Genomic DNA, 57,671 nt, shown 5'->3' with positions numbered 1-57,671 from the left:
ACGTTTATCAGCCATGATGGCTGTAATATGGTTTACCAATATTTCCCCGCTGAATCATCGGAGCATGGATCAGCGTCAACGATCCCCGTGGTTATTTTATTTCAAGGTGAGAAGTGCTGTGCTGGCGGTTCGACCGATCTCATTGAGGCATTGAACTTACCCTGTTGTCATTTTTTCTCATTAGATATGAGTGAGATCTTGGGTTTCTTCGCTGAAAAAAATACGGCCTCTATGCTTTCCCAGGTTATTTATTATTTTCAGCAATTTATTGACCATGTCAAAGCCACATATCATGTTCATGAGCAAGATATATCCATTGTGTCGCATGGCGATCGCGCGGTTATCGTCGCTGCATGGCTAACTGATTATGCAGCCAACATTCGCGCTGTTGTTCTTTCTTCACCGCTATTCATTTTCAAAAAATCCGATTTGCTGCGTACCTGCGTTAAAAGCAGTTATTTTGGCTTGTTTCATCGTCGTGGGGCTAAATCGACGCCAGAGTGTGGGGTTGTTGAATCAATATACCGCAACAGACAACAAGATAACTTGTTACCCATCGGGTGCACGACGAGACGCAGGATGAGCGATTTACTGTATACCGGGCAACGTATTGCCAGAAATAGCTTTGCGTACTCAACGCCAACACAGTTGATTCTGTCTAAAGAGGATCGTCGCTATAACATGGCAAGCCAGTTGGCGTTTTATGCCAATATTGACAGCACGGAAAAAACGTTGTGTATGTTGCCCGATCGGTTTTACATCGGGGCGGGGAAAGATGTGGAGCGTAATTTACTAAATAAAATTCGTAATTTTCTTGTTGATCGCTTTGCTGAACCCCATATCGCCCCGTCGTTGTTTGACGCCCATCTTACGGGCGTTACCTATGATGAGTATGAAAAGCTGCGCCTGCCTGAATCCAACGTGGTGAAACGACTCTATTGGTGGGCAAATAAACTTGCATTGAAGCATATTGGTCAGTACGCCACTGCGATTAAGCTGGGTTTGAAAACCGGTTTTGATTCCGGAGCGTCGTTAGACTGTATTTATCAAAACCAACCTTCTGGCCGTTATTTTCTTGGCAAGATTATCGACCGTTATTATTTGAACAATATCGGTTTTCACTGTACTCGAATAAGGAAAATGCATGTTGAAGAGTTGATGCTACTGGCCGTCGATGCATTAGTACGACAACAGAAAAACATAAAACTACTCGATACTGCTGCCGGCCACGGTCGTTACATTCTGGAAACCGTCAGCAAGATAAAGTATCCGATAGCGCATATTTTGATGCGTGATTTTGAGCCATCCAACGTGCTGCATGGGCAAGCGTTAATTCGGCAGAATAACCTTGAGGGTATTGCAACCTTTGAACAAGGTGATGCGTTTTCTTGCGTAGATTTAGAGACGCTGCCCGAGGATCGGACATTAACCATTGTCTCGGGGTTTTATGAACTCTTCAGTGACAACCGCTTGGTACAGACGTCACTGGAGGGGATCGCTAAAGCGAGCGAGCAAGACGGCTACCTCATCTACACCACTAAATTATGGAACCCTAAACTGGAGTATATGGCGCGCGTCTTGAACAGCCATAAAACGGGCGAATATTGGCGACTGCGTCGCCGAACTCAGCGCGAAATTGACCAATTAGTCAGTGGCGCAGGATTCGTTAAAGTGACTCAACGAATCGATCCGTGGGGCATGTTTAGCGTAACGCTGGCCCAGAAATCGTTGCTGAATTAACCGGCTGATTGCCGTGTTAACTGGGGCGGTTTGGTTTAGGCGTCCCTGTGCGGTTCGATAACGCGGTTAATATCTTTACTTAAGGAAGAGTTAAATGAACAACTACCCACATCTGTTAGCACCGTTAGATCTCGGTTTCACCGTGCTTAAAAATCGCGTATTGATGGGGGCGATGCACACGGGACTGGAGGATCTACCTGATGGTCCTCAGCGTGTTGCCGGTTTTTATGCTGAGCGAGCCGCTGCGGGTGTAGCATTGATTGTGACCGGTGGTGTCGCGCCGAATGAAAAAGGCATGTTTCACTCCGATGGTGCGATTTTTAATCGCGAACAACAGATTGCCGATCACCGTATTATCACTGATGCCGTTCATCAGGCCGGCGGCAAGATTGCATTGCAGATCTTACATGCCGGTCGTGATAGCTACCAGACCGATCCGGTCGCCCCCTCATCAATAAAAAACTCGAACCCTTTTACTTCCGTTGCATTGACCGCTCAGCAAATTGAACAAACGATCGCCGATTTTGCTCATTGCGCGCAACTTGCGCAGCGAGCGGGTTACGATGGCGTAGAAATAATGGGGGCTGCGGGTTATTTGATTAACCAGTTTTTAGTTGCCCATGCTAACCAACGCGACGATCAATGGGGGGGGACCTACGAAAATCGTATGCGTTTTGCGATTGAAGTGATAAAGGCAGTACGCCGGGTAGTCGGTAACGAATTTATTGTCATTTATCGGCTTTCGGTACTCGATTTGTTGAAAGACGGATCCAGTTGGGTGGAAATAGAACAGTTAGCGCAGGCGGTGGAAGCGGCGGGGGTCAATATCATTAACATCGGTGTTGGTTGGCATGAGGTTCATATTCCAACCGTTACCGGTATTGTGCCGCCAGCAGGATTTAGCTGGATTACTAAAAAGCTGATGGGGAAAATCGCGATTCCGTTGGTTGTCTCCAACCGTATTAACCTTCCCGCCGTAGCGGAGCAGGTATTGGCCGAGGGAAGCGCCGATATGGTATCTATGGCACGGCCGTTTCTGGCCGATGCGGAATTTGTCAAAAAGGCCGCTGAGGGCCGCGACGATGAGATCAACGTTTGTATCAGTTGTAATCAAGCGTGTCTGGACATGATTTTCATCGGCAATGTTGCGTCCTGCGTGGTGAATCCTCGCTCCTGTCGAGAAACGCTACCCGCACCTGCGCCAGCCGTCGTCGGTAAAAAACTGGCGGTTGTTGGTGCAGGGCCTGCAGGTATCATTTTTGCGATTACCGCAGCCCGTCGTGGCTATCAGATTACTCTCTTTGATGCCAATGATGAGATTGGTGGCCAGCTTAATATCGCCAAGCAGGTGCCTGGTAAAGAAGAGTTCCAACATGCGCTTTGTTATTTCCGCCGACAACTGGAACTACACCAGGTGACCGTGAAACTAGGAAAAAAAGTACAGGCAGAAGATTTGACGCAGTTTGATGAAATTATACTGGCGAGCGGTATTGTACCACGGGTGGCGGAAATTCCGGGTAGCGATCGTAGCAACGTACTGACTTATCTGGATGTCTTGCGTGATAAAAAACACGTAGGTGAGCGGGTTGCTATCATCGGTGCGGGTGGCATCGGTTTTGATGTCGCGAGTTACCTGAGCCACCCAACGATTCCGGATGACTCGGCGATCGCGGCGTTCAACCGTGAATGGGGCATTGACGGCACGCTGTCGCAGCGTGGAGGATTAGCCGAACAGGGACCGATTGCTGCAAGTTCGTCGCGCCAGATCTTTTTATTGCAGCGTAAGCGCACGAGGATGGGGAAAACGCTGGGGAGAACCACCGGTTGGGGCCATCAGATATTGCTAACACGGCGTGGCGTTGAAATGTTGAATGATATGAAGTATTTGTCGATCGATGATCGTGGTCTTCACATTTCACGTGCTAATCAGGAAAGCTGCCTGGCGGTGGATCATATCATTATGTGTATCGGTCAGGAGCCCTGTAGGGAGTTGCAAGCACCGTTAGAGGCGATGGGGAAAACGGTTCATCTTATCGGCGGTGCAGCCGTTGCTAATAAGCTGGATATGCGTAAGGCCATAGAGAATGGTTATCAATTGGCATTGTCTATCTAAGCGATACGATAGGTTCGCGATGCGTCGGGCGGGTAATGCCGATGAGAAAGAGCACATCGGCAGTTTGCGCGTGTTGTAGTCGGCGCATTGTTCTGGCATTACGTAGTCGATATTAAAATACAAGCGTAATGATCTCATTATTTTCTTTATGCAGCCGAGCCATTTTTATTTTGTTATTTTCTGAGTATGTATATTCTAACTTGTAATGGAAATGTTGGTTAATAAAGCGTTCAACGACGATTAATCTATTTTTCTCATCAAAAGTCCCTTTTAAATAACTGAACATGGTTGCAGTTTGTTCCATCGTGACTTCTGCAAGTAACCTTATCGGATGGCGGAACTCTGTAAAGCTCGCATAATACTTGGTTTTTATGTTTTTCTGCATAATCTTATTCCATAATGTTCAATAAAACCTATGCCCATGATATGTAAAGCTGTCTACCTGTGACTATGTTTATTTATCCGAATGAGTTACGGATGGCACTCATCGAAATTTACTCACTTGCCACCTTGTTGTCGCTCTAATTATGTGCGTGGGATATACTGAGATATCTTATTTCCTCCTGACGATCAGATTGAGATCCTTGAACATTTTTTGCTGAAATGAGTGGCAACATAAGCCAAATGGCCAGCGCCAGGCACCTTGATGATGTTGAACAGAGTGGCGTATTTGGTTTTTTATTTCCTCGGCTGTTCGCCGATCATTGCAATATAAATCATAAACGATGACGCCAGGGCTTCTGTCGCGGTGATGGGGGTCTTTCGTCGGCGTGCCGCACAGTATGCGTTGCCCATTTAAATCGCCCGGTACGCCGAACAGCATTCCGATGAATAAAAAACGATTTTTAGGCCAAGCAGGCCACCAACCATAGCTTTCATCCTCACCTAACTCCACCCACGAATGACCAAAAAGATCCCAGTTTTTACTCAATAGGTGAGTGCAAGGCAAGATCCTGAGTACCGTTATGTCATCAACTTTTTTATAGTGATTGCCGCCATCCATAGTGAAACCTTATTAATTAACCGTGTCTTAATACCATTGAATGATCAGGTTAACGGTAAAAAAAACATTTATCAAAAAAATAACAATATAAATAATACGCCATGCTGGGGTGAAATTTAAACCCCAGTTATCAATATCAAAAAAATATTTTATCTACGGTAATGTAGGTTAATCCGAGCGCCATAACGAAAACTTCAATCTGAGTAAGTAACGAATGGTGAAAATCATGCTGAGATGTATTAGTTAGATAGGGAGGCGCTAAAAGAAAAAACCAGCCCAAGGGAGATTGGGCTGGTTAAGGAGGTGGTTCCTAGTATTACTATGCAAATATTTTCATTGTTTGTTTTAAGCAGCTTGATATTAACCCAGTAGTTAACGCATTGATGTGATCTAATTCTAATATTTGTATTCCTTTTCCGGCTAAACCGCAGATGTGTGACGCGCGAGACGTTTAGTTTTATCCACAGTGCGCTAATCCCATCGACAAAACCGTTGCTGGGAAAGTGGCGGGAGCATATATATGCCCCGCCACGTGCCGCCTCTGGGGAAAGGCGGCGTTCACCATGAAGTAAAGGGTTTACTCCGTCAGGTTACTCTGTTGCGGCAAGTTGCGGATCAGTAACGCATAATTGAGATCGACATCTGGCGGGATCGGCAAGTAAACAATGTGACCGTTGCCAGGTGCAACCGTGATTGCTTCGCCTTTCTTATTCTGCATGCTGTCTAATGTAAACACGATATTGCCGCTTGGAGTCATCAGTTCGACGCTATCGCCACAGGCGAATTTGTTTTTCACGTCAACTTCTGCCCAACCGTCACGGTGTTTACCGGTAAACTCACCGACGAACTGCTGGCGTTCGGAAATGGAAGAACCGTACTCATAATTTTGATGCGAATCATGGGTATGGCGACGCAGGAATCCTTCGGTATAACCCCGGTGCGCCAGGCCTTCCAGCGTGGTGAGTAGGGATGGATCGAACGGCTTACCCGCGGCAGCATCATCAATGGCACGGCGATAGACCTGTGCGGTGCGGGCGCAATAATAAAATGACTTGGTCCGCCCCTCTATTTTTAACGAGTGTACTCCTAACTGAGTCAGGCGCTCGACGTGCTGAATGGCGCGCAAATCTTTGGAGTTCATGATGTAAGTGCCGTGTTCATCTTCGAACGCACTCATGTATTCACCCGGCTTTTGCGCTTCTGACAGCATAAACACTTTATCGGTTGGTGCGCCAATCCCCAATGTTGGTTCAACGGTTTGCACGGGAATCGGCTCATGCAGATGTACGATGTTGCCGCTATCGTCCTCTTTGCCTTCTTCGGCTTTGTAATGCCAACGACAAGCATTAGTACAAGTGCCCTGATTAGGATCGCGTTTGTTGATATAACCAGAAAGCAGGCAGCGGCCGGAATAGGCCATGCACAATGCGCCGTGCACGAAGATCTCCAGTTCCATTTCAGGAACCTGGCTGCGGATTTCCGCCACTTCTTCCAGAGAAAGTTCACGCGATAAAATCACGCGTGTTAATCCCATTTGCTGCCAAAATTTCACCGTTGCCCAGTTGACCGCATTGGCCTGCACTGACAGGTGGATTGACATGTGCGGGAAGGCTTCGCGCACCATCATGATCAACCCAGGATCGGACATGATCAGCGCATCCGGGCCCATATCAATGACCGGTTTTAAATCGCGCAGAAAAGTTTTCAGCTTGGCATTATGCGGCGCGATATTGACCACCACGTAGAATTTTTTACCGAGGGCGTGGGCTTCGTTAATCCCCAGCGCCAAATTCTCGTGATTGAATTCGTTGTTGCGTACCCGCAGGCTATAACGTGGCTGGCCTGCATAAACCGCATCTGCGCCATAGGCAAAGGCGTACCGCATGTTTTTCAGCGTTCCGGCCGGTGAAAGAAGTTCTGGTGTAAACATCGATTATCTCTGTCTGATTTCAGGTCAGCACCGTGCCACCTTATGGCGCGGTGAAAGCGCAGAATTGTAACGGCAGCTCACGCGAAAATCAGCAATTAACCGGGATTATTAAAGGGGGATTGATCTGCATCATGGGAAAATGCGCGATGTTGCCATCGCGCGCGGGAAGCCCTATCAGGCACTCAGATTGCGTATATCCGTGGTTGGGCCGTTTTTCATCACCGACTGAATACCATTTTTGACAGCGGCATCGGAACTGTACATCTGACTGTTGCCGATCACCTGATGATTTTTGGCCTTCAGCACGAAATAGGGTTTGCCGTTGGTGCTGACTTTGGTTTCATATTGTGTTTCGTGGGTGGAGTTGGTTTGGACCGAAGCAATGCCGTTTTCCGCAGAGGCTTTAGTGGCATACATCTCGCTGGAAAGAATAATCTCTCCATTACTGGCTTTTAAGGTGAAGTGGTACTGCCCGTTAGCTGACTTTTTCAATTCATAGTGACCGGTTGCCATAGCGCCTTCTCCTGTTGTTATCAATGATGAAATAAGTGTAGCCATTTCCTTGAGTTTTGAGTAGGTAAGCGAATCACCACCGGTTTCCAACGTAGGGGCGTGGCATGCCGCGCCCGTCAGTTGCATTAGTGGTTACGTGTAGGCCGGGCATGCCCAGCCACTACGGTGAACATTACCGCAGGGGGAATAGAACGCCGGAGTCTTTATACGTAGGGGCGTGGCATGCCGCGCCCGTCAGTCGCATTAGTGGTTACGTGTAGGCCGGGCATGCCCGGCCACTACGGTGAACATTACCGCAGGGGGAATAGAACGCCGGAGTCTTTATACGTAGGGGCGTGGCACGCCACGCCCATCAGCCGCATCGGTGGTTGAATGCAGGCCGCGCATGCCCGGCCACGATGGCTGAATATGATACGGGTTGGTTAGACTAATCGGCACGGTTCCGCTTCCCAACGGTAGCCGACACCATAAACGGAGCGAATAAAGGCTTTTTCACCATCGAGCGCCTCCAACTTACGCCGCAGGTTTTTGATATGGCTGTCGATGGTACGATCGGTGACCACGCGGTAGTCATCGTACAAATTGTTGAGCAGTTGCTCGCGTGAAAACACATTGCCAGGCTGGCTGGCCAGCGTTTTTAACAAACGAAATTCTGCGGGGGTTAAATCCAACATTTGCCCGTGATAGCTGGCCTGAAAGCGCGGCTCATCAATGTAGAGCTGTGCTTCCTCTGGCGCATTTTCCAACGGACGGGAACAGCGACGCAGAATGGTTTTCACCCGGGCGACGACTTCTCGTGGGCTATATGGCTTGCAGATATAATCATCTGCGCCGATCTCCAGCCCCAAAAGACGATCAATTTCTTCGATTTTTGCCGTCACCATCATGATCGGTATGTCGGTGAAGCGGCGCAGTTCGCGGCATACCGTTAAGCCGTCGCTGCCCGGTAGCATCAAGTCCAGCAGGATGAGCGCCGGCGGTTGTTGATGTACCGCCGGTATGACCTCGTTACCATTGGTCAGCCAGTGCGTCGCGTAACCGGCCGCCTGTAGGTAATCCACCAATAATTGGCCCAGCTTGGGTTCGTCTTCGACGATCATGATCTGCAAGGGATGATTTTGTGTTTCCATCAGGGCATCTTGTTCTTCATCGATGAGGTGGGGTAAGGAAATTCTACCGTAACGCGCACGCCGCCTAAAGGCGAGTGTTGAGCATGGATGCGGCCGCCGTGCGCTTCAACAATATTTTGGCTGATTGACAGCCCAAGACCCGAGCCGCCGCTCGCCCGGTTGCGCGAACCTTCGGTGCGATAAAAACGCTCGAAGATGCGTGATAACTGCGCGTCATTAACGCCGGGAGCGCTATCCTGCCAGTAAATAATCAGTTTGCTCCCTTTGGCTTCGACGCCCACTTCCAATGTGCCGCCCGCATCGGTATAGCGCAGGCTGTTTTCCAGCAGGTTATTGAACAATTGATTGAGACGATCCGGATCGCCGAATAGGGGGGCGCGTTCCGGCAGTTTGGTGACAATGTCCAGCCCTTTGGCATGAAAACGCTCGCGGAACGCGGCAACGGCAATCTGTAGTAAGTGGACAGCATCAACGGGGGATTTCCGGTACGCCAGTGCGCCAAGGTCAGACAATGAAAGCTGATGCAAATCGTCGACCAGTTTGGTCAGCGTGGAGACTTCGGCCTGGAGTGAACTGAGTGAGGCGGGCGTCGGTTGGCGCACGCCATCCTGTAAGGCTTCTAGCTCGCCGCGCAACACTGCTAATGGGGTTCGTAGCTCATGTGACACATCGGCCATAAATGCCCGGCGCATCTGCTCATTTTTCTCCAACGATGTGGCCAGTTGGTTGAAATCTAACGCTAGTCGGCCGAGCTCATCCTGGCTACTGACCGCCACGCGTGCGCTGAAATCACCTGCCGCCAGCCGGTGTGTTCCGGCCACTAGCCGTTTTACCGGTGCCAGCAATCCGCGTGACATCAGCCAGGTGACTGCCGCTGCCAGCAAGGTAGACAGGGCAACAATCCACCAACTGGTGAGTTTTTGTTGACGATCGAAGTTGATGTCAGCGTTGCGGGTTAACCGTTCCGGCGGGGTGGCGATCACCCACCCGACGATTTCATTGTTAAAACGAATAGGGTGTCGCGCCCCTTCTTTGGGGAGATTACCGAGGTGACCGACCAGCCGATTATATTGGCTATCGACCACCCAGAACTGGGTGCGCCACCCTTTTGGCGGTAGGTTATGGCTGCTATCGCTGTTTTGATCGAACGAACGCATGATCTGAAACACCACCCGATCGTTGTTGCGAAGAAACTGCCAGTTGCCGTGTTGACGGTATTGCTCTTCTAGCGCCTCGCTGAGCATGGCAATACGCTGTTCATTGCTGTGTTTGATGTAATCAATAAATCCACGTTCAAAGCTAAGGCGCACGCCCCAATGCATGGTGATTAATATCAACATGCAGGTGGCGAAGATGGCTAAAAACAGTTTGCCGGTAATGCCTATTTTCATTCAATCCTCGTTGCGCATGTGCCCAAAGCGGTAAAAAAAGTTATGAACTGATGTGGGGCTTTAGGTGATTAATTAGTGTTATTCAGGCAGCGGTTGCAACTTTCTACCGCGGCGAAAACGCATTTGTAGCCGGTCGAAATAGAGATAAATGACCGGGGTGGTATACAGCGTCAACAGTTGGCTCATCACCAGTCCGCCCGCAATGGTAATCCCTAGCGGTTGGCGCAGTTCGGCACCGTCCCCGCTGCTCAATACCAGCGGCAGTGCGCCAAATAATGCAGCCAGCGTGGTCATCATGATCGGCCTGAAGCGCAACAGACTGGCTTGGAAAATTGCCTCGCGGGCGCTGATGCCGCCGCGGCGCTGTGCATCCAAAGCAAAATCGACCATCATGATGGCGTTTTTCTTCACGATACCAATCAACAGCATAATACCGATTAACGCAATCAGGCTAAATGAGGCGCCGAACAGTTGCAGCGCCAGCAGTGCGCCTACCCCGGCAGAAGGCAGGGTAGAGAGAATCGTCAACGGATGGATGTAACTCTCATATAACACACCGAGCACGATATACACCGTAGCGATAGCCGCCAGGATCAAGAACAGTTGCGATCGTAGCGTTTCCTGGAACACCTGTGCCGTGCCGGCAAATTCACCGCGTACCGTGGGCGGCACGCCGAGCGCCGTCATCGTGCGTTCGACGGCGGCGGTGGCATCCGACAGGCTACCGCCATCCGGCAGGTTGAACGAAATAGTTGATGCGGCTGATAGCCCTTGATGGTTGACCGACAGCGGCGCGTTGGCCGGTTGCCAATGGGCAAAATACGACAGCGGAATCGCTTTGCCTTCATTGTTGATGACGAACATTTTTTCTAATGCGCTGACGTCTTGGGTGTACGGCGGCGCCACTTCCATCACCACTTTATACTGATTCAACGGTTGGTAAATCGTTGAAATCTGGCGCTGCCCAAAGGCATTATTGAGCAAGTTATTGGCATCCGAGACGGAAATACCCAGACGTGACATGGTTTCGCGATTGTATACCAAGTCCATTTCCGATCCTTTATCTTGTTGATCGGAGTTAACGTCTGCCAGCTCTGGCCGTTGCGCCAATGCATGGCGTATTTTCGGCTCCCATTCGCGCAGTTCGCCGAGATCGTCCGCTAACAACGTGTACTGATAGCTGGCGTTAGCCTGCCGCCCACCGACGCGAATGTCCTGTACCGCCATCAGAAACAGGCTGGCTCCCGGCTCTTTCGCCAGCTTGGCACGCAGCCTGGCGATCACCTTTTGTGCATCATCGCTACGCTCGGACAGCGGCTTTAGCGAGATAAACATCGAGCCCGCGTTGGTGCGTGAACCGCCGGTAAAGCCGGTGACGTTCTCAACGTCGGGATCTTCCCGCACGATCTTCATAAAGTCTTCCAGCTTACTGCGCATCGCCTGGAAAGAAATGCTTTGATCTGCCCGAATAAAGCCCATCAGACGGCCGGTATCCTGCTCTGGGAAGAAGGTTTTCGGGATGCTGATATACAGCCAGGCATTTAAGGCCAGGGTGGCGAAGAACAGTGCCAGCACCCAGCGTGAATGCCCTAACATCCAGTTGAGCGAACGCCCATAGCCTTGTTGTAATGCCACTAACAGGCGGCCAAAACCGCGTGTTCGGCGTTGAGTTCTGGCGGGCTGGTGGCGCAACAGATAGGCGCACATCATTGGCGTTAGCGTTAGCGAGACGATCAGTGACAGGCCGATCGACACTGATAGCGTGATGGCAAATTCGCGGAACAACCGACCAAGCAGCCCGCTCATCAGCAGCAGCGGAATAAACACTGCGACCAATGAAACGCTCATCGACAGCACGGTAAAACCGACCTCGCGCACGCCTTTGAGCGCCGCGTTCAAAGGTTTCATGCCTGCTTCAATGTGACGCGAAATGTTTTCCAGCACCACGATGGCATCATCAACCACGAAACCGGTGGCGATGGTTAATGCCATCAACGACAAATTATTCAGGCTAAAACCGCACAGATACATGGCGGCGAATGAGCCAATTAGAGATACCGGCACCGCAACCGCCGGGATCAGCGTGGCACGGCCAGAGCGTAGAAAAATAAAGACCACCAGAATCACCAGTCCGATGGCGATCACCAGTGATTGTTCTACTTCGGCCAGCGACGCGCGAATGGTGGGCGAGCGATCCTGCGCGATGTTTAGATGAATCGCGGCCGGGATGTTTGCCTGTAGGTTGGGCAGCTCCGCACGAATACGGTCGACGGTTTCGATGATGTTGGCATCCGGTGCGCGACTGATGGTCAAAATGATGGCCGGTTTGGCATTGGTCATGCCTGCATTGCGTACGTCCTGAACCGAGTCTTTAACCTCGGCCACGTCACCGAGCCTGACCGCAGAACCGTTGTTGTAATGAATAATCAACGGTTGGTATTCAGCGGCGGTTTTTAACTCATCATTGGTTTGTAACTGCCAGCGTTGCTGCGGGCTTTCCACCGCGCCCTGAGGGCGGCGAACGTTAGCGTTGGCGATGGCTTGCCGCACGTTGTCGAGTGAAATGCCCTGATTGAATAACGCGCCGGGGTTGAGTTCGACGCGTACCGCCGGCAGTGAGCTACCGCCTACCGAAACATCGCCGACGCCTTCGGTCTGGGCTATTTTTTGAGCCAATTGAGTTGATGCGAAATCATAAAGCTGGCCTTGGCTATAGGTATCGGAGGTAAGCGTCAGGATCATGATCGGCGCATCGGACGGGTTGACCTTACGATAACGAGGTCGGTTTGGCATGCCGGTAGGTAACAGGCTTTGTGCCGCGTTGATCGCGGCCTGAACGTCACGCGCGGCACCGTTGATGTCACGCTCCAGATCGAATTGCATGATCACGCGGGTGCTGCCAAGCGAGCTCATTGAGGTCATTTCATTGACCCCGGCGATGCGGCCAAGCGCCCGTTCCAACGGCGTCGCCACCGATGCGGCCATGGTTTCCGGTGAGGCACCGGGGAGTGACGCGCTGATGACGATCACCGGAAAATCCACTTGTGGCAGTGGCGACACTGGTAACAGGCGGAAACCGAGGACGCCGGCGAGCGTAATCGCCAGCGTCAGCAGGGTTGTGGCCACGGGCCGATAGATGAAGAGGGCGAAAAATTTCACGGCAACTCCTGCGCATCCGGCTGGCGGCGGGGGCGGCGCGCCAGTTTGTCAAACAGCAGGTAAATCACGGGAGTGGTAAACAGCGTGAGAATCTGGCTCATGACCAGACCGCCCACCATGCACACGCCCAATGGACGCCGCAGTTCCGCACCGACACCGGTACTGAGCATCAGCGGCAGGGCACCGAGCAACGCCGCCAGCGTGGTCATTAAAATAGGGCGAAAACGCAGCAGGCAAGCCTGATAAATTGCATCATACGGCGTCATGCCCTGCTCGCGTTCTGCCGCCAGCGCGAAATCGATCATCATGATGGCATTTTTCTTGACGATACCGATCAGCAAGATAATGCCGATGATGGCGATCACATCCAGTTCGCTGCCCGCCGCCATCAGCGCCAGCAGCGCGCCGACACCCGCGGTTGGCAAGGTGGAAAGGATGGTTACCGGATGAATAAAGCTTTCATACAGCACGCCAAGCACGATATACATCGCCACAATCGCCGCCAGAATCAGCCACAGCGTACTGCCGAGCGCGGCTTGGAACGCCAGCGTCGCCCCCTGGAACTGGGTCGTAATGTCTTTCGGCAGATTAAGGTTGTTTTCTGCCTGTGTGATGGCGTCTACCGCTTCGCCCAGCGAATAACCGTCCGCGACGTTAAATGACACGGTAGCTGAAGGAAATTGGTCGACGTGGTTGATCGACAGCGGGCCGAAGCGCTGTTCAATTTTGGCGAGGGCGTTGAGCGGCACGATGGCGCCAGTGCTGCTGGTTAACCGAATATCGTTGAGTGCCGACAGCCCCGGCGTCGGGCTGACGTCATGTTCCAGCACCACGCGATATTGGTTGGCTTGCGTATAAATGGTTGAAATCAATCGTTGGCCAAAGGCATTGTACAGCGCATTATCGATGTCACTCATGCTGATGCCAAGACGCGAGGCCGAATCGCGGTCGACGTTGACATAGGCGACCAGCCCTTGATCCAGCCAGTTGCTGCTCACCTCCGCAAGCTGTGGAGTTTGCTGCAATTCCGCCATCAGTTTCGGCACCCAGAGGCTCAGCTCATCCAGCGACATCGCCTGCAGGGTAAATTGATATTGAGTGCGGCTAACCTGAGTATCAATGGTCAAATCCTGCACCGGTTGTAGATACAGCTTCACGCCCGGGAACTGCGCCGCTTGTTGTTGGAGCCGGGCAATGATGGCGGGAATGCGATCGCTGCGTTCATTGAGCGGTTTAAGGTTGATTTGCAGACGGCCACTGTTGAGCGTGGCATTACTGCCATCGACACCGACAAATGACGTCAGGCTTTCTACCGCCGGATCTTTCAGTATTTCGGCGGCGACCTGTTGCTGGCGCTCGGCCATATTACTGAACGACACGCTTTGCGGTGCTTCCAGCGTACCTTGAATAATACCGTTGTCTTGTAGGGGGAAAAAACCTTTAGGGATAACCAAGTACAACAGCACCGTTAACGCCAGCGTGCCCAAGGCGACGCCGAGCGTCATCCACGGGTGGTTAAGCACTACTTTCAGCCAGACGCCGTATCTGGCGATAACGCGCTCGAAAAAGCGTTCACAAGCGCGTGAGAAGCGGTTTTGTTTGCGCAGCGATTCGTGGCTCAGCATGCGTGCGCACATCATCGGCGTCAGCGTGAGCGAGACCACGGCGGAAATCAAAATCGCAATTGCCAGCGTGACGGCAAACTCACGGAACAAGCGGCCGACAATATCGCCCATGAACAGCAGTGGAATCAGCACCGCTACCAACGAAAGGGTGAGGGAGATAATGGTGAAGCCGATTTCACCGGCGCCCTTTAGCGCGGCGTCGAGCGGTTTCTCGCCTTTTTCGATGTAGCGCGAGATATTTTCGATCACTACGATGGCATCATCGACGACAAAACCGGTGGCGATAGTTAGCGCCATCAACGTAAGGTTATTGATTGAAAAGTCGAGGAAATACATCGCGGCAAAGGTGCCGACCAGCGAGAGCGGGACGGCGACGCTCGGTATGATGGTTGCTGGCACATTACGCAGGAACACGTAAATCACCATCACCACCAGCGCAATCGCCAACAACAGTTCAGACTGAACGTCATTGACCGAAGCACGAATCGTGGTAGTACGGTCGGTCAAGACGTTGACATCGACCGATTTAGGCAGGCTTTTCACCAGTGTTGGCAGCATTTCGCGAATGCTGTCGGCGGTGGCGATCACGTTCACCCCCGGTTGGCGCTGAATATTGAGGACGATCGCCTGTTGTTTATTCGCCCAGGCGGCCAAACGGGTGTTTTCTGCCCCTTGCTCGATCGTGGCGATATCTCGCAGGCGAATGGCGGCACCATTTTGGTAGGCGACGATCAACTGGCGGTAATCTTCGGCCGACTTCATCTGATCGTTAGCGGATAAAGTCACCGAACGCGTAGGGCCATCCAGGCTACCTTTGGCGGAATTAACGTTGGCATTACTGATGGCGCTGCGTACCGTTTCGCTGTTCAGACCGTATGCGGCAACGGCGTTGGCGTTCAGCTTTACCCGTACCGCCGGACGCTGCCCACCCGACAGCGTCACTAAACCAACGCCGTTCACCTGCGAAATTTTTTGTGCGACGCGAGTTTCCACCATGTCTTCTACCTGCGTCATCGGCATGGCGCTGGAGGTGACCGCCAGCGTCATGATGGGCGGATCGGCGGGATTGACTTTGCTATAAATCGGCGGATAGGGCAGATCGTTAGGGAGCAGGTTGGTAGCGGAGTTGATGGCCGCTTGGACTTCCTGTTCGGCGACGTCGAGCGGCAGTTCCAATTGGAATTGCAGCGTCACCACCGATGCGCCGCCGGAGCTTTGCGACGACATTTGTTTCAGGCCGGACATCTGACCAAACTGGCGTTCCAGCGGTGCGGTGATAGCCGAGGTGACGACATCCGGGCTGGCCCCAGGATACAGCGTGACCACCTGAATGGTGGGATAGTCGACTTCCGGTAGGGCAGAAACCGGCAAAGCGCGGTAGCCGATAATACCGGCCAGTAAAATAGCGACCATCAACAGCGTGGTGGCGACCGGGCGCAGAATGAACAGGCGGGAGGGGCCGCCATTGGTCTTCGGCGGTGTGGCGTGCATCAGGATTTCCCTTGTACTTTAGCGACGGCGGGTTTTTCCTGCGGTGTTAATACCTCAACCTGCATACCCTCGTTAAGACGATCGATACCATCCGTGACCACGCGATCGCCTGCGCTCAATCCGGCACTGATCACCACGTTTTGGCTGTCTTGCCATCCGGTGGTCACCGCATGTTTACTGACGCGATTATCGTCACTTAATGCCCACACGAAATGCCCTTCGTTACCCATTTGCAATGCGGCGATAGGGATCACTACCGCGTCGTGCAAGGTATCGACTTTCAATCGCGCGTTGACGAACTGATTAGGGAACAGGGCGTCATCCTGATTTTCAAAGCGAGCTTTGAGCTTAATCGTGCCGGTCGTGGTATCAATCTGGTTATCCAGGCTCAACAGGGCGCCGGTAGCTAACTGCTGTTTATTGGTGCGATCCCACGCTTCAACGGTGACCGAACCGGCTTTCTGCGCATTGATCAAATCGGCGATGTTGCCTTCTGGCAGCGTGAACACCACGTCGATCGGGTGCGTCTGGGTAATCACCACCAGCCCAGTCGCGCTGCCGCTGCTAATGTAGTTGCCGACGTCTACTAACTTCAGGCCAACGCGCCCGTCGATCGGTGCGGTGATGCGGCTATAAGTGAGTTGCAGTTTGGCGCTGTCAACTGTGCCGCGATCGGCCTTTATCGCGCCTTCTGTCTGGCGTACTAACGCCTGTTGCGCATCCAGTTCTTGACGCGAAACCAGATGGGTTTTTGCCAATTGCTGATAGCGTGCTAGATCCTGTTTGGCATTGGCCAATGTCGCGAGGTCTTTCGCCAATTGCCCTTGCGCCTGGGTGAGTTGCACGTTGAATGGTCGGGGGTCGATCTCTGCCAGCAAATCACCGGCTTTGACCTGTTGGCCTTCAGTGAAGTGGATGGCCATCAACTGCCCTTCAACGCGGCTGGTGACGGTGACCGTATTGGCGGCGGTGGCGGTGCCCAACCCGGAGAGATAGCGGGGTACGCTCTGTTGGATGGCCGTGGCAGCTTGAACCGGCGACATTGGCCTACCGCGTTTACCGGGCGCGGCGCGTTGTGCATCACGGGCCGCCGCTTGGCGGGCACTGGGCGTAGCACCGCTGGGCGCTGTCGCGTTAAAATGGCGCCAAATAACAACGGCCGCAGTAACCACGATAATCAGCGCCGCAAGGCGCAGTATCAATGAACGGCGTTTGGGTTTTGCATTCATGACAGTGAAAATTCTCTCCAAAGGCGGGCTTTCTGACAGGCATTCATTGCCGTAAAGCAGTTTCCATATAGGATACTAGTTTACTGGCCTAAGGCAGGAAAAAAATGGAGGAAAAATGGAGGAATCGTCAGTTTTCCATGAGGAATGCAGGGAATTAGCGTATTCCAGACTATTCTGTCCTGCGGATCTTACCGGCAAGCATTGAGCCAAGGACGATTTTCATGTCGATGCACGCAAGGCAGGCAAGTGCGAGAAGATAGGCAAAGCCTCGTTCGAGGCTGCGCCACCGGCTGGCGATATTAACCGTTGACGATTAACCGAAGGCTGAGTTCACTGAGGCTTTCTGATACCGTTTTACCCGCCGTGTCGATGCGCAGCACGGGCGTGCGCCAAGGCTGGTATTCCCGCCCGATAACCTCTTGCCAGCTCGGCTGACATAACCCGGCGATATCATTAACCCGGGTTTTAATCCGATGTTGGTGCTCGAGCGGATCGGAACAAATGACTTCAATATCGATCCAGTTTGTTGCTGTCTGTTGTGCGATGTCATGCCAGGCAGTGCGGGTGAGATTCAGCGAATTCACCGAATCCGCGATCACATCCCGCCCCAGGCGCAAATTATCTTTGACTACGCCATAGGCGGCAAAATAGCCAGCGGGGCCAATGTCGTTGGCTAACATCCCACTATCGCGGATAGCCTGTTCCAGTGTATCAATGCGGATGTGTACGGCATTCAGCTGTTTGGCCAACGCCCGTGCCAGCGTGGTTTTACCACTGCCTGGTAACCCGGAAAAGATGATCAACATACTTGTTTTTGCCACCGTTGTGCCGTAAGCCGATACACCACATGCGTCCGTAACGGATGACCGGCCGGCACGCGTGGATGCTCGAAGGTTTCATCATCGCAGATCATACCGATGCGTTCCATGACTCGCTGCGAGGGGCGGTTGAGAACGGCGGTAAATGAGACCACCTCGGCCAGTTGTAACCGTTGAAAAGCATAGGCTAACGCGGCGTTAGCGGCTTCGGTGGCATAACCGTGGCCCCAGTGAGCGGCAGATAATCGCCAGCCAATTTCGACGCACGGTGCAATCGGCAGGCCATCCTCCACGCGGTTTAGCCCGACAAAACCGATAAACGGTGCAACGGAGCTGCGCTCTACCGCCCACAAGCCCCAGCCATGCTGTTGCATAAACTGGCGGATTTGAGCGGCTTGTGCTGCGCTAGCCGCCGGGGTTAACGGCGCAGGGAAATAGGCCATCACCTGTGAATCGGCATTAAGCGCGGCGAACGGGGCAAGATCGTTGTCTTGCCAAGCGCGTAAACACAGGCGTTCGGTGTTGAGGGTGTCAATGTGCATATCGTCTCCTGTTAAGCAGAGCGCCGCATTGCTGCCGCGCCTGCTAGCGTGTCGCGAGTCAGGGATTAACGAAACAGCGTTTGCGCCCAGCGCGCCAGCCCGGCGGTGACGGAACCGAAATCGTTGCCCCCGACGATGGGAATGCCTGGCAACTGCTGTTGCAGTGCGGCACGCAGCAGTGGTGAACGTGCGCTGCCGCCCGTCAGATAAATCACCTCCGGTGCGGTTTGGCAGGTGGCTAATGCCGCAGTGATTTGTTCCTGGATGCGTTGCAACGGTTGCGAAATCGCCTCGGCTAATTGCTGTTGGCTCAGGGTTTCGCTCAGCTCTGATTGGACGAACGCCAGCGGCACCGTTGTGTTTTCTTGCTGCGAAAGGGCGATCTTACTCTCTTCTGCTGACCGCACCAGACGATAACTCAGGCGTTGCTGGTAGACTTTCAGCAAGCGTTGCAGTTTTTCTGGCTCGGCCGCGTCGCGGATCAGATCGCGCAACAGCCGAGCGTTGGCGCTGCTGTAAAAATCATTTTGCGCGGGAACGTCGTTGGTTGCCACCGCGTTCCAGTAAGGCAGCGCTGGCAGCGCAATGCCTTTTGCGGTTTCGCCGCCAAGGCCAAACAGCGGCATCAGTTGCTTGAAGGCTAGCATGATGTCGAGATCGTTACCACCGACGCGACAGCCGCTGTGCCCCAACAGGCTTTGTTGACGATCGACGCGGTCGCGCCATTGTGGCCCCATCAGCAAGACGGAACAGTCGGTCGTTCCCCCGCCAATATCGACCACCAGCACGGTTTTCTCTTCATTCAGCGTTGCCTCAAAATCCAACCCGGCAGCAACCGGTTCGAATTGAAATTCGATGTCTTTAAAACCGGCACGTTGCGCGGCACGTTGTAAAATGCCTTGCGCTTGTTGGTTGGCTTCTTCGCCGCCGATACCTTGGAAGTTGATCGGCCGTCCAATCACCGTCTGATCAATCTGCTGCTGGAGTACGCCTTCTGCCTGCCTCTTGATATGAAACATCATGGCGCAGACTAAATCTTCAAACAGCGCAATTTGCTGTGGCTTCAAGCCATTAGCGCCAAGGAAGGATTTTGGCGAGCGGACGAAATACACCTCTTGCGGATCGTCGATGTAGTTCGCCAACGCTTGCAGACCGAATTGTATGCTGTCGGTGTTGACCGGAATATCTTCTTCGCGATTAAAGCTGATGGCGCGACGCAGCAACTGCTGATTTTCATCGCTGCCTGTGGGAACCTGCCAATGGCGATGCAGGCACTCACTTACTGCTTCACGCGTGGGTGCGCAAAGCATTGACGGCAGATAGGGCGCGTCATTTTCTAATGTGAGTAGTTCGGGGCCGTTTTCCCGCATTATTGCAACGGAACAGTTGGCTGTTCCATAGTCGAATCCTATAAACATGTTCTTTCCCCATGCCAAAGAGGGGGGCGACTTTACCCGAGACCGGGCGCGTGGGCAATGTGCAACGCGTTAAGCGACTAAATATTTAGCGTATGGGAGAGCGGCATGCTTAACTGAAATCGCTAGATGTGCGCGCGCACCGTTATGCCGCGTTATCGCTGCTGGCACCGTGTCCGAATTCCGCACGTCAGATGGCGTTTTGCACACCATACTGTTGAAAAACTGATATCGAGCGTTGCCATGAGTGAACAACAAGCATTATATGCCGCGCTGTGCGCGCGTGACCGTAAATTCGACGGGCGCTTTTTCGTCGGCGTGTCCTCAACCGGTATTTATTGTCGTCCGGTGTGCAGCGCGCGAACGCCGAAGAGGGAAAACTGTACCTTTTATCCCAGCGCGGCGGCGGCTGAACTGGCAGGATTCCGACCGTGTCTAAAATGTCGGCCAGAGTTAGCGCCGGGGCTGGCCTTGATCGATCTGGGTAACCGCTATGCGCAGGTGGCGGTTCAGTTGATTGAGCAAGGTTTTTTGTCTGAACAGGGATGTGCAGCGTTGGCGGCGCGATTGGGTATCTCCGATCGTCACCTGCGGCGTATTTTTGCCGCTCAGTTTGGCGCATCACCGATTGATTATGCCCAATCGCACCGATTATTGCAGGCTAAACGCTTGTTGGCCGATACCAATATGCCGCTGAGTGAAGTGGCGTTTGCCGCCGGATTTGGCAGCTTGCGGCGTTTTAATGAGTTGTTTAAACAACGTTATCGCTTGGTTCCATCAGCATTACGTGAAAGCCGCGAGCGGCAAACGCGCGTCGCTGCCAGCGGGTTAGTGTTTCATTTGGGGTATCGGCCGCCGTACGATTGGCCACGTATGCTGGCTTTCCTACAGGCACGTGCCGTTAGCGGTGTGGAAAGGGTGCAGGACGGCCAGTATTACCGTTCTCTTGCGGTGAGTCAGGGCGGGGTGGAATATTGCGGTTGGGTGAGTGTACTGGCGGAACCGGAGTGTAATCGTGTGCGGGTTGAAATTGCGCCGACGCTTAGCCGGGTGACCACCGAGGTGCTGCGGCGCATTCGCCAGTTGTTCGATCTGGACGCTGCTCCGGACTCAATCGTTGAGGTATTGGGCGCTCTGGCCGCCGATGCGCCGGGTTTGCGTTTGCCCGGCTGTGTTAACAGTTTTGAACAGGCGACGCGAGCGGTGTTGGGGCAATTGGTAAGTGTCAACATGGCAGCGACCTTTGCTGGCCGAATGGCCGAGCGTTGGGGCACACCGCTTGAACAACCGCACGCTGGCATTACCCATGTATTCCCCTCAGCGCAACAGGTTGCCTTACTACAGCCTGAGGATTTGCGGGCGCTTGGCGTGCAGCTAAAGCGCGCGGCAGCACTGATTGCACTGGCGCGAGCGCTCACTGAAGGGCGGTTGGTATTGGATAATGTGTTGGATATTGAGGCGGGCATTAAGGCGCTCACTGCGCTGCCCGGCATTGGGAGCTGGACTGCGAACTATATCGCAATGCGCGCTTGGGCATGGCCCGACGTTTTTTTATCGGGCGATTATCTGATCAAGCAACGTTTTCCCGCTATGACGCCGCGGCAGATTGAACGTTACGCCGAGCGTTGGCGGCCGTGGCGGTCTTATGCCACGCTGCACCTGTGGCATAACGAACAATGGCAACCGGAATGATGGGTAAGCTGCCAGCGCGTATGCCGGCAGTGAAGGTTTACAGCAGAAAGACGGTAGCCAACCCGAGGAAAATAAAGAAGCCGCCGGTGTCGGTCAATGCGGTAATCAACACACTGGAACCGACGGCCGGATCGCGGCCGAGCTTGATCATCGTCATTGGGATGACTACACCCATCAGCGCGGCCACCAGTAAATTGAGGATCATCGCCAGTGTCATGACGCCCCCCATTGCCCAGTCACCGTACAGTAAATAGGTGACCAGCCCCATAATTCCGCCCCATACCACGCCGTTGATAATGGCGACACCGAGCTCTCTGAATAATAAGCGCGAAATATTGCCCACTTCAATCTGATGCAGTGCTAATGCGCGTACGATCATGGTGATGGTTTGGTTGCCGGTGTTACCGCCGATACCCGCCACAATCGGCATCAACGCGGCCAGGGCAACCAATTGGGAGATGGTATGCTCGAACAATCCGATAACCCGCGAGGCAATAAACGCGGTACACAGGTTGATCGCCAGCCACGCCCAGCGGGTTTTGACCGCTTTACCTACTGGCGCAAACACATCTTCTTCCGGGCTTAACCCCCCCATACGGCGCAGATTACTGTCGCTCTCCTCGTTAACAACGTCAACGATCTCTTCGATGGTTAAACGCCCCATCAGCTTGCCTTTGGCATCGATCACCGGCGCACTGATCAAGTCATATCGTTCAAAGGCACTGGCCGCCGTTTCTGCTTTGTCTTCCGGCTGAAAGGTGGTGGGATCATGAGCCATCACTTGAGAGACGGGAACGTCCGGATCGTTGAGCAATATGGCCGTTAGCGGCAGTTCACCCAATAAGGTGTTTTTGCGATCGGTGACGAAGATTTTATCGGTGGCATCTGGAATGGTTTTTCGCAGGCGCAAGAAGCGGTGAACCGCGCTGAGCGTGACGTCGGGTCGTACCGCCACAAGCTCAAAGTCCATCATCCAGCCGACGGTTTCCTTGCCGTAATGCATCATCTCGCGCACCTGCGCGCGCTCATCCGGCTCCAGCGATGTCAACAACCGCCCCATCAGGTTACGCGGCAGATATTGCGCCAGATAAGCTTGCTCATCGACATCCAGCGTTTTGATCGCTTTGAGCAGGTCTTTATCGCTCATTTCTTCGATCAGGCTATCCCACACCGGTTCGGCAACTTCCACCAGCGTTTGCCCGCGCTTAGTGTTGTCGACTAACCGCCACAGTGCTAAACGTTCGTCTTGGGGAAGCGCCTCTAGCATATCCGCTAGGTCGGCGGCGTGGATATCTTCAAGAATATGGCTGATTTCAGCAGTTTGATTGAGTCGCTCGTACTTACTCAACTGCTGTTCGTCCCCAGGGCGGCCAAGAATGCTATCGACCAAGTCTTTATTATTCAATAATAAAGACAAGATGCGCTGACGATACTCAGCGACTTTTTTTACGTTATGTGTAGCAACTGACATGAAATTCCTTAACGCTGAGCTCGCACAGATCCCGAATGATAATTTTAACAAGATAGAGTATAGCGGCAGTGGGCGTCATTTTTGTGAAGCATCAACGGCAGGTGAATGTTACAACGGTTGATTATTGTGTTGTGAGGAAACTTTTTTTTCTTGATGATGCGGCACTGCAACGACGGCAGCATACAGTAAGCGGCCAATTAAAATGATAAAACTGATAAACAAAATAATTTTGGTCATTTTCCCCGTAGTTCTTTTTCGCATATATCACTCGAGCTTATCAGTTTACTTAAATTGAGAATTTTCCAAGGTGAATCTGCTTTCTGATTCTTAACGCGATTTTAGTCAAGAGTGTTAAAGTTTGTCTATTTATTTCCAGACTTGGTTTTAGGTGATTGAGTCATTGTTTAGAATTTGTTGGATTTTGTATTGAGTATTTACCGGTAATCTTAATACAATAAACTGTTTTACTCGTTTTTATCAGTCTTTGATCTAAAAATTGATCATGGTCAAATCTTAAGCTGTCGCAGAGAATAAAATCTACAGCCATTCTTATGTTGAAAAGCTGAAACGTCTTTCTCAGCTTGTTCCCTGAATGGCCTTGGGTGTGGATAAGATCCCTGCCTTTTCTGCGCTAATGCGCTTGAGCGACGAACTGAATTACGCCTCAGCGGACACATTATCTTCATGGGTATATTGAAACTCTGGAATTATTTACGCGACCGTTGGTGGGGGCAGCCTATTATCTGGAGCCTGCTGCTGCTACCGGTTGCCGGGTGGCTATCACCGCGCATTATGTTGCCTGAAGGCAAGGTCTACCTGATTTACCTGCCCTTGGCGGTGTGTATTTCATTGCTGATGGTCTATGACTGGCTGGCATTGCCGGGTATTGCTATCGCGATTATGATTCGTTATGCCAGCCGGTTAGGGCCGGAGATTGGCGTGGTCATGACGCTGATTTATCTGTTTTGTTTAGGTGTCAGTTGGGTGGGGTATCGCTGCCAAACTCAGCGCCGATGGTGTGGCGGTTTTGGCATTATTGAACTGAGCCGGCCACAGTTGATTTGGCTGGTGGTGATGCCGCCGTTGTTCTTTATTCTCAGTCTGCAATTAGTGATTGGCCTGGGCTTACTCCCTGACGAAATGGGCATGGTGTCGGGTGATGCCAATTTCATGCATACGTTAGTAAATTTGCAGGCGGTGGTGATTGGTTGCATGTCTTCAATGCAGCTATTTTATTACGTCTTACGCGTACTCAATAAACCGCAGTTTGCGTTAACGTTATGGCGGCGGTTTCGTAGTGGAGTTGCGCCTGATGTCACGAAGAGTGAGCTGCAACTGTGGCTGTTAGTCTTGATCGGCATGGTGTTTGCGTTGTGTTATCGCGTAGAGCATACCAATAATTTATTATTGACGGACTACAGCCTGACTTTGCTACTGCCGGTGATGCTGTATGGGGCAATGCGTTTTGGCTATCAGTTAAATTGCATTGCTTGGTCAGTGTCGATGCTGGTGCTGTTCACCAATTATCGTAGTTACGTGCAACCGGATAATCTGCTACATAATCTGGCATTTATTTCCTCGATGATGCTGGTATTCACCTTAAGTATTTTCTTGTTGTCGATGATCAATACGCGCCAGCGTGGGATGTTTGAAAAAGTTAAATTAGCTTCGTTAAACGATCCGGTGATTGGTTTGCCGAATCTGCGCGCGTTAAAACGGGATCTTAGTAAAGCGCCGCGTTCCACGCTGTGTTTTTTACGTATCTCTGAATTGGATTTGCTCAGCCGAAACTATGGTATGCAACTACGCATTCGCTTTAAACAGCAGTTGGCGGTGGCGTTGCATAAAGTGTTGGATGTTGACGAAGGGGTATATCAGTTACCCGGTTACGATTTGGTCTTGCGTCTCAATGGCTATGATGCGGCAGATAAAGTCGCGATGGTGCATAGCTCATTAGAGAATTTCAGGTTGGTATGGAACGGTTTGCCGATTCATCCGCCGTTGGGCATCAGTTATTGCGGTATTTCCCGAGAAGTTGAGCATTTGCACCTGCTGCTGGGGGAGCTGAGTTCGCTGGCTGAAATTTCATTAACCAGCGGCGAGCCGGAAAGCGTACAGAATGATCAGCATGAGGTGCAAAATGAAATCAAGCGCAAAGTATCTTTGCTGCACTGGGTACAACGCTCACTGGATAATGATAGCTTTGTGCTGATGGCGCAGCCAATCAGCGGTGTGCGTGGCGATTGCTATTACGAAGTGCTGTTACGTCTGTTGGATGATGACGGCAATGTGGTGCCGCCGGATGAATTCTTACCGGTGGTGCATGAGTTCGGGCTGGCTTATCAGCTTGATTTATGGGTACTGCGTAATGCTTTGGAGTTTATGGCGTTACATCGCGAAAGCTTACCCAGCATACGCTTTGCCATTAACCTGTCACCATCATCGCTGTGTCGGCCGACGCTGAGCCGTGACGTCTGTGATGTATTGAAGCACTATCAGATAGAACCTTACCAGCTCGTGTTTGAAGTGACGGAATCACACCTGATGCAGGATGTGGATTATGCCACGATTACCCTACGTGAACTGCGCAAGATAGGCTGTCGCATTGCGATAGACGACTTCGGCACCGGTTATGCCAGTTATGATCGGTTGCGGGTGCTTGAGGTGGATACGCTGAAAATCGACGGCAGTTTTGTGCGTGGTATGTTGGCCAACCCGATCGACCAGCAAATTATTGCCTCGATCTGCAAAGTCGCCATCATGAAGCGGTTAACCATTGTGGCTGAATACGTTGAAACCGAGCAACAGCGGGATGCGCTGCGGGCACTGGGCGTGGACTACATGCAGGGCTACTTTATTGGCCAACCGCAGCCGTTGGCGTCGTTGTTGCCGGTAGTGCTGCGCGATGAGGGAACCGAGTAAAACATTGCCCTCGTGATTAGCCGAGGGCAAATGTGCGTTATGCCGAGGTTAGGCGGGGGATTGTTCGTCGGCGTTGGCGCTTTCTTCTTCAATCATCAGCTTCCAACCGACAACGTCACTCCAATAAGCCTGTTCACGTTCGAAATCCAATTGCACCAGATTATTCTGCGCCAGATACCCGGCAGGGAAGCGCAGCGTCCAATGGTTGTCATCGGTGAGTAAACGGAGCGTCTCCGGCGTTGTGGTTGACTGGCGTTGGTTATTGAGCAACGTGCTTAAGCGCAGTAGCTGAATCAACGGCAGATAATGTTTCTTTTTGAAGAGATTAAGGCGCGGTAACTCATCGAGTTTGATCGCCTTGCGATGGAAACGCACCAGCGCGGCCAGCAACAGTTGCTGTTCCTGATTAAAGCCCGGCAGATTACTGTTTTGCAGGATATAGGCCGAGTGACGATGCAGGCCGCTGTGATTGATGCTGAGGCCGACTTCATGCAGCATGGCCGCCCATTTCAACAAGGCTTCCAGTTGTGGGTTCACCAACTTGGTATTTTTTGCCATCCATTGGGCATACAGTAATTCGGTGGTTTCCAGCACCCGCTTGGCCTGTTCACGATCGATATTGTAATGATCGGCCAGGCTTTTCGCGGTGCGGCTGCGAATATCTTGATGGCGGAAACGGCCTTCCATCTCATAGAGTACGCCTTCACGCAGCGCGCCGTCAGACAGGCGTAAATCGCGGATCGCCAACGCGTCAAAGACACCGCACAGAATGGCCAGCCCCGGTACGAATACCGATTGGCGATCCTCGGATAGCCCCGGCAGGCTGAGCGCATTGAAGTTCTTAAATTGCAGTACGTTTTCAACCAGCATCTCTAGCCGGGCAGGCGTGATCAACCCGTCTTTTTCACCCATTGCCACCAGCACTTCATACGCGGCTTTAATGGTGCCGGACGCGCCGAGCGCATACTGCCAACCTTGAATACGGTATTGCCAAGCCAGCGTCTCCAACTTTTGCGCGGCGGCTAAACGTGCGCGTTTGAAATTGTTTTTACTGATTTCACCCGCCGGGAAAAACAGCTGGGCGAAGCTGACGCAGCCCATGCGGCGGCTTTCTGCCAGCAACGGTTCAAAATCCTCGCCGATCACCAGTTCGGTTGAACCGCCGCCGATATCAATCACCAGCTTACGGCCTTTCTCAGGCTGCGTATGTTCGACGCCCATAAAGATCAGACGTGCTTCTTCCTGCCCAGAAATAATCTCAATCGGATAGGGAATGACTTTGGCGGCACGCTTGAGAAACGCCTCGGCATTGACCGCCTGGCGTAGGGTATGAGTGCCGACGATGGTGACGTTATCGGCCGGAAAGCCCTGTAGCCGCTCGGCAAAAAGCGCCAGGCAAGCCAGACCACGTTCAATAGCTTTTTCACTGAGTACGTTATTGGCATCCAATCCATCGGCGAGATGAACGCGTTGTTTCAAACGGCCTAACACCTGTAGCGCGCCGTTAACGACGCGGGCGATGACCATATGAAAACTGTTCGATCCCAGGTCGATGGCGGCGATTTCCTGAGGTTTATGAGTCGCGGTGCTTTTTAGCGGCATAGTAACGGGCCTAGTGTCCTGGTTGTTCCAGAGCTTTTAAATACTCGTAAATTGCAACCTGCGATCGTACTTTACGGCGGTTACCGCGCGGTACGTACTGGTTACTCAGTTCTTTATTGAGGTAACGGGCTTTGACCGTGTCGCTAAACAGGATTTCCAGAATATCCAGAACTCGCTGTTTTAGTGCCGGATCCAGCAGCGAAACCGCCACTTCGATACGGTAATCTATATTGCGGGTCATCCAGTCAGCAGACGACAGATAGACCTTTTTGTCACCTTTATTCTCGAAAACGTAAACACGATCGTGCTCTAAATAACGATCGACGATACTGATGGCCTGAATATTGTCACTGATTCCGGGCAGATTGGGAATCAAAGAACACATTCCTCGCACCATCAGGCGGATTTTTACACCGGCACCAGAGGCGGTATATAACCGGTCCACCAAGCCTTTATCCACCAGGTTGTTTATTTTCAACATAATTCCCGCGGGATGGCCTGCCTTGGCGTTAGCAATTTCGTTTTCGATAAGCTCATACAGCATGCGGCGCGAGTTCTGCGGCGACACCATGAGGTTGTCAAAGCTGACGGGACGATAGGGGTTTTCGATAAAGTTGAATACCCGACGTACTTCGTTAGTGATGCGCGCATCCGCCGTCAATAGCGAATAATCGGTGTAAATACGCGCGGTTTTTTCGTTGAAGTTACCGGTGCCGATATGCGCATAGCGCACAATGGCATCGCCTTCTCGGCGTGAAATCAGGAACAATTTGGCGTGAATCTTCAACCCTGGAGCAGAGAAAATAACGTGAACGCCGGCTTCCGTCAGCCGTTTAGCCCAATGAATGTTGGCTTCTTCATCGAAACGAGCCTGCAACTCCACCACTACCGTCACTTTCTTGCCGTTGTGCGCGGCATGAATCATCGATTCGATAATGCGCGAATCTTTTGCGACGCGGTAAATATTGATTTTGATCGCCAGTACGCTGGGATCGAACGATGCCTGTCGCAGTAGCTCCAAGACGTGTTCAAAAGTGTGATACGGGTAATACAGCAGCACGTCTTTTTCCCGAATGGCATCAAAGCCGTTACGGAAATTATCGAACCAGATATGGCGCAGCCGCGGCAGTGGACGGTTGACCAGATTGGCTTTGCCAACGTTCGGAAAGCTGATGAAATCTTTAAAATTGTGATAACGCCCGCCGGCAATGACCGAATCATAGTTGGAAATGCCAAGCTTTCCGCGCAGCAGTTCAACCATTTCGTTTGGCATATCACGTTGATAGACAAAGCGAACTGGCTCGGCCGTCAAACGCTGTTTCAGGCTGGAGGACATCAGCTCCAACAGGCTGGATTCCATTTCTGTCACTAAATCGTACTCGGCATCGCGGGTCATTTTCATCGAGTAGGCATTTAGCGTGTCGTAATCGAAGAAACCCTTGAAGATGTCATCCAGACAGTAGCGAATAATGTTATCCAGCAAGATCATCGGTTTACGACGTCTAGGCGCTTCCGGCGGTAGGTTGACGAAGCGTGGAACCTTATCGGAAGGGATCTCCAACAGCGCATAATCAATGCGCGCCCCGCGAATAATCTCCACCGCCAGATAGGTGTAGTCATCTTTCAGGAACTGCACCAGATTGGTGTCGTGGTTAATGAGAATCGGCGTGATGTGCTGACGAAGGTGTTGTTTGAAATATTGCCGCAGCCAGATTTGTTGGTTTTCAGAAACCTGACGTTCGTTGATCAAGAAGATTTGATTACGCGCCATTTCCAGCAGTAATTCATTGTACAGGCTGTCAAATTCCTGATCGGTTTTTAACACCTTCGCCTGAATTTTTTTCAGCAGATGGCGTGACGTGCCCCCCGACCCCTGTTCTTCACTGATCAGGATGCGGCGCTTTAAGTCGGCAAAGCGGACTTTATAAAACTCATCAAGATTATTGGAGTAAATCCCCAGAAACCGCATACGTTCAATCAGGGGATTGCTCTTATCTGCGGCTTCCTGCAACACACGTTCATTAAAGGATAACCAGCTTAGTTCTTTTTCGATGTAGAGCTTTTCCTGACCCATTGCCACTCCAGTTCAATCATTGGGAGAGTTTTAGATAACGGCACCTATACCTGTCATAGTTCACGTTGCCTGTGTGTTGGCTGCACTCGTTCACCCGAACCACTTACCCGTGTAAGCTCATCGGAATTCACTTCCTTGCCGCCTTCCTGCAACGCGAATTGTCTTGGATAGATATGCAGCGCCCAGATGCCGCTCTAATGTCCTACAACATTATTGCGAGAGATTGACAGTAATGTCCATTAGATTACCCACGCAGACGGCGGCAACTTTGTCATGCAAACGTCACGTATCTGACATAAAATGCGCGGTTATCTTTTGGCGTAAGCCCGTCCAGTAAAACGACAGCGAGACACATGGTACAGACTACGGCAAATCAACATCCCCGCGATCGCCTGCGCACGCGCGTCGATCGTGGCATACAGGCAGCGGTCACGGTCAGCGGTCTGCTGGTGCTGATGACCTTGATGCTGATTTTTGTTTATTTGCTCTTTGCCGTCCTGCCGCTGTTCAAATCGGCGTCGATCGGTACGGCGCAGCCGGTGCCGATAACCCGTACCGCGCCAGCGTTGGCATTGGGCATGGATGTGCAACAGCGCATCGGTTATCGCATTGATAGCCAAGGGGATGGCCAATTTTATTCATTGGCAGCGTCAGGAGGGCAACCGACCAAGTCCCCGATGGTACAACAACGTTTGCTGGCGCACCCGGTGTTGCTGGCTCAGGCGGTGGGTGCGCGTGATGTCTTTGCGTTGGCGCAGGCAGACGGGCGGTTTATTGTCGCGCAGGCTGAGTTTGCCGCTACGCAACAAGGTTTACCGCAGTGGTCGCTGCCGCTGGGGGCACAACCCTTGGCATTAGATCGACGCGGAAAACCACTGATGCTGTTGGCATTAGCCCCCGGGCGCAACGTGGGTGAATTTTTGCTGGCGGCGGTGAGCAACGACAACCGCTTGTTGTTTGGCCATTTCGGCGGCAAGGGTATGCCCGCGGTGAGTGAAAGCCCGCTAAACGCGGTGCCACAGCAACTTATTATCACCCCGGATGGCCGCCAGCTTTATATATTGAGTGGTAATCAATTGGCGCGTTATCGCATTGATGACGTGCGCTTAACACTGCGCGAAACGCGGAAGCTCGGGGAGAAACCGCCTTATCGTATGACGGCACTTCCCGGCGGCAGCGCATTGATAATTCAAGACGCTGAGGGCGAAATGCGTGAATGGTTTGACGTTGAAAAAGATCGGCGATGGCAGTTAACGCCGGTACAGCATTTCCAATCGGACAGCGCAGCGCCCAGCGTATTGGTGGCTGAAGCGTATCGCCGCGTTTTTGCCACTCTGCAACCAGGAGGGGGGTTCGCGTTGTTTTCCTCGCTTCAGTCTACGCCGTTGCTGCGTGCACCATTATCACAGGGGGGGCAATTGGCTGCATTTGCGCCACGCGGTGATGGCTTGCTGATTGAAACGTCGCAGGGTTGGCAACGTTATGCGCTCAACAATGCTTATCCTGATGTGACCTGGCGTTCACTGTGGCAGCGTGTGTGGTATGAGAACTATCCGCAACCGGCATTTGTCTGGCAATCGACATCGGGTGAAGATAGCTATCAGGCCAAGTTTAGCCTGATGCCGGTGATTTTTGGCACGTTCAAGGCCGCCGGATACGCGATGCTATTTGCCGTTCCGCTGGCGTTAGCTGGCGCGATTTATACCGCTTATTTTATGTCGGCCAGGTTGCGACGCGTGGTAAAGCCGACCATCGAAGTGATGGGGGCATTGCCGACGGTGGTCATTGGTTTGGTGGCAGGTATTTGGTTGGCACCGCTAATAGAACAACAGCTGTTGGCCGTCTTAGCGCTGCCGTTTTTGCTGGCGTTGACGGTGCTATTGTGCGGTGCCGCCTGGCATAAATGGGGAAAAGGTCGCCCGACCTCGGGCATTGAGCTGGCGATCTTACTGCCGTTGGTGATGCTGGTCGTTTGGTTGGCATTTGCCCTTGGTCCTTGGCTGGAGATCACGCTGTTTGGCGAGCCGTTGCACTTTTGGTTGGGCGAGGATTATGAGCAACGTAATGCGCTGGTGGTGGGTGTCGCGATGGGGTTCGCGCTGGTGCCGGTGATTTTCTCGTTGGCAGAAGATGCGTTATTCAGTGTTCCGTCGATGCTCAGCCAAGGCTCACTGGCGTTGGGCGCTACCCCGTGGCAGACCCTGATGCGTGTGGTGTTACCCTCCGCCAGCGCCGGGATTTTTTCTGCGCTGATGATTGGTTTTGGCCGCGCGGTAGGGGAAACCATGATTGTGCTGATGGCGACCGGCAATACGCCGATTATCGACGGCAGCCTGTTCCAAGGGTTGCGTGCGCTGGCGGCTAACATTGCTATTGAAATGCCCGAAGCCGTCTCTGGCAGCAGCCATTACCGCGTTCTTTTCCTCACAGCATTAGTGCTATTTGTATTCACCTTTGTGTTTAACACGCTGGCCGAGGCGATTCGTTTGCGGCTTCGCGGGCGCTACACGTTGAACCAGGAGGCGCCATGACGCGCTGGCTAAAATCCGGTTCACCGTGGATTTGGTTAACCGCGGCATCGGTCAGCATCAGTTTGCTGGCATTAATTGGCATTCTGCTGCTGTTGGCCGGGCAAGGAATGCGTTATTTCTGGCCCAGCCCGGTATATCAGTTTGAGTTAAGACAAGCCGCCGCGGGGCCCGTGGTGGTGATTGGCGAACTGTATCAGCAGCAGACAATTTCTCGCCAACAATTGCAGGAGGCGGGCGTCACGCCGCCGAGTCAGGCGCAGAGTTTTACGCGTTATGTGGTTAAAATCGGCAATCGGGAGAGTGAAGGGCAGGATTTCCGGACTTTGTTGGCCAGTGACGTGCGGCAACGCGCGACCCCGCACGATCTGCTGGTGCTGGAACGAAACAGTAACGGCACCGCGTATGGTTATTTGGCCGGTATGTTGGAGGATGGCCAGCCGCTGACCGGCCGTAACCTTTATCAGGCGCTACAGCAGCGTTTGCCGCAAATTGCGGCATTATCGCGGCAGGCGCACGCGATTCAATTTCGCGATATGGCGCGCATTAATGAACATTTCGCCGCGCTAACCCTGCGCGAGAAGCAGCTGATACGCGATCGGCAATGGGATGCCCGCGCCCAAGCGGCGGTTAACGCCGAGCGACTGGAGTTACAGCGGCAATATCGCCAACTGGCGGGTAAACTGTCGGGGCTGAACCGCGATCGTCAACGTGATGCATTGTTATTGCGCGATATGCACGGGCAGATCCATACCATTCCGCTGAACCAAGTGCGTGACGCCTGGTATCCAAATGATATGCGCTTTGGTGAAAAGTTGGCGCATTTTGCGGCTCAGGTGAAGAAATTTCTTACCGACAGTCCGCGTGAAGCCAATACCGAGGGCGGGGTGTTTCCGGCGATTTTTGGCACCGTGTTGATGGTGATTTTGATGTCGGTGGTGGTGATGCCATTCGGCGTGATCGCGGCAGTCTACCTGCACGAGTATGCCGGCAATAATGTTTTAACCCGCCTGATCCGGATTGCGGTGGTTAATCTGGCTGGCGTGCCGTCGATTGTCTACGGTGTATTTGGCCTGGGCTTCTTTGTCTATCTGATTGGCGGCTCATTAGATCACCTGTTTTATGCCGAGTCGTTGCCGAATCCAACGTTTGGGACGCCGGGGGTATTGTGGGCGGCGCTGACCTTGGCGCTGCTGACCTTGCCGGTGGTGATTGTGGCGACGGAAGAAGGCTTGTCGCGCATTCCTGCCTCGTTGAGGCAGGGATCGTTAGCGCTGGGCGCTAGCCGAGCAGAAACACTCTGGCATATCGTGTTGCCGATGGCGGCACCGGCAATGATGACCGGTTTAATTTTGGCAGTGGCGCGTGCGGCCGGTGAAACCGCGCCATTAATGTTGGTAGGTGTGGTGAAGTCAGTACCGGTGTTGCCGGTGGATGATATTTTTCCGTATCTGCATCTTGAACGGAAGTTTATGCATCTCAGCTTCCAGATCTACGATATGGCGTTCCAAAGCCCTAGCGTTGAGGCGGCACGGCCATTAGTGTTTGCTACGGCGTTGTTGCTGGTGTTGATTGTGGTGGGGTTGAATCTGGCCGCGATGGGGATTCGTCATTCATTGAGAGAGCGTTACCGCGCATGGAGTCAGTAACCGTGATGAATTATTGGGGAGCGATATAATGGCCTTAATGACGCCAGGGAGTTTGCCCCAGCTGAATGTTCAGCATCTTGAAGATCAACATACGGCGTTGTCGGCCAGCGGTTTGAATCTGTTTTATGGCGACAAGCACGTGCTGCACGATATTTCATTGCGCATTCCCCGCCATCGGGTCACGGCGCTTATCGGTCCTTCAGGCTGCGGAAAGTCGACCTTATTACGTTGTTTCAACCGCATGAACGATCTGGTGGACAACTGCCGAATCGATGGTGAATTGCAGCTCAATGGCGAGCCGCTATCAGGGCCGCACATTGATGTTGCTGCATTACGGCGGCGGGTGGGGATGGTGTTTCAGCGGCCTAATCCTTTCCCCAAATCGATATACGAGAACGTGGTTTACGGCCTGCGTTTGCAAGGGGTTCGCGAGCGGCGGGTGTTAGATGAGGCCGTAGAGCGTGCATTGCGGGCGGCGGCGCTGTGGCATGAGGTCAAGGACCGTCTGCGCGAGAATGCATTCCAGCTTTCTAGCGGGCAGCAGCAGCGTCTGGTGATTGCCCGCGCGATTGCTATTGAGCCCGAAGTGCTGCTGCTTGATGAGCCGACATCAGCGCTGGATCCGATCTCTACGCTTACCATTGAGGAGCTGATTTCAGCATTGAAACAGCGTTATACGGTGGTGCTGGTAACGCACAACATGCAGCAAGCGGCGCGGGTATCGGATTATACCGCGTTTATTCACCAAGGGCAGTTGGTGGAATATAACGATACCGACGGAATATTCACGTCTCCGCGCCAGCGCCGCACCGAGGATTATATTACTGGGCGCTATGGTTAACGTCGCGTTACTTAGCCTGTTGCGTCGTCTCAGCCGGCTGGCTGATGTCTTCCCGCGCGTTACGCGGCGTTTTTAATTGGGTAATTTTGTTCTTTCCCTGTGCCTGCTGCATCAATTGCGACTGGCCGACAAAAACGCCGCCTTTCTCAATCGAAAATTCATCGGTAAAAATATCGCCGCGCATGTGGCCTTTTGGCTGGATGGTCAGCGTGTCGCTGTAGCAACGCCCTTCGACTGAACCATTAATCATAATATGCTGAGCGCGAATCTCACCGTTGACGTGGCCGGTTGGCTCAATGCGAACCTGATGAGAGCAGGTGAGGTTGCCTTCAATTTTCCCTTCGACAATGATATTGCCTTGGCCTTCGATGGTGCCGGACAACTGTGCGCCTTGGGAGATAAAGGTATCTTTGATGGCTTTCACCGGTTTGATCGCTTCCATGAGTTCAGGTAATGGAAGTGGTGCGGCAGGCGTGTTTTCTTCATGAGTCGTTGTTGGTTCGGTTGGCGACAGCGGTTGAACTTCCTGGTCTTTTTTCTTCGGTTTAGAAAATAGCTGCATGGCGTCCTTCTTTTTTAAAATATAAATAAACTGAATAAATAATAGCGAGATGATGCTGATAGTGGTTATGGTGGTCAGTTTTATCTCGTACTTTGCGAGAATATTCTTATCCATCCAGAGCGAAATTAATAACGCCCAGATCGACCAAACATACCATAGTCGGTTGTATCTTTTTGTCTTTCCTGATTGATTGATTTCCATGTTGAAACCGAGTTTATTGATGAGGGCCACAACGGACGGTTAACCATTACCGTTGTAGCTATTCCTAATTATCTATGGCAAACGGATAATACATGACAATGTATCCGAATTCATCAATATTACCCAATCCTGTTTACCGGATAATAGCTTGCCGATAAGCATCGATAATTATTTCTCGTTATCGGAAAACGTTAGAAATTATTTAACCTTTTTATACTTTAGGGGTGGTTTTAAACTTGACCAGGTATTGTGGCTGGAAGATACACATCCGCAATACCGTGCGGTACTCGCCATTGACGAAGAACTCGTCAATCAGCTCCCCCTCCACTTCGAAACCTAACTTGCTATAGATGTGGATCGCTTTTTGATTTTCTTTGTCGACAATCAGGTACAGTTTGTACAGGTTCAACACAGAGAAGCCGTAATCCATCGCCAGTTTGGCAGCGGTGCTGGCGTAGCCTTTACCCTGATGAGCCGGATCAATGATGATCTGGAATTCTGCGCGACGGTGGATGTGATCGATTTCAACCAATTCCACCAGGCCAACCTTGGCGCCTTCGTGTTCAATGATAAAGCGGCGCTCGCTTTGATCATGGATGTGCTTGTCATACAGATCGGAAAGTTCGACGAAAGCCTCATAGGGTTCTTCGAACCAGTAACGCATTACGCTGGCGTTGTTATCCATCTGATGAACGAACGCCAAATCGTCCCGTTCCAATGGACGTAATCGGACGCTGTTAGTGCTGGGCATGTGTGTTTCCCTTCAGTCAATAAAGGTTGAAAGTATAGCGCGGTAAGATAATGAACGGTAAAAAAAACGGCGTCGGTAAGAACGCCGTTTTAGACTGCTGACAAAGCGTGTTATGAGGGAAAGCGTGCCGGAGGGGCTTGCTGTCGGCGCGTCCCTCGGTGCATCAGGCTCAAGTATTTCGGGCTCAAAGGCAATGTTGTCTTCAACCGTTATTTAAGCCTAGAGCCGCGTGCTGCAATCAGTCTGCGGCGTATCCTTGCTCCGGTAGACGCTTGCCGTCAAGCCAAGCCGCGTTATCGTGCATCGCTAAGCGCCCCTCGACAAACCAGCTCACCACCAGCGGGTAAAGCGTGTGTTCCTGCGTTTGTACACGCTCTATCACATCCTCTTCCTCGTCATCAGGGAAAATGGGCACTTTGGCTTGCAAGATAACCGGGCCGCCATCGAGCTGTTCGGTCACAAAGTGTACTGAGGTGCCATGCTCTGTGTCGCCGTTGTCGATAGCCTGACGATGGGTGTGCAGACCCGGGTATTTTGGCAGCAAAGACGGGTGGATGTTCAGCAGGCGCCCGGCATAACGCTGGACGAACGCGGCGCTGAGAATCCGCATATAACCCGCCAGCACCACCAGATCCGGTTGATAGTGGTCGATAGCGTCTGCCAGTTCTGCATCAAATGCGTCACGGTTGGCAAACGCTTTTGCGTCTAGCGCGTGGGTAGCAATGCCAGCTTGCGCTGCACGTTGCAACCCATACGCCCGATCGTTGTTACTAAAAACCGCGTTGATCTCGGCGGCAACCCGGCCTTGCTGGCAGGCATCAATCAACGCCTGGAGATTACTCCCCTGACCAGAGATCAATACCACTATCTTTTTCATCACTGAATGACCACGTGTTGTTCGTCAGTATTAACCGCCAGTTTACCAATCTTCCAGGCTTTTTCACCCGCAGCGGTTAACAATGCGATAGCCGCCTCAACATCAGCCTCCGGCAGGGCGATCAACATGCCGACGCCGCAGTTGAAAGTACGATACATTTCATGGCGGCTGACGTTGCCAGCGTCTTGCAACCAGTTAAATACCGCAGGCCACTGCCAGCTTGATTCATCGATAACCGCCTGAATGCCCTCTGGCAGAACGCGAGGAATGTTCTCCCAGAATCCGCCACCGGTGAGGTGGGCGATCGCGTGGACATCATGTTGCTCAATCAGTTTCAGTATCGATTTCACGTAAATTTTGGTCGGCGCTAACAGATGGTCAGCCAGTGGTTTGCCTGCCAAATCGGTACGGGCGGGATCGGTGTTACTGACTTCCAAAATTTTGCGTACCAGTGAATAACCGTTGGAGTGCGGGCCGGAAGCGCCCAGCGCGATCAGCGCATCGCCAGCCTGAACTTTGCTGCCATCGATGATTTCTGATTTTTCCACCACGCCAACACAAAAGCCTGCGACGTCGTAATCTTCACCGTGATACATGCCCGGCATCTCGGCGGTTTCTCCACCCACCAGTGCACAGCCGGACTGTTTACAGCCTTCGGCAATGCCGGTGATCACGCTGGCGGCAGTCTCGACATCTAGTTTACCGGTGGCGAAGTAATCAAGGAAAAACAGGGGTTCAGCACCCTGTACGACTAAATCGTTAACGCACATCGCGACCAGATCGATACCAATAGTGTCGTGGCGTTTCAGATCCATCGCCAGACGCAGCTTGGTGCCCACGCCGTCAGTACCGGATACCAGAATCGGCTCACGATATTTTTGTGGTAACGCACACAGTGCGCCAAAACCACCTAATCCCCCCATGACTTCTGGGCGGCGGGTTTGTTTTACTACACCTTTGATGCGGTCTACCAATGCATTGCCAGCATCGATATCGACACCTGCGTCTTTATAGCTGAGAGAGGTTTTGTCGGTCACTGCGCGATCCCCACGACGGTTTGAAAACGGTGCTTCCGGCATTGATTCCGGAACAAGGCGCGGCAATTCTAACAGTGCAGGCAAACGTTTGCGAGTGGCTTGTGAACTTGCTCGAGTTTTTCATCATCTATAATCAATATCGAACTTTTGTTGATCTGGATCGGGCTATTGTTAGTGGCGTCGTGAAAAAAAGGCGGTATAATCCCGCGATTTTTTTGGCCGTCAACCACCTTAATAGGAGAAAAATGATGAAGATCGTTGAGGTGAAACACCCGCTGGTAAAACACAAGCTTGGCCTGATGCGCGAACACGATATTAGCACCAAACGCTTCCGTGAGCTGGCTTCTGAAGTGGGTAGTTTGCTGACCTATGAAGCGACCGCCGATCTGGAGACTGAAACAGTCACCGTTGATGGGTGGTGTGGGCCGGTTGAAATTGAGCAAATTAAAGGGAAAAAGATCACCGTAGTGCCGATCCTACGCGCCGGGTTAGGGATGATGGAAGGTGTGCTGGAGCACGTACCGAGTGCGCGTATCAGCGTTGTTGGCGTGTATCGCGATGAAGAAACGCTGGAGCCGGTGCCGTATTTCCAGAAGCTAGTGTCTAATATTGAAGAGCGCATGGCGTTGGTGGTTGATCCGATGCTGGCAACCGGGGGATCGATGATTGCAACCATCGACCTGCTGAAAAAAGCCGGCTGCAGCAGCATTAAAGTGCTGGTGTTGGTTGCTGCGCCAGAAGGGATTAAAGCGTTGGAAAACGCACACCCGGACGTTGAGCTCTACACTGCCTCTGTCGACCAGTGCCTGAATGAGAAAGGTTACATTGTGCCTGGCCTGGGTGATGCAGGCGATAAAATATTTGGTACTAAATAAAAATTTAAGCCGACTTAATGAGTCGGCTTTTTTTTGGCATAAAACACAACGCTTCCCTCAATGAAGGGTATTGCTATCACGATGCATGACCTACAACCCGCAGTCAGAGAGGCGGGGCATGGGGCAACGTGGTGCCTTATCCGGTATAGGGGAAATATTGCAGAGGAAAAACCGAGATGACCCGTCGCGCCATTGGCGTCAGCGAACGCCCGCCGCTACTTCAAACAATCCCGCTCAGCTTTCAACATTTGTTTGCCATGTTTGGTGCCACCGTATTGGTACCAATTTTATTCAAAATAAATCCGGCGACGGTATTGCTGTTCAATGGCATTGGTACGCTGTTGTACCTGTTTATTTGTAAAGGCAAAATCCCTGCCTATTTGGGATCGAGTTTTGCGTTCATTTCGCCTGTCTTGCTGTTATTGCCGTTGGGTTATGAAGTGGCGCTGGGCGGTTTTATCATGTGTGGCGTGCTGTTTTGCTTGGTGGCATTGATCGTTAAAAAGGCCGGTACGGGCTGGCTGGACGTGATGTTTCCACCGGCAGCGATGGGGGCGATTGTCGCCGTCATTGGCCTAGAGTTGGCGGGCGTTGCCGCCAACATGGCAGGCCTGTTGCCAGCCGATGGCGTAGCGGTGGATGGCACCACGATTACTATTTCGCTGGTGACGCTGGGCGTGACCATCCTCGGATCGGTGCTGTTCCGTGGCTTCCTGGCCATCATTCCGATCTTGATTGGGGTGCTGGTGGGTTACGCGTTGTCGTTCTTTATGGGCGTCGTGGATTTAACCCCGATTCGTGAAGCGCATTGGTTTGCGTTGCCAACTTTCTACACTCCGCGTTTCGAGTGGTTCGCTATCTTCACGATTCTGCCTGCGGCACTGGTGGTGATTGCTGAGCACGTTGGTCACTTAGTGGTCACGGCGAATATTGTCAAAAAAGATCTGATCCGCGATCCTGGGCTGCATCGCTCGATGTTTGCTAACGGCGTTTCTACGATATTTTCCGGTTTCTTTGGTTCTACGCCGAACACCACTTACGGTGAAAATATCGGCGTGATGGCGATTACCAAGGTTTACAGTACGTGGGTGATTGGCGGTGCGGCGATTCTGGCAATCTTATTGTCCTGCGTGGGTAAATTGGCGGCAGCGATTCAGGCGGTGCCGGTTCCGGTCATGGGGGGCGTATCCTTGCTGCTTTATGGTGTGATTGGTGCCTCGGGTATCCGCGTATTGATTGAATCGAAAGTCGATTACAACAAAGCGCAAAACCTGATTTTGACTTCAGTCATCCTGATTATTGGCGTCAGCGGCGCGAAGGTGCACATCGGTGCGGCGGAGCTAAAAGGGATGGCGCTGGCGACGATCGTCGGAATTGGTCTGAGTTTGCTGTTCAAGGTTATCAGTCTGTTCCGGGTGGAAGAAGAGGTGATTGACGAGCAAGAAGAACAGGGTGAGCAGAAATAGTCGCTTGTGAAAAAGGCGGTGATGCCGTTCATGGCGCTTATCGAACCGCCCGCTTTGCCGCATCGGTCAATAGATTCGGCGGTTGAGTTTGCGCTGCCGAGCAAGGCAACGGTGTTTCGAGCAATCGGCAACGGAGGGCCGGTTGAGGTAAGGCGAACAGAGGCGCCGGCTATCGGTATCTGCGTCCGACTACCCTGAGAGCAAAGGTCGCAAAGACGCGCATGTTTGGTAGAGTAAAGCGGACTTAGCCGGTGTGAGAAAACGGCGCTTAATGCCGCTCAGGCTTAACTGAACGGCATTAAGGTGTGATATGAACGATTATTGATCGGTTGATTCTGCGGGTTGTGGTTCGTTGGTATGCGCCTTGTCATTAACATGGTTTTGCATATCTTGCATTTTATCATCCATGCTTTGCTTCATTTGCGCAGCCTTATCTTTTGCCTGATCGCTCAGGTTGTTGGCGCTGCTCACTGCGTCGTTTTTGATGTCTTTAGCCTGATCAATCATTTTCTGGCTTTGTTCATCCACGTCCTGTTTGATGGCATCAGCCTTGGCTTTAGCATCATCAGTGAGGGCATCAGCGTGTTTATCGGCATCATCTTTTAGTGATGAAGCTTGCTCTTTCAACTTATCTGCTTGCGCCGACGCTTCCTTTTTAAGCTCTTCCGCTTTGGCTTTGGCGCTATCGGTCAGTTGTTCTGCTTTGTCAGCCGCGGCATCTTTCATTTGCTCCGCGCTTTCTTTGGCCTTGTCCAGTTTTGTGTCCATGTCAGAGGCGTCATCGCACCCTGCAACCAATAAGCCGATGATGGAGGCCAGTAGTACTTTATTCCATGATTTCATTGTTTAAGTCCTTACATGAACGAAAAGGTGGAAATGGTTTTTTGCCACTTCATACTAGGACAGGTTTACGAAAAAATACAAATTGCTCGCAGCGTTTTTCTGGGTTTAAGGGTTATCGGCGGGCGTTTGGTTAGCGCTTTGCTCACTATTACGGCATAAAATCCTGTCGGTTCAACAGTACCGGTTTTATGTGTTAGACTGCTGATGTTTTCCTGCCAGTTTTGGTTGAGGTGCTTCTGAATACGCCGGCACAGTTGTCACTGCCACTTTATCTCCCTGATGATGAGACTTTCGCCAGTTTTTATCCGGGTGAGAACCCATCCCTGTTAGCGGCGATCCAATCCGCCGTTCGCCAAGAACATGGCAGTTATATTTATTTCTGGTCGCGCGAAGGCGGGGGGCGTAGCCACTTACTGCATGCGGCCTGCGCCGAACTTTCCCAGTGCGGCGAGGCCGTTGGCTATGTGCCGCTGGATAAGCGAGCGTATTTCGTGCCTGAAGTGTTGGATGGCATGGAGCAACTGGCGCTGGTATGTATCGATAATATTGAATGTATTGCGGGTGATGAAGAGTGGGAGATGGCGATCTTCAATCTGTATAACCGCATTCTCGAAACCGGTCGTACGCGGTTGTTCATCACCGGCGATCGCCCGCCACGTCAGTTAAATCTCTATTTGCCGGATTTGGCTTCTCGCCTCGACTGGGGGCAAATCTACAAGCTGCAACCGCTCTCTGATGAAGAAAAACTGTTGGCGCTACAATTGCGTGCCAAGCTACGCGGTTTTGAGCTGCCGGAGGATGTGGGGCGTTTCTTGCTGAAAAGACTGGATCGCGAAATGCGCACGTTGTTTATGACGCTGGATCAGCTTGATCGTGCGTCGATCACCGCCCAGCGTAAACTCACCATCCCCTTTGTGAAAGAGATCTTGGGGCTGTAGCCGCCCCCGATAGCGAGCGCGGCTCCCGGCACGTTATAAAATTTCCAGCACCTGTTCAGGTGGGCGACCGATGCGCGCTTGGCCGTTTTTCACGACGATGGGGCGTTCGATCAATTTAGGGTTATCCACCATCGCTTGCAGCAGTTGCTGTTCGCTCAGGTTCTCATCCGCGAGTTCCAGTTCTTTGTACCGATCTTCTTTTTTACGCATCAGCTCACGCGCCGAGCTGAACCCCAGTTGTTGCAACAACGTGCGTAACTGTTCCAGCGACGGCGGGGTGTCCAGATATAATACGATATTGGGTTCCACGCCGTGCTGTTGGAGTAACGCGAGCGTTTCGCGGCTCTTGGAGCAGCGTGGATTGTGGTACATCGTGACGTCTTGCATCGTGTTCATTCCTTAAAATCAACCGCGCTGAAATTGGCGGAAACGTTGTTGCAGTTGGCGTAATTGGTCGATGCGCGCGTCATAGCGCGCTTGTTTCAGGCTGCCGAGTTTTTGCAGTGAACTGGCATTGCTGAGCAAGCTGATAGATTGATCCAGTTGCCCAGCTAGCGCCAAGCTTTCGGCCCGGGCGGAGAGCTCCTCATCACGTAACCCTTGTGCAGCGCTGGCCTGAGCCAGTAAATCCCAACCGTTTGGATCATTCGGATGCGTGAAGGTATAGCGATTAAGGATCTTCGAGGCCTGCGCTGGCTGCCCCCCTTCTACGTAAGCATTGGCCAGGTTAAGTTGCAACACCGGGTTGTTGCTTTGCAACGCGTTGGCGGCCTGCAACCGCGCAATAGCGTGCGATGCCCGCTTCTGGCCCAGATCGATGTCTGTCATTAAATCCAGTAACCAAACGTTGTTACTGTCTTTAGCCAGCAGAGGTTGAATGATCTTGCGAGCGTTATCGTACTTTTTCGCTTCGTAAAAGAGAATCGCCCGCCCGTATTTGGCGGCCATTTGCTGACGTGCGTTTCCCTTGCTGTAGGTTTCCAGTAACTCTTCCGACAGCCCGTAGCCTTTGGTGCTGTACATTCCCAGCGCACGGACTTTGGCCAGGTAATAATCTTGCGTGGAATGGACAATAGAGTGGCGCATCTGGTTTGCACGGTTACGGGCATCGGAAAGACGGCTGTCCGGTAAGGGGTGCGTAAGCAGCATTTCTGGCGGTTTAGACGCGTAACGCGCCTGATCGGCCAGCTTTTGCATAAACCCAGGCATCGCTTGCGGATCGAATCCGGCACGTTGTAGCACCTGGATGCCGATGCGGTCAGCTTCCTGTTCGTTCGATTGGGTAAAGCTGATCATGCCTTGTTGAGTGCCGGCCATCGTGCCGCTTAGCGCTGCCATCCCCATGGTGGGGTTCGCCATCGCCAGCAAAATGGAACCGAGTGCGCCGACCCACGTCAGCGGGGCATTGCGTTGCTGATCTTCCATCGCGCGCGCCAGGTGGCGCTGGGTAACGTGGGAGATTTCGTGCGCGAGTACCGATGCCAACTGGCTTTCATCGTCAGTTTCACGAAACAGTGCCGAGTGCAAGACGACGTTGCCCCCGAAGAAGGCAAAGGCGTTAATTTCATCGTTTCGCACTAAAAAGAAGTGGAATGGTGTGCGTACTGAATAAGCGCTTGCCACCAACCGGTTACCCAGTTGGTTAATGTAAGTGGTCAGTAATGGGTCGTTCACCAACGGCGCGCTGGCACGCAGTTGGCGTACGTAAAAATCGCCCATGGCCAACTCTTGACCGATGCTTAAGGTGCCGCCCGCCGTTGTGCCGATATCCGGCAATCGATCCTGCGTTTCTGCATTGACGGGAACCACCGCAGTGGAACTGAGCGTACCGAGAAACAGAACTGCAATCGCTGTTTTGGTCAACCGGGTGGTCATAGTCTGGGGTATCCCTCATGATGTCGTAGTAACTAGGACGCCTATCTCAGATAAGAGTTCTTCTTCCGTGCCGGACTCTCCAGTACAATCAGCTCGAATGTCTGTGGATTCACAAAAACGGTGATGTTCCTCAATCATTCGCGTTGCTTTACGGCGGCTATTGCGCGATAAACCGGTCGACGACGGATTTACGCGCCTGTGGCTCAAAACCGGCAACACGAAATATGACGGGGCTAGCACATCGCTGATGTCGAACCATCACATCATAGTCAGCCGTGAGTCACAATGAAACTTTTGCCCAAGGAATTTCGGGCTAACATTGTGTTGAAACAAATAATAATGTCATGCCCGCTGGGCCGCCAAGGAAAAGGCGGACAACGATCCTCATTTATGGAATCAAGGAGCACTCTCTGATGTTGGAGATGTTATTACAGTGGTACCGCCGTCGCTTCACCGATCCGCAAGCCATCGCGCTCTTGGTGATTCTGCTGGCTGGATTCTGCATTCTCTACTTTTTTCATGGCATTCTGACGCCACTTTTGGTGGCGATTGTGCTGGCCTACCTGCTGGAATGGCCGACCGCCCGTTTACAACGGGTGGGATGCTCGCGCACTTGGGCGGCGAGTATGGTGCTGGTTGTTTTTGCGGGTATCAGTTTGTTGTTGGTGTTCGTGGTGGCGCCAACGGCTTGGCAACAGGGCATCAATCTGATGACCGATTTACCCGGTATGGTGAATCAATTTTATAATTACGCCGCCACGTTGCCGCAGCGTTATCCGGCGCTGGTGGATGCTGGCATCATTGACATGATGGTAGACAATTTGCGCACTCGGCTTTCTGGGATGGGCGACTCGGTGGTTAAGTTTTCACTGGCCTCGCTGGTGGGGTTGCTGACCCTGGCGATTTACCTGGTTCTGGTGCCATTGATGGTGTTTTTCCTGCTAAAAGACAAAGAGCAGATGTTGAACGCGGTGCGGCGCGTGTTGCCGCGTAACCGTGGGCTGGCTGGGCAGGTGTGGATTGAGATGAATCAGCAAATCACCAACTACATACGTGGTAAGGTGATGGAAATGGTGATCGTCGGTATCGTGACTTATCTGGTGTTCTTTATTCTGGATATGCGTTACTCGTTATTGTTAGCGGTGTTGGTCGGGTTATCGGTACTGATCCCCTACATCGGGGCGGCGTTGGTCACTATCCCGGTGGTGGTGGTGGCGATGTTCCAATGGGGCGTGGGCGCAGATTTCTGGACGTTAATTATTGCCTATTTGATTGTTCAGGCACTGGACGGCAACCTGTTGGTACCTCTCCTGTTCTCTGAGGCGGTAAATCTGCATCCGCTGGTGATTATCCTATCGGTGATCATTTTCGGCGGGCTGTGGGGATTTTGGGGCGTATTTTTTGCCATCCCACTGGCGACGTTGGTGAAAGCGGTTATCCATGCCTGGCCTGATGATATGTTGCTCGACGTTGAAAAAGAGCAATGAACGCCCCGGAGACGCGATAGCGGTGGCTGACATCATCATGATATTCAGCCAAACCGAATGGCACAATAAAAAAACCACCTCCGTTGGAGGTGGTTTTTAGCGTCAAGACCGACCGATAGCTCAGTTGCCTTGCAAGTAGCTCAGGACAATATCGTGGTGGTTGGTGGTTTTGAAATTATCAAACACCTTTTCAACGTTACCGTTGGCATCGATCAGGAAGCTAATGCGGTGTATGCCGTCATAGGTTTTGCCCATGAAGGTTTTTTCACCCCAGACGCCAAACTGCTGCGCCACATGGTGATCCTCATCAGATAGCAACGTGAAGTTGAGCAGTTCTTTTTCAACAAAGCGGGACAGCTTTTCCGGTTTGTCGGTGCTGATACCGAGCACTTCAACACCGGCTTTTTTCAATTCATCCATATTATCCCGCAGGCCGCAGGCTTGCACCGTACAACCCGGCGTCATCGCCTTGGGATAGAAATAAACCAACACTCGCTGTCCCTGGAAGTCGGCCAAACTAATTTCCTCGCCGTCCTGGTCGAGCAAACTAAATTTTGGCGCTGTATCACCGGCTTTCAATGGGCTCATCACTACTCTCCATCTTTCTCATCATGCTGTGGATAGTTCACAACGCTAATACTGCCTTGCGCATTCAATTCTGTACATAGGCGATGAAAGGCTTGCTCAATATTCGATGCATCTTGATGGCCGGAGCTGTGCGCGGTGATCTGAATATAAAGCTGCGGCGGTTGGCCGTCCTCGGCAGGTTGGGTACGCGACACCAGTTCTGCAATGTTCATCTGGCTGGAATCGAACAGGTCGGTAAAACGCTCGATAATATGTGGCGAGTCTTTGACCTCCACCTGCACCCACACAGTGGCCGGCATCGGGGGCCGTTCTTGCGAGTTTGTGCGTTTCATCACAATCAGCAGATCCAGCTCTGCACCTTTTTGCGGCAGAGTAGACTCAATCAGCGTGATAGCGTTCCAACTGCCGGAAAGCAGCATGATGAAGGTGAATTCTTCGCCCAACATGGCCAGACGGCTATCTTCGATATTGCACCCGCAACTACTGACATGGCGGGTGATGGTGTTGACGATACCGGTGCGGTCAGCGCCGAGCGCGGTAATCACCAGATAGTGTTCATCTGACATGGGAGTTCCTGCGTGCTTAATGGGTTAATACCCGTTATTGTTCAAATTGCCGTTTTGCGGGCTGAGTTATTGCGTTATTCAATGGGGCTCGCCCTAAGGGGCGCAGCCAACAGCGTTTCACTCCGCGCCGGGCTGATGGGTCACTGACTTCCCTTACTGACATCGATAAGCTTATTGGGATGTACTGACCTGCGCCACGAGGCAACTCGAATTATTTCGAGTATACCAAGGTAAACATAAAAAAAACCGCCTGCCAAGCGCTTACAACACAGTTGTTTGCTTGCTTTTGGATAGGCAGCAAAAGTACCATGAGTGACTTGTTTGTAGAGGGGACGGCCAATGTTTACGGGAAGTATAGTCGCACTGGTTACGCCGATGGACGACAAAGGTGCTGTCGATCGTGCGAGCTTAAAAAAACTGATTGATTATCATGTCGCCAGCGGAACCTCGGCTATCGTATCCGTAGGGACGACCGGCGAATCTGCAACCCTGGCGCATGATGAGCATGTGGACGTGGTTTTGCAAACGCTGGAGCTGGCCGACGGCCGTATTCCGGTGATTGCGGGTACCGGGGCGAATGCCACGGCCGAAGCCATTTCGCTTACTCAGCGCTTTAACGATACCGGCGTTGTCGGCTGTCTGACGGTAACGCCTTACTACAATAAACCGACTCAGGAAGGGCTGTATCAGCACTTCAAAGCTATCGCTGAGAGCACCGAACTGCCGCAAATTCTGTATAACGTGCCTTCACGCACCGGTTGTGACATGCTGCCGCCGGTCATCGCGCGTTTAGCCAAAATTAAGAATATTGTTGCTGTTAAAGACGCAACAGGGAACTTAAGCCGGGTTAGCCAGATCCAAGTGCTGGTTGATGATGAAGATTTCTCCTTGCTGAGCGGTGATGACGCCAGCGGTCTGGACTTCATGCAACTGGGTGGCAAAGGGGTGATCTCCGTTACGGCCAACGTGGCCGCGCGTGAAATGGCGCAGCTTTGCCAATTGGCGGCGCAGGGGAACTTCGCCGAAGCCCGTCGTTTAAATCAACGCTTGATGCCGTTGCATCAGGATTTGTTCGTAGAAGCAAACCCTATTCCGGTGAAATGGGCCTGTAAGGCATTGGGATTGATGGCAACCGATACGCTGCGTCTGCCGATGACGCCACTGACCGACGCTGCCCGCCCGATCGTGGAGCGAGCGTTGAAAAGCGCCGGTTTGCTGTAACATTTAAAGGAAATTTGATGGCTTATTCATTGCAAAAGTCGATGGTAGCAAAGGTCGTGGGGATCTCGCTGGTGATGATGCTGGCAGCATGCTCCAGCGATCAGCGTTATAAACGCCAAGTCAGTGGCGACGAAGCCTATCTTGACGCAGCGCCACTGAAAGCGCTAAGCGCACCAGCCGGCATGATTTTGCCGATTCAGAATGGTAATTACGAGGTGCCGCCGGTGGCCGCCAAAGGCGTCTTCGGGAAAGCGCTGGATATTCGTCCGCCCGTGCAACCGTTGGCACTGTTGAGCGGGTCGCGTGCGCAATATGCGGGCGACAGCGGTACGCTGCTGTTAGAAAACAGTCCGCAAAACCAGAATCTGTGGTCGCGAGTCGTCAGCCTGCTTGAGGCGAAAGATATTCCAATCGCTTCACGTCAAGATGCGGGGCAAACCCTGACGACTGACTGGGTGAAATGGAATCGCCTGGATGAAGATAATCAGTATGAAGGGCGCTACCAGATCAGCGTTCAGCAGCAAGGCTACCAGCAGGCACTGGTGGTGAAAACGGTGGGTTTGCAGCAGCAGGGTAAAACTGAGCAGGTGACGAATACATCCGACATCCAGCGCTATAATGGCATGATGATGAACGCCATCACCGAAGGCTTGGATAAGCAGGACACTCGGGCAAACAGCCAGAACGCTAACCGCTTTGGCGAGCTTGACGTACAGAGCGGCGCAGACGACACCGGCCTGCCGGTACTGATTGTTCGCGCACCTTACACCGTGGTGTGGGATCGCCTGCCGCCAGCATTGGCCAAACTCGGCATGAAAGTGGGCGACCGTAGCCGACCTCAGGGTACGATTGAAGTGACCTACAAATCGTTGAGCAGCAGTGATTGGGACGCATTAGGCGTGAAAGATCCTGAACTGGCCGAAGGCGATTACAAATTGCAGGTCGGTGATTTGAATAACCGTACCAGTCTGCAGTTTATTGCATCAAAAGGGAAGCCATTGACTCAGGTGCAGAATGACGCCTTGGTTTCGGCATTCCAGGCTGCGTTTAGACAAACCAGTGTGAAATAACATCAAAAGGGGCTTCGGCTCCTTTTTGTTTTATCGAGACGGTATCGTTTGCGTCGCAGTTTTGGCACAATATACTCTGCATTCTTGTCGTGACAGCCGTGTTGGCGATGCGCCGTTATCCCGATAACTGGTTTGACGTTGGCAGCCGGGTTTCTGCACCAACCACGCTGTTGTTACCGCAATTAATCGGATATACCCGGCCTGCGCGCTGAGGCATTATCAGAACAATTCTTTATTGGAGTAAGTAAGATGCAAAAGCTAGCTGAGTTGTATCGCGGAAAAGCAAAAACGGTCTACACCACTGAAAACCCGGATCTGTTGGTGTTGGAATTCCGCAACGATACGTCAGCACTGGATGGTGAGCGCATTGAACAGTTCGATCGTAAAGGGATGGTGAATAACAAATTTAACCATTTCATCATGAGCAAATTGGAAGAGGCCGGCATCCCAACGCAGATGGAGCGCCTACTGTCTGATAACGAAGTGCTGGTGAAGAAGCTGGATATGGTGCCGGTTGAGTGTGTCATTCGTAACCGCGCTGCAGGTTCTTTGGTGAAACGCCTGGGTATTGAAGAAGGGCTGGAACTTAACCCACCCTTGTTCGATCTGTTCCTTAAAGATGATGCCAAGCACGATCCGATGGTGAATGAATCTTACTGTGAAACCTTTGGTTGGGTCAGCAAAACGCATCTGGCGCGGATGCGCGAGTTGAGCTATCAGGCAAATACCGTATTGAGCAAACTGTTTGATGAGGCCGGGCTGATTCTGGTGGACTTCAAACTGGAGTTTGGTTTGTTCAACGGTGAAGTAGTGCTGGGGGATGAGTTTTCTCCGGATGGGAGCCGCCTGTGGGACAAAAACACCTTAGACAAAATGGATAAAGACCGTTTCCGCCAGAGTTTAGGTGGTCTGATTGAAGCGTACGAAGAAGTTGCACGCCGTATCGGTGTGAAACTGGACTAAATTGCCGCCTTTCAACGGGACGAGCTGCGATATCGTCCCGTCATTCTGCTGTTTCCCGAAAATTTCTGCATTTCCCACGCCAACAAGCATTTATAATGGTAATCAGTAGCTACGTTTTCTACGATCGTTAAAAACCTAATCTGGAGTTTATTTATGCGTTGGCAAGGGCGTCGGGAAAGTGACAATGTTGAGGATCGTCGCGGGCAATCTTCAGGTGGTGGTGGCGGTTTTCGTCCGCCGATTCGCGGCAAGGGGGGGATTGTACTGATCGTGGTGGTGCTGGTTGCCGGTTATTACGGTATTGATCTGTCGCCATTACTGAGTGGCGGTGACGTGTCGACCTCGCAGCAGCAGAGCGCGTCTATCAGCCCGAAAGATGATGAACTGGCGAAATTTACCTCGGTGGTACTGGCGTCTACCGAAGATAATTGGCGCGAAGTTTTCCAACGAATGGGCAAAACCTACCAGCCACCGAAATTGGTGATGTATCGTGGTGTCACGCCTACCCGTTGCGGTACCGGTCAGGCAGCGATGGGGCCATTCTACTGCCCGGGTGACAAAACGGTGTATATCGATTTGTCTTTTTATCAGGATATGAAAGACAAGTTGGGCGCAGGCGGTGATTTTGCCCAGGCTTACGTGGTGGCGCATGAAGTCGGCCATCACGTGCAAAACCTGTTAGGCATTGAACCTAAGGTGCGCCAAATGCAACAGCGTGCTAGTCAGGTCGAAGTGAACCGGTTATCGGTGAAAATGGAATTGCAGGCCGATTGTTTTGCTGGCGTGTGGGGCAAATATGCTGAGAAACAGCAAATGCTGGAAGAGGGCGACCTGAAAGAGGCGTTGAACGCCGCACAGGCGATTGGGGATGATCGTTTGCAGCAGCAAAGCCAAGGCCGTGTGGTGCCAGACAGCTTCACACATGGTACTTCTGAGCAGCGCTATATGTGGTTTAAGCAAGGTTTTGACAGTGGCGATCCCAATACCTGTAATACCTTTGCTTCACGGTAAATTGACGCTGTAAGCAATCCGTGAGTGATGTGGAAATCCCTGTGAAACGGATTAACCGTTCAAGCCAGGTCGGGGCGAAGATATTCGCCCCGATTAATTTGGGCGCACCGCATTAGGGTAGGGTCTGGCACATTGTTACCCTATCATCGTGAAAATATAAGTCGGTTATTTGGCCGCAGCGATCGCGGCGGGATGTTCACCCATGGGTTTGTAGGCAACTTGGGATGATGGAATTACAGACAGCGCAACGGTTTATGCAACAACAGGGTATTCGCCGTCTGCTGGTATTGAGCGGTGAAGCGCTCTGGTGCCGCAATATGGCGCGGCAACTGGCGGCGAGCTTGCCGGGCGATTGGTTGTGGCTGAGTGAACAAGCCCCCAGCGAAGCACAGTCAATCGCCAGCGGCGGGGCGCGTAACCTGCTTGGTCAAGAGCGGCTGCATGCGGTGTTTGATGCCTGTGAAGGGCTAAACATTGAAGCGTTAGCCCAGTTAGCGGGAGTATTGCGCGCAGGCAGTTGGTTATTGCTGCTGACCCCGCCTTGGGAAGCGTGGTCGCGGCAGGCGGATACGGACAGTGTGCGTTGGAGTGACTGCGCGCAGCCCATTATCACCCCCCATTTTATCCATCATTTCCAACAGCAACTGCTGGCAGACGCGGAGGTGAGCGTTTGGCGACAGGATCGTTTACCACAGCTTGCGCCGTTACCACCGCGCGCCCTTTGGCAAGCGCCGGATGGCACGCCAACGACAGAACAGCAAACGCTACTGACACAGTTACTTGCTGCCAACCACGGCGTGTGGGTGTTGACTGCACCGCGCGGGCGGGGCAAGTCGACGCTGGCAGGCATGCTGATCGCCCATTCCCCCCTAAATTGCTGGATAACTGGCCCCAACCGTGCTGCCACCGATGTTGCTAACCAATGGACACAGGAACAGGCGCGATTTTGGGCACCGGATGCCTTATTGGCGCACTGTCGCCAGCAGGGGGGACAAGACGTAGGCTGGTTGTTGGTGGATGAGGCGGCAGCCATTCCCGCGCCGTTGTTACAGGCGTTGATCGGCTATTTCCCACGCGTATTACTGACGACCACGGTACAGGGTTATGAAGGTACCGGACGTGGATTCTTGTTGAAATTCTGCGCGGGTTTACCAAACTGGCAGCCGCTGGCGCTCAGCCAGCCCATGCGCTGGGCGGCTGGCGATCCTTTGGAAAGGCTGATCGATCATGCGCTGTTATTCACCGAGCAGCAAATAGAGCCAACGCCGCAGCAAACGGTTGATTACCGCTCGTTGGATCAGGCTCAGTTATGTGCTGATGCATCATTATTACGGCGTTTTTACGCTTTACTGAGCAGTGCGCATTATCGAACCTCGCCGCTTGATCTGCGTCGTTTAATGGATGCGCCCGGCATGGCGTTCAGCGCGGCATTATTGGCAGAAAATGTGGTGGGAGCGCTTTGGTTAGTGGACGAGGGAGGATTAAGCCATGCGCTGGCGCATGAGGTGTGGGCCGGACGACGACGCCCGCGTGGTAATCTGGTAGCGCAGTCCCTTGTCGCCCACAGCGGCCCGTGGTGGGCACCGACGCTACGATCAAGGCGGATAACGCGCATTGCGGTGCTGCCAGCATTACGGCGGCAGGGCATTGCGCGCCGATTGATTGACCAACAACGCTCGCAGTCGCAAGGATTGGATTATCTGTCGGTGAGCTTTGGCTACACCGATGCATTATGGCGTTTTTGGCGCGCCTGTGGTTTTGAGCTGGTGCGTATCGGCAGTCAACGCGAAGCCAGCAGCGGTTGCTATAGCGCGATGGCGGTGCTGCCGCTCAGTGAATCAGGGCGGATGCTGTGCCGCGTGGCGCAAAAACATTTAGCCCGTGACTGGCGTTGGCTACAGCAGCGTATCGATTTGCCGCTGACAATCCCCGGTGATGATGGCGATCCGTTATTGAATGAAGAGGATTGGCGAGAACTGGCCGGCTTCGCGTTTGCTCATCGTCCGTTAGAGGCCAGTCTGGGGGCGCTACAGCGATTGTTATTGTCCAGCTCTTTACCGTTGCCGATGTTGCGTGCGCATTTACAACGGCAATTGCCGGTAGCGCAATGTGTCGCGCAATTTGGCGTCAGCGGTCAGAAAGCATTGCTGCGCCAATGGCGTCATGAGGTGGCTACAGCGCTCGAGCTGATAGATCCGCAACATTGCCGCCAGTGGCGTGCCTGGACGCAGGCCTTGGCGGATGAATCATTGCAATAAATGGAACGAGTTGTTCAATAAAACCCGATTTTCCTGATTTCTTAGCGGCGTATAGTGACGGGGAGCCGGCGGAATCCTTCGGCCTCTTCGATTAACTAAGGAATTTCAGATGAAACATGCACATTTCGTTGTACAAAGCCCTGCAACACCGGCTCAGCAATTGATTTTGCTGTTTCATGGTGTCGGCGATAATCACGTAGCGATGGGTGAAATCGGTAGCTATTTCGCTCACTCGTTTCCACAGGCGCTGGTGGTGAGTGCGGGTGGCTCCGAATTGTTCGGTGACGCCGGTGGCCGCCAGTGGTTCTCCGTGGAGAACGTAACAGAAGACAACCGTGTTGAACGCATCGCGCAAGTCATGCCGTCGTTTATTGATATCGTGCGTTATTGGCAACGGCACAGCGGCGTCAGCTATGCGGCCACCGCACTGGTCGGTTTCTCGCAAGGGGCGATCATGGCGCTGGAAGGGTTGGCATCGACAGCGAAACTGGCTGGGCGGGTGGTGGCATTTAGCGGTCGTTTCGCTCGCTTACCGACTGCTAACGTTGGCGACAGTGTAGTGCACCTGATCCATGGCCAAGATGACGCAGTGATTAATGTTGAACATGCACAGGCTGCCGCAGAATGTTTGCAACGACACGGCGTTGATTTCACGCTGGATGTAGAACCGAACGTCGGTCACGTGATTAATCAGGGCATGATGGATAATGCGTTGGAACGCCTGCATTTTTACGTACCACAGCGATATTGGGACGAAGCCCTGCTTGGTAAACGCGGCGATTTAATTGCTTTCAAATAAAATACAGGGCGCATGATGCGCCCTGATACTATTTCTTCTTTGGCCAGTCGTCTTCGTCGTCCCACTGGGCGTTATTATCGCGGTGCGGCGGCAGTTCCGGTTTGTCGGCAAGGTATTTCTTTACATCAACGCGACGTAGTTCTTTGATGCCGCTAACAATCATACCCAGTAAAATCAGCAGGATAACCCACCAGTAGTCCGCTAACCATTGCATGTTGGCACCTATCCTTTAGGGGAGATAAAACGCGAAAAAATCGAGGGTAAATGGCGCTCTAACCATTCGATACCGGCAACGTCCTGATCCTGCCAGGCTGTGAGCAGTAGCGTTGGCGTAAGCAAATGCTCTGCCTCCTCTGCCAATGGACGATAGCTCAGATGCCAAGGTTCGACGGCCACGCCATCACCGTCCTCGGTGAACGGGCGGTAAAATCCAAACTCCGCCATGTGCGCTGTTAACCACTGGTTCAGCGGATAAAAATAGCCACCTTTTTCATATTCCCAAGGCTCGAGCTGTAGCTTTTTATCCGGCGGTAACAAAGAGGGATCGTAGACATCAAGATCGCTGCCCCAATGATGGCGGCTTGCACCGGGCAGTGCCGACCAGCGTAAAATCGCCTCACAGCGCTCACCAGCCGACAGCGGAGCGACATCGATCGGTTGGCTATCCTGATTTAATACTGGACGTTGACCCCAGAATTTACCATTCCAAATCGCCCGTTGGCGCTCAAAGTCGCGAAAGGTGCTGGCAGGCTGTAAATCAAAACCAGCCTGTTGCGCGGCCTGTTGCATGGCGCGAAAAGCGTCGACCGCTGGCGGTTGCAGGCGATGATGGCCGCTTAGCGCGACTAGGTGTTCGGTCGAGCGGCCGGTCAGCATTTCAGGCGTGATCATGCGACCAGTTGCTCCATGATGCGTTGGTACATGCGGCTCAGTAGTTGCAGATCGGCGGCATTCACACATTCATTTACTTTATGGATAGTCGCGTTCACTGGCCCCAGCTCAACCACCTGTGCACCCATTTGGGCAATAAAACGGCCATCTGAGGTTCCGCCAGTGGTCAGTAATTGTGGCGTCAGTTCGGTATAGTGTTCGACGGCATTCACCACCGCATCCACCAGTGCGCCACGCTCGGTGAGGAACGGTTGGCCGGAGAGCCACCAATCGAGGCTGTAGTTCAACTGATGGCGTTCCAGTAGTGCTTCTACCCGCTGCTTGATCAGCGCGTCGGTTAATTCGGTACTGAAACGGAAATTGAATTGTACAAACAGCTCGCCGGGAATGACATTATTGCTGCCGGTGCCCGCCTGGACGTTAGCAATCTGCATACTGGTCGGCGGGAAGAATTCGTTACCGTTATCCCACTCGGTGGTAACCAGTTCATTCAACGCAGACATGGCGCGGTGCACCGGGTTATCAGCCAGATGGGGATAGGCAACGTGGCCTTGAACGCCGTGGATACGTAAATTAGCGGTAATAGAACCGCGACGGCCGTTCTTTACCACATCACCCACGCGGTCAGTGCTGGAAGGTTCGCCCACCAGGCAGTAATCTAAACGTTCATTACGCGCCATCAGCGCTTCCACCACTTTCACGGTACCGTGGGTGGCGCTGGCTTCTTCGTCAGAAGTGATCAAAAACGCCAGCCGGCCTTGGTGATCAGGGTGTGCGGCGACAAAGCGTTCCGCAGCAACCACCATTGCCGCCAATGAACCTTTCATGTCGGCGGCACCACGGCCGTACAGCATGCCGTCACGGATGGTAGGTTCAAAGGGTGGGTTTTCCCAGCGGCTTTCGTCACCGCTTGGCACGACATCGGTGTGGCCGGCGAACGCCAGCGTCTGACCTTCACCACGCCAGGCCCAAAAGTTTTGCGTATCCCCACTGTCCATCGGTTCGATGGTAAAGCCAATCGCCTTAAGGCGCGCGATCATGATTTCCTGACAACCTTCGTCATGCGGGCTCAGGGACGGGCGTTTAATGAGCTGTTGCGCCAGATCGATAACGGGGCAAATCATGCGCTGACCTCAGAAATAAAGTGCTGATAGTTCTCGGCATTAAAGCCAAGCAGGGTGTGACCGTTGCCATCATCCAGCAGTGGTCGTTTGATGATCGCCGGCTGTGCCAGCATCAGCGCAATCGCTGCATCGGCATTGTCGCAGGCGTTACGTTCGGCTTCGTCTAACTTACGCCACGTGGTGCCACGGGTATTTAACAGCGGCTGCCAACCCAGTTGCTCAACAAAACCGCGCAGTTGCTGTTCGCTCAGCCCGTCTGCCCGGTAGTCATGAAATTGATAAGCTACGCCTTGTTCTTCCAACCAGCGACGTGCTTTTTTGATGGTGTCACAATTTTTGATACCATATAGCTTAAGCAAACTTTTTTGAGCATCGTCTTTCATGAAAAAATGTTACCTCTATATCAGGGTAAGTTCAGAGCAACAGGTATCCGGCGATGGCCTAAACCGTCAGGAATCACTGCTCATTAAGTATTTTGAAGATAATGCCCCAGTGCAGGATTTCGATCCAGACTACGAGCTAATTATCGATGAAGGGCGTTCAGCATTCAAAGCCGAACATTTGCATGAAAGTGCAGGGTTAGGACGATTTTTCAAGCGTGTTAATGATGGTGACATAGCGAAAGGCTCGGTACTCATCGTTGAAAGTCTCGATCGGTTCTCACGCGAAAACCCTTTCAAGTGTGTCGAGTACATTTCTCAATTAGATCGTGCTCAAATCGAACTGCATGATGTTGAGAAGCGGCTTATCATTAGCCGCAAGCACTCTAATAGCCTAACTTTTGCGACCATGATCGCCGAACGTTCTTACGAAGAGTCTTGTCTAAAGTCTACTCGTATACGGAAAGGTTGGGACAAACGACGCAAAAAAGCGAAAGATGAAGGACAGTATATGATCAAAAACTGTCCGAAATGGATTGATGTGGTTGATGGGAAATATGTACTTAATGAAAATCATATATTAGTACGTGAGGTATTTGATTTATATCTTTCTGGAATACGCAGTTATACAATTGCACAACAATTGAACGCTGATGGTAAGTTGATTGACAATAAAAAATGGGATAGTACTAAAATATGTCATTTATTGAGAAATAAACGATGTAAAGGTGAGTACACATCTAATAGAACTGAGCGGAATTTTGACGACGATACGGTTATTTTAACTACTGAAATATATAAAATATATCCAAAAATTGTCAGCGAAGAGGAGTTTGCGGAAGTTCAGCGACGATTAGCAAACCACAACTATATAGGTCGTGTGCGTAACGATTTGAAAAAAACAGTATTCAATAGTGATCCTACCCGCGTAATGTGGACACGGCCCTAAGCGAGATTCTGGTTTTCAAATTGTTCCGGACTGAGTCCGCCACAGGCACTGTGGCGACGCC

At 52.4% G+C, this 57,671-nt stretch carries 48 protein-coding genes (1 of these 48 running past the window's edge); 19 read left to right on the top strand and 29 right to left on the bottom strand.

Features of this window, described 5'->3' with window-relative positions:
* On the top strand, window positions 1-1,740 hold the 3' portion of the coding sequence (locus ACQKDS_RS08925) for a class I SAM-dependent methyltransferase family protein (RefSeq protein ID WP_399668848.1). 30 nt of this gene lie to the left of the window's left edge; the window shows 1,740 of its 1,770 coding nt (coding positions 31-1,770); its start codon lies off the left edge, out of view; its stop codon occupies window positions 1,738-1,740.
* A gap of 94 nt (window positions 1,741-1,834) precedes the next feature.
* On the top strand, window positions 1,835-3,853 hold the full coding sequence (locus ACQKDS_RS08920; protein WP_399668845.1) for an FAD-dependent oxidoreductase: 2,019 nt from the start codon (window positions 1,835-1,837) through the stop codon (window positions 3,851-3,853).
* A 112-nt stretch (window positions 3,854-3,965) separates the two neighbouring features.
* Here ACQKDS_RS08920 and ACQKDS_RS08915 read toward each other — a convergent pair whose 3' ends face one another.
* The 12 genes from ACQKDS_RS08915 to yegD form a co-directional block, all read right to left on the bottom strand.
* Entirely contained in the window at window positions 3,966-4,238 is a 273-nt protein-coding gene (locus tag ACQKDS_RS08915) for a DUF6156 family protein (RefSeq protein ID WP_399668842.1), read from the bottom strand.
* 168 nt (window positions 4,239-4,406) lie between these two features.
* Window positions 4,407-4,856, bottom strand: a complete 450-nt coding sequence (locus ACQKDS_RS08910) for a hypothetical protein (RefSeq protein ID WP_399668839.1) — start codon at window positions 4,854-4,856, stop codon at window positions 4,407-4,409.
* Window positions 4,857-5,433: 577 nt separating this feature from the next.
* Complete coding sequence (gene yegQ / locus ACQKDS_RS08905; protein WP_399668836.1) at window positions 5,434-6,786, bottom strand: tRNA 5-hydroxyuridine modification protein YegQ; 1,353 nt, start codon at window positions 6,784-6,786, stop codon at window positions 5,434-5,436.
* Between the two features lie 174 nt (window positions 6,787-6,960).
* A complete protein-coding gene (locus ACQKDS_RS08900; RefSeq protein ID WP_399668833.1) occupies window positions 6,961-7,299 on the bottom strand; it encodes a YegP family protein in 339 nt (112 codons plus the stop codon).
* A 422-nt stretch (window positions 7,300-7,721) separates the two neighbouring features.
* The gene (baeR, locus tag ACQKDS_RS08895; RefSeq protein ID WP_399668830.1) at window positions 7,722-8,429 is read right to left on the bottom strand and encodes a two-component system response regulator BaeR; all 708 of its coding nucleotides are present in this window, start codon (window positions 8,427-8,429) and stop codon (window positions 7,722-7,724) included.
* On the bottom strand, window positions 8,429-9,820 hold the full coding sequence (gene baeS / locus ACQKDS_RS08890; protein ID WP_399668827.1) for a two-component system sensor histidine kinase BaeS: 1,392 nt from the start codon (window positions 9,818-9,820) through the stop codon (window positions 8,429-8,431). The genes baeR and baeS overlap by 1 nt, the downstream gene beginning before the upstream one ends.
* A 78-nt stretch (window positions 9,821-9,898) precedes the next feature.
* A complete protein-coding gene (mdtC, locus tag ACQKDS_RS08885) occupies window positions 9,899-12,979 on the bottom strand; it encodes a multidrug efflux RND transporter permease subunit MdtC (protein WP_399668824.1) in 3,081 nt (1,026 codons plus the stop codon).
* Window positions 12,976-16,095, bottom strand: coding sequence for an MdtB/MuxB family multidrug efflux RND transporter permease subunit (locus ACQKDS_RS08880; protein WP_399668820.1), 3,120 nt, complete (start codon window positions 16,093-16,095; stop codon window positions 12,976-12,978). Before ACQKDS_RS08880 ends, mdtC begins: the two co-directional genes overlap by 4 nt.
* The gene (locus ACQKDS_RS08875; RefSeq protein WP_399668818.1) at window positions 16,095-17,324 is read right to left on the bottom strand and encodes an MdtA/MuxA family multidrug efflux RND transporter periplasmic adaptor subunit; all 1,230 of its coding nucleotides are present in this window, start codon (window positions 17,322-17,324) and stop codon (window positions 16,095-16,097) included. Before ACQKDS_RS08875 ends, ACQKDS_RS08880 begins: the two co-directional genes overlap by 1 nt.
* A gap of 299 nt (window positions 17,325-17,623) precedes the next feature.
* On the bottom strand, window positions 17,624-18,130 hold the full coding sequence (locus ACQKDS_RS08870; RefSeq protein WP_399669261.1) for an AAA family ATPase: 507 nt from the start codon (window positions 18,128-18,130) through the stop codon (window positions 17,624-17,626).
* Window positions 18,124-18,684 (bottom strand): GNAT family N-acetyltransferase, encoded by a 561-nt coding sequence (locus tag ACQKDS_RS08865; RefSeq protein ID WP_399668815.1) that lies wholly within the window; start codon window positions 18,682-18,684, stop codon window positions 18,124-18,126. The genes ACQKDS_RS08870 and ACQKDS_RS08865 overlap by 7 nt, the downstream gene beginning before the upstream one ends.
* Window positions 18,685-18,749: 65 nt before the next feature.
* Window positions 18,750-20,102: a molecular chaperone gene (gene yegD, locus ACQKDS_RS08860; protein ID WP_399668812.1), complete on the bottom strand. Its 1,353-nt coding sequence runs from the start codon at window positions 20,100-20,102 to the stop codon at window positions 18,750-18,752.
* Window positions 20,103-20,342: 240 nt separating this feature from the next.
* On the opposite strand from yegD, the gene alkA reads away from it, so the two are divergent.
* Window positions 20,343-21,791 carry a DNA-3-methyladenine glycosylase 2 gene (gene alkA, locus ACQKDS_RS08855; RefSeq protein ID WP_399668810.1) on the top strand — a complete coding sequence of 483 codons (1,449 nt, stop codon included), beginning with the start codon at window positions 20,343-20,345 and terminating at the stop codon, window positions 21,789-21,791.
* A 37-nt stretch (window positions 21,792-21,828) separates the two neighbouring features.
* On the opposite strand, the gene mgtE is transcribed toward alkA, so the two are convergent.
* Both mgtE and ACQKDS_RS08845 read right to left on the bottom strand, forming a co-directional pair.
* A complete protein-coding gene (gene mgtE / locus ACQKDS_RS08850) occupies window positions 21,829-23,262 on the bottom strand; it encodes a magnesium transporter (protein ID WP_399668807.1) in 1,434 nt (477 codons plus the stop codon).
* A 108-nt stretch (window positions 23,263-23,370) separates the two neighbouring features.
* Complete coding sequence (locus ACQKDS_RS08845) at window positions 23,371-23,523, bottom strand: YfgG family protein (RefSeq protein ID WP_399668805.1); 153 nt, start codon at window positions 23,521-23,523, stop codon at window positions 23,371-23,373.
* A gap of 423 nt (window positions 23,524-23,946) precedes the next feature.
* Between ACQKDS_RS08845 and ACQKDS_RS08840 the strand changes: the two genes are divergently transcribed.
* Window positions 23,947-26,184, top strand: a complete 2,238-nt coding sequence (locus tag ACQKDS_RS08840) for an EAL domain-containing protein (RefSeq protein WP_399668802.1) — start codon at window positions 23,947-23,949, stop codon at window positions 26,182-26,184.
* 48 nt (window positions 26,185-26,232) lie between these two features.
* Here the strand turns inward: ACQKDS_RS08840 and ppx are convergent, their stop codons facing one another.
* Window positions 26,233-27,786: an exopolyphosphatase gene (gene ppx / locus ACQKDS_RS08835; RefSeq protein WP_399668799.1), complete on the bottom strand. Its 1,554-nt coding sequence runs from the start codon at window positions 27,784-27,786 to the stop codon at window positions 26,233-26,235.
* A 10-nt stretch (window positions 27,787-27,796) separates the two neighbouring features.
* Window positions 27,797-29,860 carry a polyphosphate kinase 1 gene (gene ppk1, locus ACQKDS_RS08830; protein WP_399668796.1) on the bottom strand — a complete coding sequence of 688 codons (2,064 nt, stop codon included), beginning with the start codon at window positions 29,858-29,860 and terminating at the stop codon, window positions 27,797-27,799.
* Window positions 29,861-30,213: 353 nt separating this feature from the next.
* Between ppk1 and ACQKDS_RS08825 the strand changes: the two genes are divergently transcribed.
* From ACQKDS_RS08825 to pstB, 3 genes are read left to right on the top strand one after another with little or no spacing between them, the layout of a single operon-like run.
* Window positions 30,214-32,391: an ABC transporter permease subunit gene (locus ACQKDS_RS08825; protein ID WP_399668793.1), complete on the top strand. Its 2,178-nt coding sequence runs from the start codon at window positions 30,214-30,216 to the stop codon at window positions 32,389-32,391.
* Window positions 32,388-34,037 carry a phosphate ABC transporter permease PstA gene (gene pstA / locus ACQKDS_RS08820; RefSeq protein ID WP_399668791.1) on the top strand — a complete coding sequence of 550 codons (1,650 nt, stop codon included), beginning with the start codon at window positions 32,388-32,390 and terminating at the stop codon, window positions 34,035-34,037. The genes ACQKDS_RS08825 and pstA overlap by 4 nt, the downstream gene beginning before the upstream one ends.
* Window positions 34,038-34,065: 28 nt before the next feature.
* Window positions 34,066-34,878, top strand: a complete 813-nt coding sequence (gene pstB / locus ACQKDS_RS08815; protein ID WP_399668788.1) for a phosphate ABC transporter ATP-binding protein PstB — start codon at window positions 34,066-34,068, stop codon at window positions 34,876-34,878.
* 7 nt (window positions 34,879-34,885) lie between these two features.
* Here pstB and ACQKDS_RS08810 read toward each other — a convergent pair whose 3' ends face one another.
* From ACQKDS_RS08810 to purM, 4 genes are all read right to left on the bottom strand, one after another.
* Window positions 34,886-35,641 (bottom strand): polymer-forming cytoskeletal protein, encoded by a 756-nt coding sequence (locus ACQKDS_RS08810; protein ID WP_399668785.1) that lies wholly within the window; start codon window positions 35,639-35,641, stop codon window positions 34,886-34,888.
* A gap of 211 nt (window positions 35,642-35,852) precedes the next feature.
* Window positions 35,853-36,392 (bottom strand): spermidine N1-acetyltransferase, encoded by a 540-nt coding sequence (gene speG, locus ACQKDS_RS08805; protein WP_399668782.1) that lies wholly within the window; start codon window positions 36,390-36,392, stop codon window positions 35,853-35,855.
* Window positions 36,393-36,630: 238 nt separating this feature from the next.
* Window positions 36,631-37,269 carry a phosphoribosylglycinamide formyltransferase gene (gene purN / locus ACQKDS_RS08800; RefSeq protein ID WP_399668779.1) on the bottom strand — a complete coding sequence of 213 codons (639 nt, stop codon included), beginning with the start codon at window positions 37,267-37,269 and terminating at the stop codon, window positions 36,631-36,633.
* Complete coding sequence (gene purM, locus ACQKDS_RS08795; RefSeq protein WP_399668777.1) at window positions 37,269-38,306, bottom strand: phosphoribosylformylglycinamidine cyclo-ligase; 1,038 nt, start codon at window positions 38,304-38,306, stop codon at window positions 37,269-37,271. Before purM ends, purN begins: the two co-directional genes overlap by 1 nt.
* A gap of 248 nt (window positions 38,307-38,554) precedes the next feature.
* Between purM and upp the strand changes: the two genes are divergently transcribed.
* The gene (upp, locus tag ACQKDS_RS08790; protein WP_399669258.1) at window positions 38,555-39,181 is read left to right on the top strand and encodes a uracil phosphoribosyltransferase; all 627 of its coding nucleotides are present in this window, start codon (window positions 38,555-38,557) and stop codon (window positions 39,179-39,181) included.
* A 176-nt stretch (window positions 39,182-39,357) separates the two neighbouring features.
* A complete protein-coding gene (uraA, locus tag ACQKDS_RS08785) occupies window positions 39,358-40,647 on the top strand; it encodes a uracil permease (protein ID WP_399668773.1) in 1,290 nt (429 codons plus the stop codon).
* 318 nt (window positions 40,648-40,965) lie between these two features.
* Here uraA and ACQKDS_RS08780 read toward each other — a convergent pair whose 3' ends face one another.
* A complete protein-coding gene (locus ACQKDS_RS08780; RefSeq protein WP_399668771.1) occupies window positions 40,966-41,490 on the bottom strand; it encodes an E3 ubiquitin--protein ligase in 525 nt (174 codons plus the stop codon).
* Between the two features lie 230 nt (window positions 41,491-41,720).
* On the opposite strand from ACQKDS_RS08780, the gene hda reads away from it, so the two are divergent.
* The gene (gene hda / locus ACQKDS_RS08775; RefSeq protein ID WP_399668769.1) at window positions 41,721-42,428 is read left to right on the top strand and encodes a DnaA inactivator Hda; all 708 of its coding nucleotides are present in this window, start codon (window positions 41,721-41,723) and stop codon (window positions 42,426-42,428) included.
* 33 nt (window positions 42,429-42,461) lie between these two features.
* Here the strand turns inward: hda and arsC are convergent, their stop codons facing one another.
* The gene (gene arsC, locus ACQKDS_RS08770; protein ID WP_399668766.1) at window positions 42,462-42,815 is read right to left on the bottom strand and encodes an arsenate reductase (glutaredoxin); all 354 of its coding nucleotides are present in this window, start codon (window positions 42,813-42,815) and stop codon (window positions 42,462-42,464) included.
* 18 nt (window positions 42,816-42,833) lie between these two features.
* Window positions 42,834-44,303 (bottom strand): beta-barrel assembly-enhancing protease, encoded by a 1,470-nt coding sequence (locus tag ACQKDS_RS08765; RefSeq protein ID WP_399668764.1) that lies wholly within the window; start codon window positions 44,301-44,303, stop codon window positions 42,834-42,836.
* Between the two features lie 413 nt (window positions 44,304-44,716).
* On the opposite strand from ACQKDS_RS08765, the gene ACQKDS_RS08760 reads away from it, so the two are divergent.
* Complete coding sequence (locus ACQKDS_RS08760; RefSeq protein ID WP_399668761.1) at window positions 44,717-45,790, top strand: AI-2E family transporter; 1,074 nt, start codon at window positions 44,717-44,719, stop codon at window positions 45,788-45,790.
* Between the two features lie 120 nt (window positions 45,791-45,910).
* Here ACQKDS_RS08760 and bcp read toward each other — a convergent pair whose 3' ends face one another.
* Both bcp and ACQKDS_RS08750 read right to left on the bottom strand, forming a co-directional pair.
* The gene (gene bcp / locus ACQKDS_RS08755) at window positions 45,911-46,378 is read right to left on the bottom strand and encodes a thioredoxin-dependent thiol peroxidase (RefSeq protein ID WP_399668758.1); all 468 of its coding nucleotides are present in this window, start codon (window positions 46,376-46,378) and stop codon (window positions 45,911-45,913) included.
* 2 nt (window positions 46,379-46,380) lie between these two features.
* Window positions 46,381-46,944, bottom strand: coding sequence for a glycine cleavage system transcriptional repressor (locus tag ACQKDS_RS08750; protein WP_399668755.1), 564 nt, complete (start codon window positions 46,942-46,944; stop codon window positions 46,381-46,383).
* A 339-nt stretch (window positions 46,945-47,283) separates the two neighbouring features.
* On the opposite strand from ACQKDS_RS08750, the gene dapA reads away from it, so the two are divergent.
* From dapA to ypfH, 7 genes are all read left to right on the top strand, one after another.
* Complete coding sequence (gene dapA / locus ACQKDS_RS08745) at window positions 47,284-48,165, top strand: 4-hydroxy-tetrahydrodipicolinate synthase (RefSeq protein ID WP_399668753.1); 882 nt, start codon at window positions 47,284-47,286, stop codon at window positions 48,163-48,165.
* A gap of 17 nt (window positions 48,166-48,182) precedes the next feature.
* Entirely contained in the window at window positions 48,183-49,235 is a 1,053-nt protein-coding gene (gene bamC / locus ACQKDS_RS08740; RefSeq protein ID WP_399668750.1) for an outer membrane protein assembly factor BamC, read from the top strand.
* Between the two features lie 89 nt (window positions 49,236-49,324).
* A complete protein-coding gene (locus ACQKDS_RS08735; RefSeq protein WP_399668747.1) occupies window positions 49,325-49,447 on the top strand; it encodes a hypothetical protein in 123 nt (40 codons plus the stop codon).
* Between the two features lie 37 nt (window positions 49,448-49,484).
* Window positions 49,485-50,198 (top strand): phosphoribosylaminoimidazolesuccinocarboxamide synthase, encoded by a 714-nt coding sequence (gene purC, locus ACQKDS_RS08730; protein ID WP_399668744.1) that lies wholly within the window; start codon window positions 49,485-49,487, stop codon window positions 50,196-50,198.
* A 153-nt stretch (window positions 50,199-50,351) separates the two neighbouring features.
* Window positions 50,352-51,209 (top strand): KPN_02809 family neutral zinc metallopeptidase, encoded by an 858-nt coding sequence (gene ypfJ / locus ACQKDS_RS08725; protein ID WP_399668741.1) that lies wholly within the window; start codon window positions 50,352-50,354, stop codon window positions 51,207-51,209.
* 254 nt (window positions 51,210-51,463) lie between these two features.
* Window positions 51,464-53,467, top strand: a complete 2,004-nt coding sequence (locus tag ACQKDS_RS08720; protein WP_399669255.1) for a tRNA(Met) cytidine acetyltransferase TmcA — start codon at window positions 51,464-51,466, stop codon at window positions 53,465-53,467.
* A gap of 109 nt (window positions 53,468-53,576) precedes the next feature.
* A complete protein-coding gene (gene ypfH, locus ACQKDS_RS08715) occupies window positions 53,577-54,266 on the top strand; it encodes an esterase (protein ID WP_399668738.1) in 690 nt (229 codons plus the stop codon).
* Window positions 54,267-54,294: 28 nt separating this feature from the next.
* Here ypfH and ACQKDS_RS08710 read toward each other — a convergent pair whose 3' ends face one another.
* Genes ACQKDS_RS08710 through ACQKDS_RS08695 form a run of 4 tightly spaced genes read right to left on the bottom strand, consistent with a single transcriptional unit; the run spans window position 54,295 to window position 56,664 of the window.
* On the bottom strand, window positions 54,295-54,480 hold the full coding sequence (locus ACQKDS_RS08710; protein ID WP_399668735.1) for a YpfN family protein: 186 nt from the start codon (window positions 54,478-54,480) through the stop codon (window positions 54,295-54,297).
* Between the two features lie 8 nt (window positions 54,481-54,488).
* The gene (locus ACQKDS_RS08705) at window positions 54,489-55,157 is read right to left on the bottom strand and encodes a M15 family metallopeptidase (RefSeq protein ID WP_399668732.1); all 669 of its coding nucleotides are present in this window, start codon (window positions 55,155-55,157) and stop codon (window positions 54,489-54,491) included.
* Window positions 55,154-56,281: a succinyl-diaminopimelate desuccinylase gene (gene dapE / locus ACQKDS_RS08700; protein WP_399668729.1), complete on the bottom strand. Its 1,128-nt coding sequence runs from the start codon at window positions 56,279-56,281 to the stop codon at window positions 55,154-55,156. Before dapE ends, ACQKDS_RS08705 begins: the two co-directional genes overlap by 4 nt.
* On the bottom strand, window positions 56,278-56,664 hold the full coding sequence (locus ACQKDS_RS08695) for an ArsC family reductase (RefSeq protein ID WP_399668727.1): 387 nt from the start codon (window positions 56,662-56,664) through the stop codon (window positions 56,278-56,280). Before ACQKDS_RS08695 ends, dapE begins: the two co-directional genes overlap by 4 nt.
* Here ACQKDS_RS08695 and ACQKDS_RS08690 point away from each other — a divergent pair.
* A complete protein-coding gene (locus ACQKDS_RS08690) occupies window positions 56,663-57,610 on the top strand; it encodes a recombinase family protein (RefSeq protein ID WP_399668724.1) in 948 nt (315 codons plus the stop codon). The two genes, ACQKDS_RS08695 and ACQKDS_RS08690, sit on opposite strands and share 2 nt — an antisense overlap.
* Window positions 57,611-57,671 lie beyond the last annotated feature (61 nt).

It is taken from the genome of Serratia sp. NPDC078593, assembly GCF_050268245.1.
Classification (GTDB): domain Bacteria; phylum Pseudomonadota; class Gammaproteobacteria; order Enterobacterales; family Enterobacteriaceae; genus JBNNGK01.
Note: the sequence above shows the minus strand (reverse complement) of the source record. Positions and strands in the feature narration are given on the sequence as shown.

Coding starts and splice junctions, on each gene's coding strand:
- purC (WP_399668744.1), top strand. CDS start 49,485: ATGCAAAAGCTAGCTGAGTTGTATCGCGGAAAAGCAAAAACGGTCTAC.
- yegQ (WP_399668836.1), bottom strand. CDS start 6,786: ATGTTTACACCAGAACTTCTTTCACCGGCCGGAACGCTGAAAAACATG.
- ACQKDS_RS08845 (WP_399668805.1), bottom strand. CDS start 23,523: ATGCGAAAAAGAACTACGGGGAAAATGACCAAAATTATTTTGTTTATC.
- purN (WP_399668779.1), bottom strand. CDS start 37,269: ATGAAAAAGATAGTGGTATTGATCTCTGGTCAGGGGAGTAATCTCCAG.
- arsC (WP_399668766.1), bottom strand. CDS start 42,815: ATGCAAGACGTCACGATGTACCACAATCCACGCTGCTCCAAGAGCCGC.
- ACQKDS_RS08695 (WP_399668727.1), bottom strand. CDS start 56,664: ATGAAAGACGATGCTCAAAAAAGTTTGCTTAAGCTATATGGTATCAAA.
- ypfH (WP_399668738.1), top strand. CDS start 53,577: ATGAAACATGCACATTTCGTTGTACAAAGCCCTGCAACACCGGCTCAG.
- dapA (WP_399668753.1), top strand. CDS start 47,284: ATGTTTACGGGAAGTATAGTCGCACTGGTTACGCCGATGGACGACAAA.
- ACQKDS_RS08825 (WP_399668793.1), top strand. CDS start 30,214: ATGGTACAGACTACGGCAAATCAACATCCCCGCGATCGCCTGCGCACG.
- ACQKDS_RS08910 (WP_399668839.1), bottom strand. CDS start 4,856: ATGGATGGCGGCAATCACTATAAAAAAGTTGATGACATAACGGTACTC.
- pstB (WP_399668788.1), top strand. CDS start 34,066: ATGGCCTTAATGACGCCAGGGAGTTTGCCCCAGCTGAATGTTCAGCAT.
- ACQKDS_RS08870 (WP_399669261.1), bottom strand. CDS start 18,130: ATGTTGATCATCTTTTCCGGGTTACCAGGCAGTGGTAAAACCACGCTG.
- pstA (WP_399668791.1), top strand. CDS start 32,388: ATGACGCGCTGGCTAAAATCCGGTTCACCGTGGATTTGGTTAACCGCG.
- baeR (WP_399668830.1), bottom strand. CDS start 8,429: ATGGAAACACAAAATCATCCCTTGCAGATCATGATCGTCGAAGACGAA.
- ACQKDS_RS08915 (WP_399668842.1), bottom strand. CDS start 4,238: ATGCAGAAAAACATAAAAACCAAGTATTATGCGAGCTTTACAGAGTTC.
- ACQKDS_RS08875 (WP_399668818.1), bottom strand. CDS start 17,324: ATGAATGCAAAACCCAAACGCCGTTCATTGATACTGCGCCTTGCGGCG.
- dapE (WP_399668729.1), bottom strand. CDS start 56,281: ATGATTTGCCCCGTTATCGATCTGGCGCAACAGCTCATTAAACGCCCG.
- uraA (WP_399668773.1), top strand. CDS start 39,358: ATGACCCGTCGCGCCATTGGCGTCAGCGAACGCCCGCCGCTACTTCAA.
- ACQKDS_RS08710 (WP_399668735.1), bottom strand. CDS start 54,480: ATGCAATGGTTAGCGGACTACTGGTGGGTTATCCTGCTGATTTTACTG.
- ACQKDS_RS08880 (WP_399668820.1), bottom strand. CDS start 16,095: ATGCACGCCACACCGCCGAAGACCAATGGCGGCCCCTCCCGCCTGTTC.
- mgtE (WP_399668807.1), bottom strand. CDS start 23,262: ATGTCAGTTGCTACACATAACGTAAAAAAAGTCGCTGAGTATCGTCAG.
- ppx (WP_399668799.1), bottom strand. CDS start 27,786: ATGCCGCTAAAAAGCACCGCGACTCATAAACCTCAGGAAATCGCCGCC.
- ACQKDS_RS08705 (WP_399668732.1), bottom strand. CDS start 55,157: ATGATCACGCCTGAAATGCTGACCGGCCGCTCGACCGAACACCTAGTC.
- bamC (WP_399668750.1), top strand. CDS start 48,183: ATGGCTTATTCATTGCAAAAGTCGATGGTAGCAAAGGTCGTGGGGATC.
- speG (WP_399668782.1), bottom strand. CDS start 36,392: ATGCCCAGCACTAACAGCGTCCGATTACGTCCATTGGAACGGGACGAT.
- upp (WP_399669258.1), top strand. CDS start 38,555: ATGAAGATCGTTGAGGTGAAACACCCGCTGGTAAAACACAAGCTTGGC.
- baeS (WP_399668827.1), bottom strand. CDS start 9,820: ATGAAAATAGGCATTACCGGCAAACTGTTTTTAGCCATCTTCGCCACC.
- ACQKDS_RS08765 (WP_399668764.1), bottom strand. CDS start 44,303: ATGACCACCCGGTTGACCAAAACAGCGATTGCAGTTCTGTTTCTCGGT.
- ACQKDS_RS08900 (WP_399668833.1), bottom strand. CDS start 7,299: ATGGCAACCGGTCACTATGAATTGAAAAAGTCAGCTAACGGGCAGTAC.
- yegD (WP_399668812.1), bottom strand. CDS start 20,102: ATGTTTATAGGATTCGACTATGGAACAGCCAACTGTTCCGTTGCAATA.
- ACQKDS_RS08720 (WP_399669255.1), top strand. CDS start 51,464: ATGCAACAACAGGGTATTCGCCGTCTGCTGGTATTGAGCGGTGAAGCG.
- ACQKDS_RS08750 (WP_399668755.1), bottom strand. CDS start 46,944: ATGTCAGATGAACACTATCTGGTGATTACCGCGCTCGGCGCTGACCGC.
- ACQKDS_RS08690 (WP_399668724.1), top strand. CDS start 56,663: ATGAAAAAATGTTACCTCTATATCAGGGTAAGTTCAGAGCAACAGGTA.
- ACQKDS_RS08760 (WP_399668761.1), top strand. CDS start 44,717: ATGTTGGAGATGTTATTACAGTGGTACCGCCGTCGCTTCACCGATCCG.
- ACQKDS_RS08810 (WP_399668785.1), bottom strand. CDS start 35,641: ATGGAAATCAATCAATCAGGAAAGACAAAAAGATACAACCGACTATGG.
- ACQKDS_RS08865 (WP_399668815.1), bottom strand. CDS start 18,684: ATGCACATTGACACCCTCAACACCGAACGCCTGTGTTTACGCGCTTGG.
- ypfJ (WP_399668741.1), top strand. CDS start 50,352: ATGCGTTGGCAAGGGCGTCGGGAAAGTGACAATGTTGAGGATCGTCGC.
- bcp (WP_399668758.1), bottom strand. CDS start 46,378: ATGAGCCCATTGAAAGCCGGTGATACAGCGCCAAAATTTAGTTTGCTC.
- ppk1 (WP_399668796.1), bottom strand. CDS start 29,860: ATGGGTCAGGAAAAGCTCTACATCGAAAAAGAACTAAGCTGGTTATCC.
- alkA (WP_399668810.1), top strand. CDS start 20,343: ATGAGTGAACAACAAGCATTATATGCCGCGCTGTGCGCGCGTGACCGT.
- ACQKDS_RS08920 (WP_399668845.1), top strand. CDS start 1,835: ATGAACAACTACCCACATCTGTTAGCACCGTTAGATCTCGGTTTCACC.
- ACQKDS_RS08840 (WP_399668802.1), top strand. CDS start 23,947: ATGGGTATATTGAAACTCTGGAATTATTTACGCGACCGTTGGTGGGGG.
- ACQKDS_RS08780 (WP_399668771.1), bottom strand. CDS start 41,490: ATGAAATCATGGAATAAAGTACTACTGGCCTCCATCATCGGCTTATTG.